Raw genomic sequence first — 57154 nt, 5'->3', positions numbered from 1 at the left:
GACTGAGCCGTGGCGGTATCGGCGAGGGTTGGTATCCGGACGTCGTCCACGCCCACGACTGGCTCGTCGCCCACCCGGCGATCGCGCTGGCCGAGTACTTCGACGTGCCGCTCGTGTCGACCCTGCACGCGACCGAGGCCGGTCGCCACAGCGGCTGGCTGTCGGGCCGGATCAACCGGCAGGTGCATTCCGTCGAGTGGTGGCTCGCCAACGAATCCGACCGTCTCATCACGTGTTCGGCGTCGATGCACGACGAGGTCACCGAGTTGTACGGTCCGGATCTGCCGGAGATCTCGGTGATCCGCAACGGCATCGACATCACCACCTGGTCGTACCGCGAACGCGAACCGCGTCCCGGGCCGGCACGACTGCTGTACGTCGGCCGCCTCGAATACGAGAAGGGTGTGCAGGACGCGATCGCCGCGCTCCCCCGCATCCGCCGCTCGCATCCCGGCACGACCCTCGTGGTCGCCGGTGAGGGCACCCAGTTCGAGTGGCTGCGCGAGCAGGCACGCGTGCACCGCGTCGCGCGCTCGGTGAGTTTCCTCGGCAACCTCGACCACACCGAACTGCTCGGTTGGCTGCACGGCGCCGACGCGATCGTGCTGCCGAGCCGGTACGAGCCGTTCGGCATCATCGCCCTCGAGGCCGCGGCGGCGGGTACCCCGCTCATCGCCTCCACCGCCGGTGGCCTGGGCGAAGCCGTGGTCGACGGCGTGACCGGACTGTCGTTCCGGCCCGGCGACGTGGCCGGACTCGTCTCGGCCGTCCGGGAGACCCTCGACGATCCCGAGGCCGCGCAGGTACGTGCGCGGGCCGCCCGGGCACGACTGACCGACGACTTCGACTGGCGCCGCGTCGCCGAGGAGACAGCGCAGGTCTACTCGTCGGCGAAGCGGCGGGTGCGTCACCCACTCGCACGCCCCACGATTCCCCAACGTCCACTCCCGGATCGCGGATGAACGAGCAGCACACGGTCGAGGTCGAGCGCCTCGAACCGCATGAATCCGACATCGTCGCCGTCACCGAACTGCTCAACGCCGTCTACGCGGTGGCCGAGGACGGCATGTGGGTACCGGGCACCACACGGACCGACACGGACGAGATCACCCGGTACGCGCAGGAGGGCAGCATCCGCATCGCCCGCTCGCACGGCCGGGTGGTCGGCTGCATCCGCGTGACTCCGGTCGACGCGACGACGGCCGAGTTCGGGATGCTCGCCTCCGACCCGAAAGTCCGCGGCACCGGCGTCGGCCGCCTCCTGATCGACACCGTCGAGACGGAGTTCGCCGAGCGAGGTTTCGAGACGATGCAACTCGAGGTGATCCGTCCGCGCGACACCTCACACGAGTCGAAGGTGTTCCTCGACCGGCTCTACACCCGGCTCGGGTACGTGCCGGAGGAACCCGCGCCCCTCGATACGCGCCATCCGGAACTCGTTCCGGCTCTTGCGGTTCCGTGCGAGACGGTCGTGTATCGGAAGGCTCTGCGCCGATCCTGAGTCGACTCCCGTCTCAGGACGCGGTGCGCAACTCGGCGGGAGCGAGCGGCGGCTGCCGATCGAACCACGGCCGGGCCTGTTCGAGTTCGCCTGCGAGGGCGAGGAGCAGGCCCTCCCCACCGAGTGGGCCGACGAACTGCACCCCGAGCGGCAGACCGGACGCCGTCCAGTGCAACGGCACCGAGATCGCCGGGCGCCCGGTGATATTGGCCAGCTGCGTGTAGGGAGTGCGGCCCAGATTGTCGTCCACCACCCGGTCGATGAAACCGGCCCGGGTCGCGATCCACGCGGTGCGGGTCCGCAGGAGCGCCTCACCGGCACGCCGCATCCAGCGGGGCGTGTCGAGTTCGCCGATGCGCGACGGCGGGAAGGCGAGTGTCGGCGTGAGCAGCAGATCGTAACGTTCGTGGAACTGCGCGAGACCGCTCGCGTACTCGGCCCAGCGGGCATGTGCTGCAATGTAGTCCGACGCCGAGGTCGCCTTGCCCACGGCGGCGATGATGCGGGTGTCGAACTCGAAGTCCTCGGGTCGCGCTCCGGTGAGACGGCAGGCCTCGGCGACCTCCGCGGCGGCCGTGGCGAACCACATGGTGAGGAAGTCCTCGGCGAGGCGCCGTTCGTCGATACCCGTCGAGGCGGGTTCGACGTGATGGCCGAGTTCCTCGAGCACCGCGACGGCAGCATCGACCGCGGCCTTCGCCTCCTGATCGACCGGCGTCCCGATCGGTGACGCGGTCTCGTATCCGATCCGCAACCGCTTCGGCGCCGAGCGCGCGGCCTCCGCGTACGACTGCGCACGCTCGACGAGATACGGCCCACCCGCATACGGACCCGCCATGACGTCGAGGAAGGCAGCGGCGTCGCGCACCGTCCGGCAGATCACCCCGTTGGTGGCCGCCCCGTGCAGCGGTTCCCCGCCGCGCATACCGGTGGGCACGAGTCCGCGACCGGGCTTGAGCCCGAGGAGCCCGCAGCAGGCGGCGGGAATGCGGATGGAGCCGCCTCCGTCGCTCGCTCCGGCGGCCGGGACGACCCCGGCCGCGACCGCGGCAGCGGAACCACCCGACGACCCGCCCGGCGTCACCGACGGATCCCACGGGTTGCGGGTGGCCCCGAAGGCCTCGGGTTCGGTGATGCCCTTCGCCCCGAACTCGGGGGTGTTGGTCTTGGCGAACGGGACCAGGCCCGCTCCGAGCCACCGGTCGACGATCACCGAGTTCTCGTCCATCGGCAGGTCCGCGAGGACGCGGGAACCGCAGGAGGTCGGCTCACCGGCCAGATCCTGCCCCAGATCCTTGAGCAGGAACGGCACCCCGGCAAACGGACCGTCGAGCGGTTCGCGTGCCCGGACACGGGCCTTGCCGTCGAGCCTGCGGACGACGGTGTTCAGTGTCGGTTCGACCGTGTCGAGCCGCGCGATCGCGGTCTCGAGCAGTTCGCTCGCCGACACCTGCCCTGTCGCGACGAGTTCGGCGAGGCCGGTCGCGTCGTGACTCCGATACTCCGAGTACTCCATTGCTGTCCCCCGACAGTGTCCGGCCCGCGTCGCTACTGGTGCACGTCCGCGGGCGTGTCTCCCGACTTCTTCCGTGCGATATCGGCGAGCGCCGCCTCCCGGGCGGCACGCTCGGCAGCGGCGCTCTCCCACGCCACCTTACGGTTCTTCACGACCTTGGCGGGCGAACCCACCGCGATACTGAAATCGGGGATGTCGCCCTTGACGACCGCGTGCGCTCCGAGCACCGAACCGCGGCCGACCCGGGTGCCGCGGAGCACGGTCACCTTCGCGGCGATCCAGGTGTCCGGACCGATCCGGACGGGGCTCTTCACGATGCCCTGGTCCTTGATCGGGTAGGTGACGTCCTCGGTGCGGTGGTCGAAGTCGCAGATGTAGCACCAGTCGGCGACCAGCGTGGACGCGCCGATCTCGATGTCGAGATAGGTGTTGACGACGTTGTCCTTGCCGAAGACGACCTTGTCGCCGATCCGGAGCGAGCCCTCGTGGCAGCGGATGGCGTTGCCGTCGCCGATGTGGACCCAGCGGCCGATCTCGAGGCGCGACAGTTCGGGAGTCGCGTGGATCTCGACGTTCTTGCCCAGGAAGACCATGCCGCGCAGCACCACGTGCGGATTGGCCAGCCGGAACTTCGCCAGGCGGTAATACCGGACCAGGTACCAGGGCGTGTACGCCTTGTTGTCCAGCACCCACTTCAGAGAGGACAGCGTCAGGAATCGTGCCTGTTCGGGATCCCTGCGACGGGACCCGCGCCACCTCGCCGTCAGAGGTGCACCCCACATGCTCGTCATAGGGGCAGCCTACGGTCCGCCTCGTTCGCGGCTCACGACCCCCGGCCCGATACGCTGACACGTCGAATCGTTCGCCTGTGGAGGAGTTGAGTGATGCGGGGTGTCCTGCGGACCGCGGTCCCGGCGCTGACGGTGGTCTTCGCGCTGAGCGCGTGCGGCGGTGGGGCCGGCACCGACGACGTGTTGTCGAGTGGTGGCTGGCCGGGACGGCACTCCGATGCCCGCAACAGCAACACCGCGACCGCCGAGAGCGTCGACGACCTCGCGCCCGGCTGGACGCGTCCGCTGGGCGGCCCGGTCGGCTCCCCCGCCGGCATCGCGGCCAACGGCCAGGTCTCGGTGACGGCCGCGACGGAAGCCGGATGCAATCTGTTCTCCTTCCAGATGGACACGGGCCGTAAACGCTGGTGCACGCGTCTCGCCCCGGCCGTCACCACGATCACGCCCGTCTCCGACGGCGTCGCGAACATCTACGTCGGTGAGGACGGCGGACTGCTGTCGTTCAACGAGCACGGCCAGCGTCGCTGGCGCATTCCCGTGAGCGGCAGCCCCCGCAGCGCACAGTTCACCTCCGACGGAAGCTTGTTGGTGGTCACGCATTTCGGTCAGGTCAACGTCGTCGACCCGCAGACGGGACACCTCGAGGCACCGCTGTTCGATCTCGTGCCGGTGCCGACCGTCGAGGACGGACAGAACCTGCCGCGACTCGCGAGCGATCACGGTCTGCCCGCCTGCTTCGGTGGCTCGGCGGACTGCCCGGTCGCCACCACCCCGGCCGTCGACACCTCCACCGACCGCGTCTTCGTCACAGTGTGGCGTCCGGGTGCGGACAGGTCTGCGCTCGTGGCGGTGCGCTACACGGCCGGTGACGACGCCGTGGTGTCCGAGGAGTGGTCGGTACCCGACCTCCCCGGAGGTGCGGTGACGAGTCCGGTTCTGTCCGCGGACGGTTCGACCGTCTACGTCCACGACGGGGAGGGTGCCCTGTGGGCGCTCGACGCCGAGACGGGCGAAGCGCGATGGACCCACGAGACCGGCCGTCCCACGGCGCTCGGTCCCGCCGTCACCGAGGACGGACTGCTGCTCCTCGCGTCGGCCGACGGCAGCGCCCCGCTGACGGCCCTGCGCGACGCCGGCGACAGCGTCGAGGTCGAGTGGGAACGGGCGGACGTGACCCCGTACGGTGCGCCGGCGGTGACCGCCGACGGCCGGGCCTATGTGGTCGTCGACGGCGATCGGGGTCTCGCAGCGGCGGTGCTCGATCTCGCGGACGGCGCGACGCTCGAGGAGGAACCGCTCGATCCCGCCACCGGATTGCCGGTCGGCACCGGCGTCGGCCCGGGCGGGGAGTTCGTGATCACGACCCTCGACGGCGACGTGGTGGTGCTGCGCGAACCGCAGTCCGTGTGAGGACAGCCGCCCGGGTGAGGGCGGTCAGCGCGACGGCGTGCAGACGAAGGCTTCCGGCGTCCGGCCGATACGGGTGAGCACCACGCTGAGCGATGCCGACCCGCGCAGCTTCAGGCGCGGACGTAACACCGCCGGGTCGACGTCGACGCCCCGCACGAGGATCTCGACCGCGCCGCAATCGTGGCGGACGAGTGCCTGACGGAGCGTCTTCTCGCTGTACTTCAGACGCTCGACGATCCGGAAACCCCGTACTCCGTCGGGCAGGCTGTCGCCGGTGAGATAGGCGATCCGCGGGTCGAGTTGCCACAGTCCGTGGGCTGCGGCGTAGTGGCGGACGAGTCCGGCACGCACGATCGCACCGTCCGGGTCGACGATCCACTCCCCCGGCTCCCGTTCCGGGATGTCGTCGTCCGCGGCGTCGGTGATCTCGAAACCGGTTCCGTCCGAACGCAGTACCGCAGCCCGTCGGCGCACACCGGGAGTGCTCAGTCCCGGCGAGTACAGGCACGCTTCGCGGACTCCGCCGTCGAGCGAGACGACCTCGACCTCACCGGCCCAGTCGAGCGAATCGAAATCCAGTCCCGGTGCGCACTTCACGGCGAGATCGCGGCCCGCGTAGGCGTCGAGGAGGTCGGGCAGCGGTGGCTGCAGCGCCGCCGGATCGTGAGTTCGTCGCCCGCCCGAACGGCGTGCGGGATCGGCGATGACCGTGGTGCCTCGTGTGACCGGACGCAGGGCGTCGGCACGCAGGAGGTACGCCCCGGGGACGTTGTGCGCGGCCATCGCCAGACGCACGTCGTCGAGATCGCTGCCGATCACGGTCTCGGCGACCCCGACGAGTTCGGTGAGTTCGGCGCCGATCGAACACGTCACGTCGTGCACTGTGTGGCCGCGCAACCGTCGGGCGCGGTGGGCCGCGACACGCGTGGGCGTCGACTGCTGCAGAGCGTCGTCGGTGAGCACCCACCCTGCGCCGCCGGCGATCTTCGCCTCCGCCTTGCGCCGCAGGAGGACGGTTTCGACGAGCATTCCGGCACGATCACCGAAACGCGTACGCGCCCAGCCGATGTCGGCAAGACGCGTACGCGTCGACAGTTCCCGGTCGGCGACGCTCGCGAGAGCGTCGCGGCCGTCGTCCGACGTCAGGTACTCGACGTCGGCGAGGGTGAAGTCGTAGCCCAACTACTTGCCGGGCTTCACACCGGTGATCATGACGTTGTAGAAGAAGCTGCGGGGCACGACGTGCTTGAGGATGTTCTCGTCGACCCAGCTCAGCGTCTTCCAGCCACCGAAGGCGAACTTCGCCCAGTTCCAGCCCAGCTTCTCCTGCGGGACGGCGGCCTCGAAGGTGCGCACCGGCCAGCCGAGCAGGGCCGCGGCGAACTCCTCGCTCGACGCCTCGACCTCGACGGCTCCGGCCGAGGAGGCCAGCTTCTCGAGATCGGAAGGATCGAAGGTGTGCAGATCGACGACGGCCTCGAGGGCGGCCGCCCGGGAGGACTCGTCGAGCTCGGTCTGCGGACGACGCCAGTCGCGCAGGAAGGGCAGCTTGGTGATGTTGGTGGTGGCCTCCCACGTGACCCGGCCGAGCATGCGGGCGTAGAAGTTGCCGATCGTGCTGGGCTCACCGGCGAAGACGAACCGGCCGCCGGGCTTGAGCACGCGCAGCACCTCGCGCAGCGACTGCTCGACGTCCGGGATGTGGTGCAGCACGGCATGTCCGACCACGAGGTCGAAGGTGTCGTCGTCGTACGGAATGGTCTCGGCGTCGGCGACGCGGCCGTCGACGTCGAGCCCGAGATTCTCGGCGTTGCGCAGCGCGACCTTCACCATGCCGGGCGACAGGTCGGTCACCGAACCGGTCTTCGCGACCCCGCCCTGCATGAGGTTGAGGAGGAAGAAACCCGTGCCGCAGCCGAGTTCGAGTGCGCGCTCGTAGGGCAGCGGCTGATCGCCGGCCGCGGCGACGAACCGGCCCTTGGCGTAGTCGATGCACCGCTCGTCGTACGAGATGGACCACTTCTCGTCGTACGTCTCGGCTTCCCAGTCGTGGTAGAGCACCTGGGCGAGCTTGGTGTCCTCGAGCGCGGCTGCGACCTCTTCGGCAGTGGCGTGCGGATTCGGCGCGGGGTCGACCCCGTCGGTCCTGCTGGCAGTCATGCGGTGATCCTACTCATGGGTAAGCTGTAGACAAGTGCAGGTGCCGGTCGGCATCACTCACCGACGAACTTCGCCTTGCCCGGCCCGTTCTCGATGAACGATTCGAGGCCGATGGTGCGGTCCTTCGTGGCGAACAGCGCGGCGAAGACGTGCTGTTCGATCTTCAGACCCGTATCCAGATCGGTGTCGAGGCCCTGGTCGATCGCGGCCTTCGCAGCGGCGAGCGCGCGCGAGGCGGCACCGGTGAACTGCCCGGCCCAGCGACGCGCAGCCTCGTAGACGTCGTCGGGGGCGACGACCTCGTCGACCAGACCGATCGACAGGGCCTCGTCGGCGCCGACGAAACGACCGGTGAAGACGAGATCCTTCGCCTTCGCCGGGCCGACGAGCCGAGCCAGTCGCTGGGTGCCACCGCCACCGGGGATGATGCCCAGCAGGATCTCGGGCGTGCCGAGCTTGACGTTGTCGCCGACGATGCGCCGGTCGGCGCCGAGGGCGAGCTCGAGGCCACCGCCGAGGGCGTAACCGGTGATCGCGGCGACAGTGGGCTTGGGGATGTCGGCGATCGAGCCGAGGGCCGACTGCAGGTCGTCGACGATCTCGCTCATCTGCACGTAGCTCAGGTCGGCCATCTCCTTGATGTCGGCGCCGGCCGCGAACACCTTCTCGCCGCCGTAGACGATCACCGACTTCACGTCGGATCGGACGGTCGCCTCGCGCGCAGCGGCCCGGATCTCCTCTTGGAGCTGCCGGTTCAATGCGTTCATCGGGGGGCGGTCGAGACGGATGGTGCCGATGCCGTCGGAGACGTCGAGGGTCACGAATTCAGCCATGGTCCTCAGCCTAGATGTCGGAGCGCTGGGCCCACGGATGAGTACCGACCTCGTAGTAGCCCTCGTCGCCGTCGAACGCGATGTGGACCGCACCGTCTCGGCGGCTCATGATCGGCAGGATCGGCTCGATGACCGGGTCCGCCGCCATGAGGTCAGCGACCGTGGCGAAGCCGGACAGGATCGACAACTGACTCCACGTGGGCGGGAGCAGGATGCACCGGCCCGACCGCCAGTCGGCGAGGGCCTCCTCCGCGGTCTGCCACTGCACCAGATCGGTCTCGCTGGTGTTGCCGTCGGCCCGCTGTCCTTCCGGTACCGCAGCGACGAAGAAGCGCGTGTCGTAGCGGCGCCGCTCCCCCAGCGGGGTGATCCAGTTCGCCTGGGGACGCAGCAGGTCGGCGCGCAGCACCAACTGTTCCTTCTCCAGGAAGTCGCCGAAGGACAGCTCGCGCGCTTCGAGCAGACGACGCGCCTCGGCGTAGTCGCCCGTGTCGGCCACGACCGAATCCGCGGTGGGGCCGGCGAGCAGCACGCCGCACTCCTCGAAGGTCTCGCGCACGGCCGCGAGTACCAGCGCGCGTGCCTGCGCCTCGCCGATACCGAACCGCTCGGCCCACCAGGCCACGTCCGGGCCGGTCCACCGCACCTCGGCGTCGGTGTCGGAGGGGTCGACACCGCCGCCGGGGAAGACGGTCATGCCGCCGGCGAAGTCCATGCCGACGACACGACGCTGCAGGAACACCTCGACGCCGCGCGCGGAGTCCCGCACGAGCATCACGGTGGACGCGTCGCGGATGGGCACCGCGGTGGGATCGAAGGTGGATGCCGAGCGATCGTTGGACATGGCCTCAACCTAACCGATCGGTCCCGGCACCACCGACCCGGAGTTACCTGCGGTGCCGACCTGCCTGGCGGGTGCGGCGGGCGAAGAACCGGTCGTCGACCTTGTCGAGCGAGATGGACTGGCTGAACGCCGCGCTGAGGTTCTCGGCGGTGATCACATCGTCGAGCAGGCCCTGGGCGACCACACCACCCTCCTTCAGGAGCAGGGCGTGCGTGAAGCCCGGCGGGATCTCCTCCACGTGATGGGTGACGAGCACGATCGCGGGGGCATCCGGGTCGGCCGCGAGCGTGCCGAGCCGGGCCACGAGTTCCTCGCGACCGCCGAGGTCCAGACCGGCCGCGGGCTCGTCGAGCAGGAGCAGTTCGGGATCGGTCATGAGCGCCCGGGCGATGAGCGCACGCTTGCGTTCGCCTTCCGACAACGTCCCGTACAGGCGGTCGGCGAGATGTTCCGCACCGAGACTCTCGAGCATTTCCACCGCGCGGCTCGTGTCGATGTCGTCGTACTGCTCGCGCCACCGGCCCAGAACGCCGTAGCCCGCGGAGAGCACGAGATCGGTGACCTTCTCGTCGTTCGGCACCCGGTTGGCCAGGGCCGCGGAGGACAATCCGATCCGGGGTCGCAGTTCGGACAGATCCGTCCTTCCGAACGTCTCCGCGAGGACGTGCGCGGTGCCGGAAGTGGGGAACGTCTCGGCCGCCGCGATCCGCAGCAGCGAGGTCTTTCCTGCCCCGTTGGGTCCGAGAACCACCCAACGTTCGTCGAGTTCCACCTTCCAGGTCACGGGACCGACGAGGACGTTTCCGCCGCGTCGGACCACTACGTCGTCGAATTCGATGAGCAAATCGGGATCAGGTTGTGCCACGCGGACCATCTTCTCTTACGCCCGAGCCCGAAACGCGGCAGGATCGGTTCCCGTGTCGTCCTCCGCATCCGAATCTGCTGTCGTGTCCGGCTCGGTCGCGCTCCCCGACCGGGCCGCCTTCCCGCTCGGCCCCACCCCGGTCGACGGTGGGACACGCTTCGCCGTCCACGCCCCGCACAGCGACCGCGTCCAGGTCTGCCTCGTCGACGACGACGGGAGCGAACACCGCGTGGACCTGCCCGACCGCACCTACGGGGTCTGGCACGGGGTGGTCCCCGGCGTCGGCGCCGGACAACGGTACGGCTACCGCGCCTACGGGCCGTGGCAACCGCAGTGGGGGCTGCGCACCAACCCGCACAAGATCCTGCTCGACCCGTGGTCCCGCCGGATCGTCGGCGACGTCGGTGATCCGGACCGGCTGATCCCCCACCAGGGCGACCCGTTCGGTGCGATGTCGAGCACCGACTCCCTCGGCCACACACCTCTGTCGGTGGTGACCCCCGTCCTGACACCCATGCACGACAAACCCCGCGTGCCGTGGGAGAACACCGTCGTCTACGAACTGCACGTCGGTTCGTACACGGCTCGTCATCCGCTCGTGCCGCCGGAGCTGCGCGGCACCTATCTCGGGCTCGCCCACCGGTCGGTGATCGACCATCTGGTGGGGCTGGGGGTGACGACCGTCGAACTGCTGCCCGTGCAGGCCTTCGTGACCGAGCCGTCGGTGCGTGCGCGAGGGATGCGCAACCACTGGGGCTACTCGACCGCCTCGTACTTCGCGCCGCATCCCGCCTACGCCGTCACTGCGGGCAACGAGATCGCCGAGTTCCGGACGATGGTCGACGCCTTCCACAGCGCCGGGCTCGAGGTGCTGCTCGACGTCGTCTACAACCACACGTGCGAAGCATCGGTCGACGGTCCGAGTCTGTCCTGGCGCGGTCTCGACGCACCCGGCTACTACCTGCTCGACACGCACGGGCGGGATGTCGACCTGACCGGGTGCGGCAACACCCTCGACGCGTCCTCACCGATCGTCGTGCGGATGGTGTGCGACAGCCTGCGGTACTGGGCGGACGTGATGGGGGTGGACGGTTTCCGCTTCGATCTCGCCAGTGCGCTGGCCCGTCCGCGCGGTGGGGCGTTCGATCCGCGGGCGGCGCTGCTCACCGCGATCGTCACCGATCCCGTCCTCTGCGACGTCAAGCTCGTCGCCGAACCGTGGGACGCGACCGCGCACGGTTACCAGCTCGGGAACTTCGGGGCACAGTGGGCCGAATGGAACGACCGCTACCGCGACACCGTGCGCCGCTACTGGGCGGGACGTTCCGGGATCCGCGAGATGGCGTCGCGGCTCACCGGTTCGGAGGACCTCTACGACCGGAACATCCGGCAGCCGTGGATGTCGGTCAACTTCGTCACCGCCCACGACGGTTTCACCCTCGCCGACGCGGTCTCGTACGAGCGCAAGCACAACGACGAGAACGGTGAGGAGGGCCGGGACGGGTCGAACAACAACGAGTCGGTGAACCACGGAGTCGAAGGGCCGACCGACGATCCGGAGATCCTCGCCGCCCGCGACCGGCACATTCGAGCGATGCTCGCGACGCTGCTGTTGTCGACGGGCACACCGATGTTGCTCGCCGGCGACGAGTTCGGGCACACGCAGAACGGCAACAACAACGCCTACTGCGTCCCCGAGGACGTTCCCGTCCGCGACGCCTGGCCGCTGGACTGGGCGGCCTCCGACCGTGCGCGAACGGATTACGTTCGCGAACTGCTCCGCCTGCGCAAGCGCGTCCCGGTGCTGCGGCAGCGACGCTTCTTCGAAGGCCGCGCCCGGTCCGTGGGCTATCCCGATCTGGTGTGGTTCGGCATCGAGGGGATCGAACTCGACGAGAATGCGTGGCACGACGACAGTCGCCGCACGCTGCAGGGCTGGGTCGACGGCTCGCAACTCGGCACCGTGACCCGCACCGGCGTCACTCTCGAGGACAGCAGTGGCCTGTTCGTTCTGCATTCGGGCGACGCCGCCGCAGTGACCCTCGCCGGACCCGAGTGGTATCGCGGCGACATCGTGTGTGTCTTCGATTCGAGTGCCCCCGACGGCAGACCCGCGGACACCTCCCCGATGCGGGTGGGAAGTTCGTACCCGGTCGACGGTCCGACGGTGTTGATCTTCCGGATCGCGGACGACGAACCCTTCGAGCGCGAATGATTCACGGCGCGGCTGGATTCCGCGTGCGTGTTCCCGCTCCCGACGAGGCCGAGGCGATCGCGCGCGTCCGGAACGTCACGTGGCGCGCCACCTACGGCCACCTGCTTCCCGCGTCGTTCTACGACCACCACGCGTTCGAGCAGAACGCGGCGTTGTGGCGGTCGATCCTCCGACGCCGTCCGCAGACCCTGCGCGTGCGCGTCGCGGAAATCGAAGGCGGGATCGTCGGGTTCGCGTCGGCGGGCGACCCCATCGGCGACGATGCTCCCGTTCGCGCGCTCCAGCTCCACACCCTGTACGTGCTGCCCGAGCACCACGGATGCGGTGCGGGACAGGCACTGTTCGACGCGGTCGTGGGCGCGGAACCGGCGCAGCTGTGGGTGGCCGAGGACAACCCTCGCGCCCACACCTTCTACCGGCGCAACGGCTTCCGGCCCGACGGGGCCGAGATGGTCCTTCCCGGCACGACGCTGGTCGAGGTCAGGCTCGTGCGTTGACCGTGCCGGGCACCGCGATCACGGTGATCGAACCCGGAGCCACCTCGGTGAAGCCCGCATCGCGGACCGCGACGGCCGTGCCCGCCTCCACGCGGGCGAGCAGCTCGCGCCAGGTGTCCTCGTCCGCATCGCGGACGGCACACGGGAATCCGTCGGTCGCCCAGGCGCGTGCGGTGTCGACGTCCAGTGCTCCGGCGAACAACATCGCGGCGTGGCCGACCTGCGCGGCCGCCTTGCCGACGGTCATCTCGAGGTCCTTCTGCACCCAGAGGATCGGAACGCCGTCCGCCGGTGGGGGCGGATCGTCGTGGGGCAGGTCGGTGCCACCGATCTGCAGGCGCGAGATACGCGGGTCCAGCTCCCCCACCGGGCCGGGCACGAACGCCCGGGCCTGGGCACCGGCGTGGTCGACGGTGACACCGTCGACGTCCTGCGCGGCACGCCAGTGCGCTCCACGGGCGCGGCGGGCGACCTTCCGGATCCGCGCGTCGTTCCACGCGAGGAAGGACTCCTGCCACGGACCGGGTTCACCGTCCGGGCCGGGACCGACCCTCGGGTCGAAACACAGTGCCACCGTGGCCGTCGCGGCCGCCTCGAGCACCGCGCTGCGGGCAGGCGGATCGACCTTGGGGATGTGCAGCACGATCGGCATCGCCTGCACCTTCGCCGGATCGTCGGGGTCGGGTCGGTGCCCGTAGCCGCGGGTGAGTACGCCGTGGCGCTCGGCGAAACCAGGATCCGATGCCGGGTCGAAGACCCGATCGGATGCGGCCTCGAAGACCGGCTCGGGTGCCGCGTCCGCGAAGTCGGAGTGCAGCTCAGACACTGCCGTCGATCGGGACGCGCCGCAGGGTTCCGTCGACGCGGTCGGCCGCCTCGATCTCCTCGCGGGTGACACCGAGGACGAAGAGCACCGCATCGAGGTAGGGATACGACAGTGCGGTGTCGGCGACCTCGCGCAGGGCCGGCTTGGCGTTGAATGCCACGCCGAGGCCCGCGGCCGACAGCATGTCGATGTCGTTGGCACCGTCGCCGACCGCGACGGTCTGCTCGACCGGAACGCCCGCCTCGTCGGCGAACTCGCGGAGGGCGCGTGCCTTGGCGGCGCGGTCGACGATGTCGCCGACCACTCGTCCGGTGAGCGTGCCGTCGACGATCTCGAGCGTGTTGGCGCGGACGAAGTCGAGCTCGAGTTCGTGTGCGAGCGGGTCGATGACCTGACGGAAGCCGCCCGAGACGACGCCGCAGCGGAAGCCGAGCCGGCGCAGCGTCCGGATCGTGGTGCGGGCACCGGGAGTGAGTTCGAGCTGCTCGGCAACTTCGTCGATGACGCTGGCCGGCAGACCCGCGAGGGTCGCGACGCGCTGTTCGAGGGACTGCGCGAAGTCGATCTCACCGCGCATCGCAGCCTCGGTGACCTCGCGGACCTTGTCCTCGACACCGGCGTGCGCGGCGAGCATCTCGATGACCTCGCCCTGGATGAGCGTGGAGTCGACGTCGAAGACGATCAGGCGCTTGGAACGACGGGCGAGACCGCCGCGCTCCACCGCGATGTCGACGTCGAGGCCCGCGGCGAGTTCGACGAGGGCGTGCCGCAGGGCGGCGTCGGCCTCGACGCTGGTGTCGGGCGCGGTGATCATCAGTTCGAGGCCGGTGAGCGGGTAGTCGGCGATGCCGCGGATCGAATCGATGTTCGCGCCCTGGGCCGCGAGGGTGCGGCCCACCGATCGCAGCGCCTTGGCACTGACCGGGCTGCCCAGCACGACGACCGCGTGGGTCGAGACGGTGCGGGCGCCGCGTTCGGCACCGATCTGGACGTCGGCGTGCATGCCGATGGTGGCCATCGCGGACTCGACCTCGTCCTGCATCGCTTCGACATCGGTCGGGCAGACGAGGAGGACACCGAGGGTGAGCCGGCCGCGGATCACGACCTGTTCCACATCGAGGAGGTCGACGTCGTGCCGTGTCAGCGCTGCGAAGAGCACCGAGGTCACGCCGGGATGGTCAGGTCCGGTCACGGTCACCAGCACCGTGCTGTCAGACGCCACTACGTCTCCGATCGCTTGTCTGTCGAGGTACACACGGACGCACGCGCGTACCGGCTCGCTCGTTCATTGTTGCAGGTCGAACCGTCGCTCCCGTTCGCGGGTCCGGACCCACGGAAAGGCCGAAGCCCCACCCGGGGAACGGGTGGGGCTTCGGTCGATCGTCGATCTGCGCTCAGGCGCGCGGATGGTCGCCGGGGGTACGGTCGGCACCCTCGAGGACGTTGACGTTGTGCTTGTCGCTGCCGGGGCCGACGTGCGCTTCGGCGCGCATCTTCTCGACCATGTGCGGGTAGTGCAGCTCGAAGGCGGGACGCTCCGAGCGGATCCGCGGCAGCTCGGTGAAGTTGTGCCGCGGGGGCGGGCAGCTGGTGGCCCACTCGAGCGAGTTGCCGTAGCCCCACGGATCGTCGACCGTGACGACCTGGCCGTAGCGGTAGCTCTTGAAGACGTTCCACAGGAACGGCAGCGTCGAGGCACCGAGCACGAACGCACCGATGGTGGAGATCGTGTTCAAGGTGGTGAACCCGTCGGACGGCAGGTAGTCGGCGTAGCGACGCGGCATGCCCTCGTTACCGAGCCAGTGCTGCACCAGGAAGGTGGTGTGGAAGCCGATGAAGGTCAGCCAGAAGTGCCAGCGGCCGAGCTGCTCGTCGAGCATGCGTCCGGTCATCTTGGGGAACCAGAAGTAGATGCCGGCGTAGGTCGCGAACACGATGGTGCCGAAGAGCACGTAGTGGAAGTGCGCCACCACGAAGTACGAGTCGTGCAGGTGGAAGTCCAGCGGCGGGCTCGCGAGGATGACACCGGTCAGACCACCGAAGAGGAAGGTCACGATGAAGCCCACCGAGAACAGCATCGGCGATTCGAAGGTGATCTGGCCCTTCCACATCGTGCCGATCCAGTTGAAGAACTTCACACCGGTCGGGACGGCGATCAAGAAGGTCATGAACGAGAAGTACGGCAGCAGCACGGCGCCGGTGGCGTACATGTGGTGCGCCCACACGGCGATGGACAGCGCCGCGATGGCCATCGTGGCGTAGACCAGACCGGTGTAACCGAAGATCGGCTTGCGGGAGAAGACCGGGAAGATCTCCGAGACGATGCCGAAGAACGGCAGCGCGATGACGTACACCTCGGGGTGACCGAAGAACCAGAACAGGTGCTGCCACAGGAGCACACCACCGGTGGCCGGGTCGTAGATGTGGCCACCGAGGTGACGGTCGACGAACAGGCCCATGAAGGCAGCGGTCAGCAGCGGGAACACGAGCAGGATCAGCAGGCTGGTGATCAGGATGTTCCAGGTGAAGATCGGCATCCGGAACATGGTCATGCCCGGTGCACGCATGCACACCACGGTGGTGATGAAGTTGACGCCACCGAGGATGGTGCCCAGACCCATCACGCCGAGGCCGAGGATCCAGAAGTCGGCACCGACACCCGGGGAGTGGATCTCACTGGTGAGCGGCGTGTACGCCGTCCAACCGAAGTCCGCGGCACCGCCGGGGGTGACGAAGCCGAGCATGACGATCGTCGCGCCGAACAGGTACAGCCAGTAGCTGAAGGCGTTCAGGCGCGGGAAGGCGACGTCGGGGGCGCCGATCTGCAACGGCAGGATGTAGTTCGCGAAGGCGAACACGACCGGCGTCGCGTACATCAGCAGCATGATCGTGCCGTGCATGGTGAACAGCTGGTTGAACTGCTCGTTCGACAGGAACTGCAGGCCGGGGACCGCGAGCTCGGTGCGCATCAGCAGGGCCATCAGGCCGCCGATGAGGAAGAAGGCGAACGAGGTGACCATGTACATGATCCCCAACATCTTGGGATCTGTGGTCGTGATCATCTTGTAGATGAACGAACCCTTGGGTCCCTGCCGCGGCGGGTACGGCCTTGCTGCAGCTATCTCTGGGACTGGCTGGGGCGCTACGGCAGTCACTAATCCTCCTGAATGCGCGCTCGACCTCGGGCTGGAGGCGAACGGTCTCTGGCTTGCGCTCATCGAATCGTAGACCCTGCCCGAAACGGTCGCCCTCCGGGTCCTACTCACTGTCGTACTCGACTCGCGAGGCTACCTGGAGCGGAGCCGACAACCACAATCGGAGCCTGTGCTGCACTTCACACGCAGGGACGACAACAGGTGACCTCACCACGCGCGAACAGCTCGGGTTAGGGTGCACTTCCCCCCCGTATGACAGAAGGACGACCCGTGCCCGTTCTCTCCTCCCGCCCCGTCCGGTTCGCGGCAGCACTGTTTACCGCCGGACTGCTCGTCGCCGGCTGCAGTTCGGCCGACACCTCCGACGACGCGTCCACCGACACCGCGTCCGACCCGGCCGCCGGCTTCCCCCGGACGGTCGAACACTTCCGCGGTTCCACCACGATCGAGAGTGAGCCGACCCGCATCGTCGCGCTCGACACGAGCTACTCCGACGCCGTGCTCCTCCTCGAGGCACCTCTCGTCGGGTACGTCGACTACCGCACCGACGAGTTCCCCGACTATCTCGGCGACTCGCGGCAGTACGCGACCGACGCCGTGTCCGTCGGCAAGACCGCGGATGTGAGCCTCGAACAGGTGGCCGCGCTCGAACCCGACCTCATCCTCTCGGCGGAGGTGCGCGACGGAGAGAACTACGAGGAACTGTCCGCCATCGCCCCGACCGTCTTCTCCCAGTCGACCGGACCGACGTGGAAGGACAACATCCGTCTCGTCGCGCAGGCCATCGGCAAGGAGGACCTCGCCGAGCAGAAGATCTCCGAGTACGAGGAGCGCGCCGCGGCCATCGGTGCGGACATCAACGAAAAGGCCGGCAACCCGACGATCTCGATCGTGCGCTTCGCCGGTGAACCGACGGCCAGGCTGTACCGCACCACCTCGTTCAGCGGCATCGTGCTCGAGGACGCCGGTCTCGCCCGCCCCGCGAGCCAGGGTCCCGATCCGTCGGATCCGTCGAGCATCATGAATGCCATCAGCCCCGAACTGATCACCGAGGCCGAGGCGGACGTCATCTTCGTCACCACCTACGACCTCGGCGACGGCAAGGCGCAGGCGGCGGCCGAACCCTTCGTCACCAATCCGCTGTGGGAGAACCTGCAGGGACGGAAGGTCGAGGTCGACGACAGCGTGTGGATGATGCCGGTGAGCATCCAGGGTGCGCACCGCATCCTCGACGACCTCGCGGACACCTTCGGCGTCGACCGTCACACGACCGGATAGCCTGAGCCGTCCGATCCGAGCAGCGTCCTACAGGAGTTGGTCCGACGTGTTTTCCGTGCACCGGTCACGAGCAGTGCTCGTCGCAGCCGTCGCTGCGGTGACGACAGCCCTGGCCGGATGCTCCACACCTCCCGACGACGACGCATCGGAGATCGTGCGCACCACGACCCGCATCGCCGGTGCGTCGGTCGTGGGCATCGACCGGGACACGTCGACCGCGTGCGCACTCCCCTCCCCGCTCGATCCGGGACAGCCCACCACCGGCACCCGACCGGTCCTGCACACCGCAGGCCGGTCGGATGTGCCTGCCGACCCGCAGCGGATCGTCGTCCTCGACCCCGCGGCGCTCGACGCGGTGTGCGCCCTGGGCCTGTGGGAGCGCGTCGTGGGAGCGAGCGCCGAGGTCACCGGCCGGCCGGAATATCTCGGCTACGGGATCGGCGAACTCCCGCCCGTGGGTGCCGCAGGCAACCCGGATGTGGCGGCGATCGAGCGCGCGCAGCCGGATATGATCCTCGGCTCCTCCACCGCCCCGGACGTCTACGCCTCCCTCAGCGGCATCGCACCCACCGTGCTGGTCGGGTCCGATCCGGTCTTCTGGAGGGAACAGTTCGTGCGGGTCGGTGAGGCGCTCGGGCGCACGGAGGCCGCACGTCGCGTGCTCGACGACTACGCGACGGCCGCGCGCGATCTGGGCCGCGAGCTCGTGTCGTCCCAGACACAGGCGTCGATCGTCCGGTTCACGGCCGACGGCCCCAGGGTGGAGGGCACCGCGTCGTTCGCGGGACAGGTGCTGGGCGACGTCGGCGCTGCCCGGCCCCCGGCCCAGCGGTTCGCGGTGATCGACGGACAACCGTGGCAGGCCGTCGACACGGAGGACCCGGCCCCGGCGGACGGCGATGTGATCTTCGTCCGCTTCGCCGGTGAGGACGGGCTCGAAGCCGGCAAGGACTACATGCAGACCGACGAGTGGCTCGACCTCGGGGCCGTGCGCGACAACCGTCTGTTCTCCGTGACCGACGACGTGTGGTCGACCCCCGGACCGGTCGCCGCGCGGGCGATCCTCACCGACCTGACGTACACCCTCAACGGATATTCGAACTGATCGCCGGCTCGACCGGCGGCAGCACGCCTGCCGGTATAGAAACGAGGGCGTGCCGATACCCGATTTCGTCGTCCAGCTCCGCTCACACGTAGGAACCGCTCCCCTGTGGCTGCCGGGGGTGAGCGCGATCGTCACGGACGACGACCGCGTCCTGCTCACCCGCCGCGCCGACAACGGCATGTGGGCCGTGGTGTCCGGCATCCTCGAACCCGGTGAGGAGCCCGCCGTCGCCGCGGTTCGGGAGGTGCTCGAGGAAACGGGTGTCGCCGCCGAGATCGTGCGGCTGACGAGCGTGGACGTCACCGCACCGATCACCTATCCCAACGGCGACGTCGCGCAGTACCTCGACGTGTGTTTCCTGCTCCGCGCGACCGGCGGGGATGCACGCGTCGCCGACGACGAGAACCTCGAGGTGGCGTGGTTCGCGCCGGACGACCTTCCCGAGCCGCTCACCGAGACGTCGCGTCTGCGGCTCGGGAAGGCCCTCGCCGGTCGTGCGGAGGCGTGGTTCCGTCAGTAGGCGGTGTTGATCGGAGCGGGGCTCCACAGACCGCTGCGCGTGACCGTGGCGGTGTCGAGCTCCGCGGTCTCCGTCGACGGATCGATCGGTGTGTACTGCTCGATCGCTCCCCAGTCGCGGTCCCAGTCGTGATCGAGATACGACGGGATCGTGCGGGCCCGCAACAACTGGTCGGTCCAACCGAGAGGACCGCCACCGTTGTGGTCCTGCCACAGATCCGTGGAAATGGCACCGATCCGGTCCGGCAGGATCCGGTACTCGGGGATCTCGGCAATGCCGTTGCGGTGCACCATCTGCCGCTGGCACGGGAAGTTGAGACCGACAGCCCAGTCCAGCAGGACCGGTGTGTCGCTCCCGACGACCTGCTGCAGGGTCTGCGTCTGCGGCACGCGCGGCGGGGTGAACGCCAGCCACTGTTCGGGCGCGAGGTCGTTGTCGGAGGCGACGATCCGCACCGCGTCGACCTCGCCCGGCAGTGTGTCCATCGGGACACGCAGATTCCTCCACGAGGGCGACGGACCGATGTCGATCGGCAACGCCCGTCCCAGCGCGGTCACGCTGCCGTCGGCCGCGGTGGTCCCGTATTCGAGTTCGAGTCGCTGACCGTAGGTTTCGGTACCGTCGGCGTCGACGGAGAAGATCCGGCCGGCCGCGGCGATGGTGACGAGATCCCCGCGCGATCCGGTCGCGTCGGGCTCGGGCAACCGGAACCAGGCACTCGTGACGTCACCGAGCGACGATCCGTGGCTGCCCAGCACCGGTGTGGTCGCCGGATCGAGGCCGAACGGCAATGCGACGGTGCTGCCGTTGATTCCGACTCTGCCGGTACCGCCGCCGGTGCCACCGGTACCGCCGGTCGAGGTCTGGTCGTCGTTCGTGTCGACGGTGTTGGCGGTGCCGGCCGAAGCCGAGTCGTCGTCCGGGGTCAGATCGAGCGCGACACCGCCCGGCGTGAACCCGTCCCCTCCCCCGGCATCGAGAGCGGAGGCCGCGTCGGCGCCGATGGGGGTGAGCAACGAAGCGTTCGGGTTCGTTTCGAGCAACACGTCGTTCGCGAGTGCGCACGAGTTGCCGGTGAGCGTGTCGACGTTGGACCGTGCCACCGAATAACCCGGGTACTGCGAGATCGCGCCCTTGGCCAGTGACAGCACCTCGAACAGCACCATCGCTGCGGCGGCGACAGTCAACGGCGGCGCCGCCCACAACCGCGACGGGGTGTCGGTGCGGGTGGACGCGACGGGGTGGATGTGCCACCACGCGGCGAGCAGCAACGCGACGACGGTCACGGCGAAGAAGACGGTGGAGAAACCGAATCCGGCGACCGACGGCGGCTTGTCCCACCACGGAACCCCGTAGCTCGAGACGTACCACCAGCCGTTGGGGCCGATGAACGACATGGTCACCACGAACGACACCGCCGCGGCGAACAGGGCGCGGTTGCGTCGCGAACGCAGCACCGCGGGCCCGGTGGCCACGGCGGCGAGCATCGCCACCGCGGCGGCCAGACCGGCGTAGATACCGAAGTGGTGGGTCCACTTGGTGGGCGCGAACATCATCAGCACCAGCGCCCCGAGGGTGATGCCGACGATGCGGCGGGACGGCCCCTGCGCGGTGCCGGGGATGTGCCCACCGCGGCGCAGCATCGCCACGATCGCCACCGCCAGGCACAGCACCAGGGTGAAGACCGCGAACCTGCGGGCCAGCGAGCCGTCCACGGTGATCTGCAGCAGGTACTGGTAGCGCAGATACTCCTGGAACCACGGCACGTTCGGGCCGACGCCGTGCACGTGCTGCATCTCCAGCACCGCCGCGAGGGTCTGGTCGGCGAAGACCGGCACCAGGATCACCAGTCCGGCCGCGATCATCGGCACGAGAACCGGCAGCCATCCCAGGGTCTGCGCACGCCGATGGAGGATGCGGGCGATCGGGCGGGCACCGGCGATCAGCGCAGCGAAACAGATGATGCCCGACGGTCCCGCGGTCACGGTGAGCGCGGCGACGAGGATCGCGGCCGCCGCGGGCAGCAGACGCCGGGTGGCGATCGCGCGTTCGACCGAGCACCAGGTGAGCACGACGCCCGTCGCGACGATCGGTTCGGGGCGCAGACCGTTGTTGAGCGGCAGCCAGAACGCCAGGAAGACCAGCGCCCCGGTCCACAACGGAAGCCGGTTGCGGCGTAGCGCGACGCCGAGCCGTGGAGCGACCTCGCGGCTGAGCACCCACCAGCACAGGATTCCGGCGGTCAGTGCCGGTAACCGCATCCAGATGCTCGCCGTCGAGACCTGGGTCATCAGGGCCAGAACGTCGTAGAAGGGGGTGCCGAAGGGTGCTTCGGGCACACCGAACCACCGGAAGTAGTTCGCCATGTACCCGGCCTCGCCCGCGGCACGGGCCATCCCGAGCTGGTAACCGTCGTCGGCGGTGTTCGCCCCGATGACGTGCCAGACGAGCAACGTTCCGACGACCAGCGCATCGATGCGGGTGAACGACCACCACGACGCCGGCAACAGGCGGCGGTGGCGACGACCGTCGGCGCGGTCGAACCGGGCCAGTGTCCACAGCGCGAGTGCCGTGGCCACCACCGCGACGATCATCGCGACGATCTTCAGCACCGTCGGCGACGTCGTGAAGCGGGTGTCGACGGTCGCGGTGACCGAGACGCCGTCGAGTGCGGGACCGGGCAGGTCGGTGAAGATGCCGACCAGCTGGGGTCGCAGGTCGCGGTCGAAGGTCCGCTCCCCCGACGCCGCGGCCGAGCCGGTGATCGCCGCGACGGTGCGTTCGGAGTTCGAGGACAGGGTGACCGAGCAGTCCCCGGACAGGTCGTCCACCGGTGCCGAGGCGAGCAGCGTGTTGCGGGAGATCACCTCGAACATCGCCGGCCCGTCGTCACCGGCCGCCTGGACACGGGCGATCAGCCCGTAGCGCTCGCGGTCGGGGGCTCCTGCGGGAAGTGTGGAGAAGACGGTGCCGCCGTCCGGCAGCGCGTCGCGCACGGACCGGCACTCGATCGTGGCGTCGAGGTCGACCGGTGCGTAGGACACCAGCGGCGCCGAGATGCCGGCATTGCTCCCGCTCTGCGGCCAGTCGATGGTCGCAGTGGTCTGCGTCACGGGCAGGAACGGCATCGCGATGGATGCGGCAATCCCCACGACGGCGGCGAGCACCGCCCACAGACGGGTCCGCTGCTCGACCGACCGCCCGCCCGACGGCGCGCGTTCGGTTGTCACCGGCCGAGGCGAGCCCGACGCTTCTCTTGTCTCGGTCACGAGGAGCGATGCTATCGGGGACGGGCCGGGCCGCGAAAAGCACGCGATCCCGCACACGGGCGCTCCTGCGCCGGTGTGCGGGATCGATGCGTTCGGGCCGGTGACGGAGAACGTCTACGTCAGAAGTCCCAGTCCTCGTCTTCCGTGACGACGGCCTTGCCGATCACATAGGAGCTGCCGGAGCCCGAGAAGAAGTCGTGGTTCTCGTCGGCGTTCGGCGACAGCGCCGACAGGATGGCCGGGTTGACGTCCGTCTCGTCCTTCGGGAACAGCGCCTCGTAGCCGAGGTTCATCAGCGCCTTGTTCGCGTTGTAGCGCAGGAACTTCTTGACGTCCTCGGTGAGCCCGACCTGGTCGTAGAGGTCGGCCGTGTAGTGGGTCTCGTTGTCGTACAGCTCGAAGAGCAGTTCGAAGACCCAGTCCTTGAGTTCGTCGCGCTCGGCCTGCGTGATCGTCTCGAGGCCGCGCTGGTACTTGTAGCCGATGTAGTAGCCGTGGACGGCCTCGTCACGGATGATCAGGCGGATCATGTCGGCGGTGTTGGTGAGCTTGGCCCGCGACGACCAGTACATCGGCAGGTAGAAGCCCGAGTAGAACAGGAACGACTCGAGCAGTGTCGAGGCGGCCTTGCGCTTGAGCGGGTCGTCGCCCTTGTAGTAGTCGAGGATGATCTGCGCCTTGCGCTGCAGGTGCTCGTTCTCCTCCGACCACCGGAAGGCGTCGTCGATCTGGCGGCTCGAGCACAGTGTCGAGAAGATCTGCGAGTAGCTCTTCGCGTGCACCGACTCCATGAACGCGATGTTCGTCAGCACCGCTTCCTCGTGCGGGGTGACCGCATCGGGAATGAGTGAGACCGCACCGACCGTGCCCTGGATGGTGTCGAGCAGCGTCAGGCCCGTGAAGACCCGCATCGTCAGTTCCTGCTCGTATTCGGTGAGCGTTCCCCACGACTGGATGTCGTTGGAGACGGGCACCTTCTCCGGGAGCCAGAAGTTGCCGGTGAGGCGATCCCAGACCTCGGCGTCCTTGTCGTCGGGGACGCGGTTCCAGTTGATCGCGGAGACGCGATCGATGAGTTTGACGCGCACGCCGTCGGCCGGCGAGTGTGCTGCTGCAGTCATCGGTTACCTACCTGAATTGTGTGCTGGTGCAAGGACTGTCGTGGAGAACGGATCACAGCATGCAGGAGACGCAGTTCTCCACCTCGGTGCCCTCGAGCGCCATCTGCCGCAGGCGGATGTAGTACAGGGTCTTGATTCCCTTGCGCCACGCGTAGATCTGGGCCTTGTTCACGTCGCGGGTGGTGACGGTGTCCTTGAAGAACAGCGTCAGCGACAGCCCCTGGTCGACGTGCTGCGTCGCGGCAGCGTAGGTGTCGATGATCTTCTCGTAGCCGATCTCGTAGGCATCCTGGAAGTACTCGAGATTCTCGTTCGTCATGTAGGGCGCCGGGTAGTAGACACGCCCGATCTTGCCCTCCTTGCGGATCTCGATCTTCGACGCGACCGGGTGGATCGAGCTCGTCGAGTGGTTGATGTACGAGATCGAACCGGTGGGCGGAACCGCCTGCAGGTTCTGGTTGTAGATGCCGTGCTTCTGCACGGACTCCTTCAGCTCGCGCCAGTCCTGCTGCGTGGGGATCGCGATGTTCGACTCGGTGAACAGCTGACGGACCCGCTCGGTGGCCGGCTCCCACACCTGATCGGTGTACTTGTCGAAGAACTCACCCGAGGCGTACTTCGACTCCGGGAAGCCCTTGAAGTACGAGCCGCGCTCGATCGCGATCTTGTTCGACGCACGCAGGGCGTGGAACAGCACGGTGTAGAAGTAGATGTTCGTGAAGTCGACGCCTTCTTCGGACCCGTAGAAGATGTGCTCCCGGGCGAGGAAGCCGTGCAGGTTCATCTGGCCGAGGCCGATGGCGTGGGATTCGTTGTTGCCCCGCTCGATCGACGGCACCGACGAGATCGTCGTCTGGTCGGAGACGGCCGTCAGGCCGCGGATGGCGACCTCGATGGTCTGCGCGAAGTCGGGCGAGTCCATCGTCTTCGCGATGTTCAGCGAGCCGAGGTTGCACGAGATGTCCTTGCCCACATGGCTGTAGGACAGGTCGTCGTTGAACTCAGAGGGGGTCGAGACCTGCAGGATCTCCGAGCACAGGTTCGAGTGCGTGATCTTTCCGGCGATCGGGTTGGCCCGGTTCACCGTGTCCTCGAACATGACGTAGGGGTAGCCCGACTCGAACTGCAACTCGGCGACGGTCTGGAAGAACTCGCGCGCCTTGATCTTCGACTTGCGGATGCGCTTGTCGTCGACCATCTCGTAGTACTTCTCGGTGACGTCGATGTCGGCGAAGGGCTTGCCGTAGACGCGCTCGACGTCGTACGGCGAGAACAGATACATGTCCTCGTTCTTCTTCGCCAGCTCGAACGTGATGTCGGGGATGACGACGCCCAGCGAGAGGGTCTTGATGCGGATCTTCTCGTCGGCGTTCTCACGCTTGGTGTCGAGGAAACGGTAGATGTCGGGGTGGTGCGCGTGCAGGTAGACCGCACCGGCACCCTGACGGGCACCGAGCTGGTTGGCGTAGGAGAAGGAGTCCTCGAGCAGCTTCATGATCGGGATGACGCCGGAGGACTGGTTCTCGATCTTCTTGATCGGGGCGCCGTGCTCACGAATGTTGCTGAGCAGCAGGGCGACACCGCCACCGCGCTTGGACAGCTGCAGTGCGGAGTTGATGGAGCGGCCGATCGACTCCATGTTGTCCTCGATGCGGAGCAGGAAGCACGAGACGGGCTCGCCGCGCTGCTTCTTGCCCGAGTTGAGGAAGGTCGGGGTGGCCGGCTGGAAACGACCGGAGATGATCTCGTCGACGAGGTGACGGGCGAGGATCTCGTCGCCGTCGGCCAGCGTCAGTGCGACCATGCACACGCGGTCCTCGAAGCGCTCGAGGTAACGCTTGCCGTCGAACGTCTTGAGCGTGTACGAGGTGTAGTACTTGAACGCACCGAGGAAGGTCGGGAACCGGAACTTCTTCGAATACGCATGGTCGAACAGCGATTTGACGAACGCACGCGAGTACTTCTCGAGCACCTCGTGCTCGTAGTAGTTCTCCTCGACGAGGTAGTCGAGCTTCTCGTCGAGGTTGTGGAAGAAGACCGTGTTCTGGTTGACGTGCTGCAGGAAGTACTGGCGGGCGGCGGCCACATCCTTGTCGAACTGGATCTCGCCGTTGGGGCCGTACAGATTCAACATCGCGTTGAGCGCGTGGTAGTCGAGATCCTTGATCGAATCGTCGAGGTGTGCGCTCGTGGCGGGAGCGGGATCGGTAATGGTCACAGTGCTGTCCCCACTTGTCGGAGTTAGGAAACGGCCGCGCAGTCACGTCCGCGACGCGCGTCGAATACGGATACGGATGTGGCTCAGGCGTTCTGGAGAACGGACTCCCAGAATCGGGCGAGACCGTCGCGGACACGCTCGACGTCGTCGGTCGTGCCCATCAACTCGAACCGGTACAGATACGGCACCTTGCACTTGCGCGAGACGATGTCTCCCGCGAAACAGTACGAGTCGCCGAAGTTGGTGTTACCCGCCGCGATGACACCGCGGATCAGGCCCCGATTGTGCTCGTTGTTGAGGAATCGGATGACCTGTTTGGGAACGTAGCGGGTATCACGGCCCGTGGCGGTCGTCCCGCCACCGTAGGTCGGCACGATCAGCACGTACGGATCGTGGACCTCGAAATTCCCCTCACGATCGTGCAGCGGGATACGGCTGGCCGGAATCCCGAGTTTCTGCACGAATCGGTGGGTGTTCTCGGATGTACTCGAGAAGTACACCAGCGATGTTCCCGGGATCGACCCCAGCGAAGCCATCGGTAGTCACCACTCTTCATTCGATTGCGAAGACCGGCCCGAGGCGGACACGGAAGAACACGTCCGCCCGGAGACGACGACGATCGGGCCGCCGCGAACGCGGCCCGGGCTCAGGCAGCGACGGTGAGCGCCTTGATTCGGTCGGGGCGGAAGCCCGACCAGTGGTCGTCGCCGGCGACGACGACGGGCGCCTGGAGGTATCCCAGCGCCATGACGTAGTCGCGGGCCTCGGGGTTCTCACTGATGTCGACGACGTCGTACTCGATGCCGGCCTTGTCGAGGGCGCGGTAGGTGGCGGTGCACTGGACGCAGGCAGGCTTGGTGTAGACGGTGATGTTCATGAATGCCCCTTTTCCGACGGCCGTGGGCGGCCTGACGACTGACTGCTGTGCGTTACCCGGAAGCCCACTCATCCGTCCGATCCCGCTTCCCCGAGAGATCGTCGGCACTTGTGGCCCTCCAGCGGTCTAGACACTACACCTTGTGTCCGTCGGATACACAGAACCCAGGATGTTGTGACTTACAAAGGTGATATTCCCAGGTCGCGACCCTCCCTCCACGGCGTTTCGGGCGTGTCTCGGCGTGTCGCCGCAGCGCGTCCGAGAGAGACCTCGAGCACAGTGTGGCGGGCACCACCGACAACTTCGCGAGGTCACCGCGAGAACACCCTCCGGAGGGCCTGCGCGGGGAGCTCCGGGCGGGAAGAATGACTCCTCGTGCACCCGGTTCGCGCGATGCTTGCCGCACTGCTGGCACTGTCCCTGTGCGCCGCCTGTGACTCGCGCCGTGAGTGCGAACCGATCTCCGCCCCGCTCGACGAGACGAGCACCGCGTGTCCCCGCTTCGGCATCAGCACCCCCGGCGGCCCGGTGGCCGTCGACGAGTACCGCGCGGTCACCGGGGCGGTCGGCACCGCCCCCGGCGCGGTGCTGTGGTTCGTCGACTTCCTCTCCCCGCCACCCCTCGGGGCCCTCGACATCGTGCGCGCCTCGGGCGCCGACCCGATCGTCACGTGGGAGCCCTGGTTGCAGCGCGACGACGGGACGTACGACCGGACGTCGATCTCGATGACCGACATCGCCGCGGGGATCCACGACGACCATCTCTACCGATGGGCGGACGAGCTCGCCGCCTGGGACGGGACCGTGTTCCTGCGCTTCGCGCACGAGCCGAACGGGGACTGGTACCCCTGGGGTCCCGCCGGCGGTACCTCAGCGGAGACCTACGTCGCGGCGTGGCGGCATGTGCACGACCTGTTCGCCTCCAAGGGAGCCGTCAACGTGCGCTGGATCTGGACGGTCAACGTCCCGCACGAGGGCAGCAGCCCCATCGCCCCCCTGTATCCGGGCGACGGTTACGTCGATGTCATCGGGGTCGACGGCTACAACTGGGGCACCACCCGGCAGTGGAGTCGCTGGCAGTCCCCCGAGGATCTGTTCGGACCGACCTTCGACGAGCTCGGTCGGCTCGCCCCGGAGCGTCCAGTCGCAGTCACCGAGGTCGCGAGCGCGGAGGCCGGTGGGTCGAAGCCGGACTGGATCCGGGATCTGGTGGCTTACTTGGACAGTCACCCCGCGGTGACGACGTTCGTGTGGTTCCATCACAACAAGGAAACCGACTGGCGCCTGACCAGCACGGCCGAGTGCGCGGCGGCCCTGGACGACGCTCTGCACAGGAGACACACCGCACGATGACATCCGAGGCGCCGCTGCTCCCCGACCATCTCGAGGGCGAGCGCATGCGCGACGTCGAGCGGCTCGAGCTGCTCGACACCCCTCACGAGGAGCGCTTCGACAAAATCACCCGCATGGCGTGCCGCGTGTTCGGCGTCCCCATGGCGTCGGTGTCGCTGATGGACCACGACCGGCAGTGGTTCAAGTCGATCCTCGGACTGCAACTCTCCGAAGTTCCTCGCGAGAGGACGGTGTGCCGCACCACCATCGCGCGGGCGTACGAGCGGCCGGACGACCCCGCACTCGTCCTTCCCGATGCCGCAACCGATCCCGCCTTCATGGACATCCCCGGTATCGGTGGTGAGGGTGGGATCCGGTTCTACGCCGGTTATCCCCTGTTCGGCCCCACCGGTCACCCCGTGGGCACCTTCTGCATCTATGACACCGAGGAGAGGAGCCTCGATCCGGATCAGCTCGACACATTCGCGGAGCTGGCCGAGTGGGCTCAACGCGAACTCGATCGTTCCGACGAACTCGAGCGGGCCGCCGAGATCCAGCGGCAACTCCTGCCCCGGCCGCTCCCGGATCTTCCCGGTTACGGGATCGCCACGGTGTGCCTGCCCGCCTACATGGTGGGCGGCGATTTCTTCGACCACTACCGACTCCGCGACGGGGTCGTGATCACCGTCGCCGACGTCATGGGCAAAGGACTCGGTGCTGCGATACTGTCGTCGGCCGTACGTTCCTCGCTGCGCGGGGTCGGAAGAGTCTTCGACCGGTTCGGGCGGCCGGAAGGTGTCCTCGAGACCGGATTGGCGCTGTCGGTCGCCGCGGAACACCTCGCGGAGGACTTCGAGCACACCGGGACGTTCGTCACCGCCTTCGTCGCCGCGATCGACTTCTCGACGGGGCACATCGAGTTCGCCGATGCCGGCCACGGTCTGGCCGCGATCCGGCGTGCCGACGGCGAGGTCGAACCGCTCCACGGCGGCGGCCCTCCGCTCGGGATACTCCCCGAGACCACGTGGATATCGGCAACCGCGCAGCTGAATCCGGGCGACACTCTCGTGGTCTGCTCGGACGGTCTCCTCGACCTGCTCGACGAGCAGAGCGACCCTGCGGCACTGTGCCGATTCGTTGCGGCTCATACCACCCCGGAGGCACTGGTGGACGCTGCGCAAGCCTTGACGGAGAGCGAACCACCGCTCGACGACGTCACGGTCGTCGCGATACGACGGAACGAGGTGTTGTGAACGCCGTCACGAAAGAGGGCTACCCGTCCCCGTTCCTGCGTGTCCTCATCGTCCTCACGGTCGTCGTCGGTCTGAACTACATCGTCTGGCGCTGGTTGTTCTCGGTGAATTGGGACGCCTGGTGGATCGCGGTGCCACTGGTGCTTGCCGAGACATACAGCCTGATCGACTCCTTGCTCTTCGCCTTGACGATGTGGCGGCTGAGGAGACGCCCCGAGCCGCCGGCGGCACCCGAAGGGATGACGGTCGACGTCTTCATTACCACCTACAACGAACCCGTCGACCTGGTGCTGCGCACCGCCGCAGCAGCAAAGCGGATCCGCTATCCGCACCGGACGTGGATCCTCGACGACGGAGCCCGGCCCGAACTCGCCGCGGCCGCAGCCGAACTCGGTGTCGACTACATGACACGCTCGGCGAGCTGGACGAACAAGCCCCGTCATGCCAAGGCCGGCAATCTCATCAACGCCCTGCTGCACTCCGACGGCGAGTTCCTGTTGATCCTCGACGCCGACCAGGTGCCCGAACCCGAGATCCTCGACCGCACACTCGGATACTTCACCGACGAGAGCATGGCGCTGGTCCAGACCCCGCAGTACTTCACCAATGTCCCCGACTCCGATCCACTCGGCAGTCAGGCCCCGTTGTTCTACGGCCCGATCCAGCAGGGCAAGGACGGCTGGAACGCGGCCTTCTTCTGCGGGTCCAACGCGATCCTCCGACGTGAAGCACTCATGCAGCTCGGCATCGCCGGCTACGTCCAGGCCGTCGAGGACGGTGTGGAACGCACCCTGCGTACCGCCGGAAAGGTGGTCGATCGCGCGCGCCGGAAAGTGCCCGCCGATCAGCCCGATGTGGCCGCGGCACTCGACTCGGTGCGCCGTGCCGTGCGCACGGCACGCAGCGAACTCCGGACCGGTGTGGCACTCGCCGACGTCACCTTCCGCTTCCAGCAGACGGTCGACGCCGCTGCACGCAGCATCGTCGACGCCGACTTCGGTGGTATCCGCGCCGATCTCGAGGAGATCGCCGCGCTCGACGCACACGGTACCGACGCGCTCACCATCGACGACACCGTGCTCGAACGCCTGGCCGATCGCGAATGGTCGCCGCTCGGTGCGCTCGAATCGATCCGCGCGATGATCCGCGCGGTCGACGTCGACCGCGCGGAGGAGGCCGAACCGATGCTCGCGTTGGCGACCATCTCCGTGACCGAGGACATGGCCACCTCGATGCGCCTGCACGGCGCCGGCTGGAAGTCCGTCTACCACCACGAGATCCTGGCCTACGGGCTGGCCCCGGAGGATCCGAAGACGATGGTCACCCAACGACTTCGCTGGGCGCAGGGCACGATCCAGGTGATGCTCCGGGAGAACCCGCTCGTCCAGAAGGGCATGACCGTCGCGCAGCGCCTGATGTACTGGTCGACGATGTGGAGTTATCTCTCCGGATTCGCAGCCCTCGCCTATTTCGCGGCGCCGGTGATCTATCTCGTCTTCGGAGTCCTGCCGGTCGAGGCGTTCAGCCTCGACTTCTTCGCGCGACTCGTCCCGTTCCTCATCCTGAGTCAGTTGTTGTTCTTCATCGTGGGCCGCGGGACGCCGACCTGGCGTGGCCAGCAGTACAGCCTCGCCTTGTTCCCGGTGTGGATCAGGGCGTGTTGGACCGCCTTCCTCAACGTGTATTTCGACAAGCCGCTGGACTTCGCGGTCACTCCGAAGACGCGCCAAGGGGGCGAGGGTGTCCCGTGGTATCTGTTCCGGCAGCAGCTGCTCGTCATGGCGCTGTTGGTGGTCGCAGCGATCATCGGCACCGTGCGGTTGTTCCTCGGCGATATCTCGGTGCTGGGAGTCACCGCGAACCTCGTCTGGGTCGTGTTCGACCTGTTCATTCTCTCGGTGGTGATCCAAGCGGCTCGCTACCGTGGACCCGAAAGCAAAGGAGATCGATGAGCCACTACGAAACCCGCCAGGTGGGAACGAGCACCGTCGTGCAGCCCACGGGCCGCCTGAACATGGTTGCGGCACCGCGCCTTCGCGAGCAGCTACATGGTCTCGTCGAGAACGGATCCAGCCGGCTCGTGGTGGATCTCAGCCGGACCGACTTCATCGACTCCTCCGGTCTCGGCGCACTCGTCTCCGGGTTGAAGGCCGCCCGTCAGGCGGGCGGCGACCTGCGGATCGCCGCACCGACCGCCCAGGTACAGAGCGTCCTCGCGCTCACCCGGCTCGACCGGGTGCTGACGACACACGATTCCGCGGACACGGCGTTCGATGGCGACTGACCGGCCACCGGAAATGCAACCGGACCAGGGCCCCTCGATGCGGTGGGAGCTGTCGGCCACGACGAGTGAAGGCACCCTCGACAGGATCATGAACCTGGTCGCCGAGATGTTCGCCGCCGAGGAGCTCGACGAGTCCGACCGCATGCAGTTCGAGATCGCGGTCGCCGAGATCGGCGCGAACATCATCGAGCATGCCGGCCGGGGAGACGCGGTCTCGGTGACGCTGACCCTGGAACTCCATCCGGAGCGCCTGGAGGCCGTGTTCGTCGACGACGGCGCCCCGGCCCGGGTGGATCTGCGTTCGGTCGAACTTCCGGATGTCCTCGCCGAGCGCGGTCGAGGACTTGCCATCGCCCTCGCCGCGCTCGACGAACTTCGGTACCGGCGGCAGGCCGGCACCAATCGCTGGCTGTTGGTCTGTTACCGGTCCGACGCGTCAGGGCAGGCCGGGCAGTAGGTCGTCGAGGCGGGCCGGCAGGTTCCGGACCCGCACTCCGGTCGCGTGCCACAGGGCGTTGACGACCGCCGCGGCGCTGCCGACGATCCCGATCTCACCGATCCCCCGCGACCCCATGGGTGTCGCGTGCAGGTCCTCGTCGTCGAGCCAATCGGCTTCGATCCCACGGATGTCGGCGTGTGTCGGCACGTGGTATTCGGACAGGTCGTGGTTGACGACGTGCCCGAAACGCGCGTCGCGGATGCTCTCCTCGAACAGGGCCATCGAGATCCCGAACGACATCCCGCCGATGAACTGCGAACGCGCCGTACGTGGGTTGATCACCCGTCCCACGGAGAACAGACCGAACATCCGGGGCACCCGGATCTCGCCGGTGTCGGCGTCGACATACACCTCGGCGAAGTGCACACCGAAGGACTGCGCGGTGTAGTGCTCGAGTTCGCGGTTCTCGGCTGCCGACGCGGACAGTTCGGCACCCACCGGTGGGTCGTCGCCGAAGCGTTTGCCGAATTGCTCTGCGGCCGTGACGATCGCGGTACCCCAGGACGAGGTGCCCGACGATCCGCCGGCCACCGTGCCGTTGGGCAGTGCACTGTCGCCGATCTCGAGGTCCACGTCCTCCGGTCGGCATCCGAGTGCGTCGGCTGCGATGAGGGTCAGGGTCGTCCACGCACCCGTACCGAGGTCGGTGGCTCCGATGCGGACGGAGTAGCGCCCCTCCCCGAGGTGCCGGATCTGGGCTTCCGAACCGGGATTGACCATGTGGGGATAGGTCGCGACCGCCATGCCGGTACCGATCAGGGTGTTGCCCTGCCGCCGGGTGCCGGGTTCGCGGTCGGACGGATCCCATCCGAATCGCTGTGCTCCTTCGCGGAGGCATTCGACGAGCCGGCGCGACGACCACGGCTTTCCCGTCTCCGGATCGGACTCGGGTTCGTTGCGGATGCGCAGTTCGATCGGGTCGATCCCGAGTTCGGCGGCGAGCTCGTCCATCGCGACCTCGCCGGCGAACATGCCCGGCGCCTCGCCGGGAGCGCGCATCCAGAACGGCGCCGGCACGTCGAGGGTGATCGCGCGATGCGACGTACGGGCGTTGGCGACGTCGTAGAGATTGCGCAGCGGCACCCCCGCCTGTTCGACGAATTCGGTGACCCGGGACGACTGGGCGAACGCCTCGTGCACGAGACCGGTGAGCCTGCCGTCGCGGTCGGCCGCGAGCCGGATGTGCGAGGCGGTCGGAGCGCGGTAACCGACGTAACCGAACATATCGGGTCGGGAGACCGCGAACTTGACCGCCTTCCCCGGCAGGGCCCGCGCCGCGAGTCCGCCGAGGACGTCGTGCGCGTGAGGACCGCCCTTGGAACCGAATCCCCCACCGATGTACGGACAGACCACCCGCATCCGGGCCGCGTCGAGACCGAAGACCGGCGCGAGGGTCTCGACGACACCGTGCGGATGCTGCGTCGAGGTGTACAGCGTCAGGGTGTGTGCGTCGGTCTCACCGTTCGACGGCACGACGTCGTTCCGCCAGATCGCGACGACGGTGTGCGGTTCGAGCGGGTTGTTGTGTTCCTCGGGGGTGGAGTACCACTGATCGACGACCGTCTCGGCGCGGGCGAACGCCGCGTCGACGTCCCCTCGCTCGGTGTCGGGTTCGTAGCCGCCGTTGACGGTCTCGGGTGTGTACGCGTCGGGATGGTCGGCGCGGAAGAGCGCGTCGTGCGGTTCCTCGCTGTATTCGACCTTCAGGAGCGAGCATGCCTCCCGGGCGATCTCGAAGCTCTCCGCGACGACCGCGCCGATGATCTGGCCCCGGTACAGCACGTCGGGTGTCTGCAGGACGGAGTACTCGCCCTCGGCCTCCTCGGTGAGACGTGGGGCGTTCCAGGGAGTGAGGACCTTCAGCACCCCCGGCACCGCTTCGGCGGCGGCGGTGTCGATCCGGTCGACGCGTCCACGGGCGATGGTGGAGGTGAGCGGTACGAGGTAGGCGGGGTCGTCGACCGGGTGCTCGTAGGCGTACGGCGCCGTCCCGGCGACCTTCGCCGGTCCGTCGATTCGCGCGGTGGAGCGCCCACCTGCTCGGATCGGCTCGGGGCTCATGCGGATTCACCTCGTTCCCGTTCGTCGAGTTCGCGCAGGGTCGCCACCACGGTTCGCCGCAGCAGCGGGATCTTGTAGACGTTGCCGTCGAGGGGGCTCGCGTCGGCGAGCTCGGCCTCGGCCGCGGTGGCGAAGACCTCGTCGGAGGGTTGGTGCCCGAGAAGTGCTTCCTCCGCGCGGTGTGCCCGCCAGGGCCGGTGGGCGACCCCACCGAATGCGATGCGGCACCCGGTGATCGTCCCGTCCGCAACGGTCATCTCGGCCGCTACGGAGACCAGCGCGAAGGCGTAGGACGCCCGGTCGCGCACCTTGCGATAGGTGGACAGCGAACTCTGCGCTGCGGGGATCCGTACGCCGACGATGAGATCGTCGCGTTCGAGCACGGTGTCGCGCTCGGGTGTGTCGCCCGGGAGTCGGTAGAAGTCCTCCACCGCGATGGCGCGCTCACCGTCCGGGCCGAGGACGAGGACTTCGGCGTCGAGTGCGAGCAGGGCGACCGCCATATCGGAAGGATGGGTGGCCACGCAGCGCTCCGAGGCGCCGAGGATCGCGTGGTAGCGGGTGTATCCGCCGATGGCGGAGCAGCCGCTGCCGGGTTCGCGCTTGTTGCAGGGGGTGCTCACGTCCCGGAAGTACGAGCACCGCGTGCGCTGGAGCAGGTTGCCGCCGGTGGTCGCGGTGTTCCGGAGCTGGGGTGAGGCACCGGCGAGCAGTGCGCGCGACAGCACCGGATAGTTGCGCCGCACGAAGGGATGCGCCGCGAGGTCGCTGTTGCGGACATTGGCGCCCACCCGGATTCCCCCGTCGGCCGCCTCCTCCACGGTGTCGAGCGGAAGATGCGAGACGTCGACGAGAAGATCGGGGGTCGCGACGCCGAGTTTGAGGTGGTCGACGAGATTCGTGCCGCCCGCGAGAAAGACCGCACCCGGTGTCTCGTGCACGACGGCGACGGCAGCGGCGGGATCTGCCGGTCGCTCGTAACGGAGAGAACTCATCGCGTCTCCTCCGTATCGAGTCGGCTGTCGCCGGCACCGATTCGGCTGTCGCCGGCGGCGACGGTGCGGATCGCCGAGACGATGTTGGGATAGGCCGCGCAGCGGCACAGATTGCCGCTCATGCGTTCCCGGATCTCGTCGTCGTCGAGTTCGGGTGCCTGTTCGAGATCGGCCGTGACGTGACTCGGTGCCCCGTCGGCGAATTCGTCGAGCATGCCGACGGCCGAACAGATCTGGCCGGGGGTGCAGTAGCCGCACTGGAAGGCGTCGTCCTCGATGAACTGCGCCTGGAGCGGATGCATCTCCCCATCGCCGAGTCCGGCGGCGGTGACGATCTCGGCGCCGTCGTGCGAGGCGGCGAGGGCCAGACACGAGAGGGTGCGCCGGCCGTCGATCAGTACGGTGCACGCTCCGCACTGACCGAGATCGCATCCCTTCTTCGGGGAGGTGATCCCGAGGCGGTCGCGCAGTGCGTCGAGCACGGTGGTGCGGACGTCGATCGGGACGCGACGCTCCACCCCGTCGACGTGGAGAACTATGTCGAGATCGGGTCGGTGGCCGGTATCGGTCCTCGTGTCCCCGCTTGTCATGGGCAAACCTCCGAACAGTGGGCTGTGTTCGGGGCATTCCCGCTGCAGGCGTCGTCGAACCGTCGAGATGCGACGAGCGGAGCGTCCGCGGCTCGGCCGGACCCTGCGGATACGCGCGGTGCCGGAGACCNGCGGGTCTCCGGCACCGGGGGTGTCGGACGGTCCGCCGGGCCGACGGACGTCTCGATCAGGCGTTGGCGAGCACCTTGGTGGCGTCGGCCAGGGCGGTGACGACCGCTGCGATCTGCTGCGCGGTCTCGGCGTGCTCCTTGGCGTGCACGCCACCGAACTTGCCGAAGGTCTCGCCGATCGACAGCGAGCCGCCCTCGACGATCGTGCCGCCGGCGATCCCGATGGCCTTGACCGCGTCCTCGAGCGCCCACTTCGCGGCGTTCTGGCTGGGCGACTGACTGACGATGGCGACAGGCTTGCCGCTCAGTGCGCCGGCACCGTAGGGGCGCGACAGCCAGTCGACGGCGTTCTTGAGCACCGCGGAGACGGTGCCGTTGTACTCGGGAGTGACGACCAGCACGGCATCGACCTCGGCAGCGGCGTCACGCAGGGCCACGGCCGCGGCGGGGACAGCCTCGCCGTCGAGGTCCTCGTTGTAGAAGGGAACGTCGGCGAGGCCCTCGTAGAGGGTCACCTCGACGTTCTCGGCAGCGACCGCAGCGGCAGTCTCGGCGAGCTGGCGGGAGACGGAGCCGTCACGCAGGCTGCCGACGAGGGCGAGAACTCGGGTCATGGGAACATCCTCGGGTCGAAGTGGTTGACTACGCAATGTTAAACGGACCGCGGTCCGCTTTATTCCCCGCCCCGCTAGAGTGTGACCTTGTGAACACTCGCCCCCTCCCGCACGCGGACGGTCGGGCGCTGCCTGCGGCGAACAACCGGGCCCTCCCTCTGGCGGACGAACGACTCTCCGAACGGGGCGACGCAGCGCGCAATCGTTCCCGTCTGCTCGACGCCGCCGCGCTGCTCGTCGCCGAACGCGGCGTCGACGCCGTGACGATGGACGCCGTCGCGGCGCGGGCCGGGGTCGGCAAGGGCACCGTCTTCCGCAGATTCGGCTCCCGGGCCGGACTCGTCCGGGCGCTCCTCGACCACAGCGAGCGCGAGTTCCAGCAGGGTTTCCTGTTCGGCCCGCCGCCGCTCGGCCCGGACGCCGATCCCCTGGACCGGCTCATCGCCTTCGGTCGTGCGCGCATCGAACTCGTCGAGGTGCAGGGCGAACTGCTCCGCGCGGCCGAATCCGCCACCGACTCCCGCTACACCGCTCCCGCCCACCTGGTCTCGCTCGCCCACATCGACGCGTTGTTGCGTGCCGCCGGTGTCACCGGCGACACCCGATTGCTGGCGACCTCGCTGGTCGCGTCGCTCGAGGCCACCCTCGTGCTCCACCAGTGGCGCGAGCTGGGACATCCGCTCCGCCGACTCGCCGACAACTGGGCCGAACTGGCACACCGTGTCGTGACCGGCCGAGGTATCCACGAAAACGGGTCGAGCGCCGTACCGTAACGGCATGATTCGCACATTCCGGGTGCTCACGGTCGTCTCCCTGGCGGCGATCGCTGCCGCGTGCACCACCGAGTCGGATTCAACCGACGGCAACTCCGCCGAGGACCTCACCGGCCGCACCTTCGTCTCGACGAGCGTGACCGGCACGCAGATCCCGGGCGACGGACCGATGGTCGTCGAGTTCCCGGAGGACGGACGCATCTCCGCGACCGCCGGCTGCAACCGCTTCGTCGGCGGCGTGGACCTGGCCGACGGGCGAGTGAAGGCATCGGACCTGGCGAGCACGATGATGGCCTGCCTGCCGGAACGCGAGGGAGCAGACGCGTGGCTCACCACGCTGTTCGACGCCGAGCCGCGCTGGTCGCTCGACGGGAACACCTTCACGCTCACCGGCGACGACATCACGGTCTCGCTCGAGGACGAGAAGGTCGCCGACCCCGCTCTGCCGATCACCGGTACCGAGTGGGTGGTGACCTCGCTGCGCACCGCCGACGCCGTCGTCAGGTCGGTCGCCCTGGAGAACGCCGCGCCGACACTCACCCTGGCCGACGACGGCACCCTCACCGGGAACACGGGGTGCAACGAGATCGGCGGCAGCGCCGAGGTCGGCGACGATGTCATCCTGTTCGAACCGCTCACCATGACCCGCGCAGGCTGCGCCGATCCCGAGGTCGCCGACATCGAGACGCACATCCTGAACGTGCTCGCAGGTGAGACCACCTACACCGTCCAGGGCTCGTCGATGACCCTCACCGCAGCGAACGGCACCGACGGACTGGAGTTCACGGCCCGCTGATCCCTCCTCGGTACCGTGAGACCCATGCCGGGAGCAGTCCGCGTGGTCGTCGTCCTCGCACTGGGTGCGCTGCTGTCCGGGTGCGGAATGTTCGGGTCGTCGCCGTCCGACCCGATCGGTCGCCGTTACGTCTCGACCGAGGTCGAGGGGCGGCCGATCCCCGGCGGCGGTCCGCTCCAGTTGTCGTTCCCCGCTCGGGAGCGGGTCGCGGCGTCCGCCGGATGCAACCGGTTCACCGGCACCGCCGACCTGTCCGGGAGCAGGATCCGCGCCGGGACGCTCGCGTCCACGAGAATGGCGTGTCCTCCCCCGCGCGACGGCGCCGACGACTGGGTGCGGACGCTGTTCGCGGGCACACCCCGGTGGACTCTCGACGGGGAGGTGCTCACCCTGACCACCAGCGCGGTGACCGTCACCCTCACCGAACGTACGGACGGGGGCTGAGATCGTTCGAGGGCGAATCGTTCAGTAACGCTCGACGAGCCAGCGGGCGAGTTCCTGCGCGCTGCGGTCGACCTGCTGCGGCCAGTCGAGCGCCGAATCGTCGGCCCGGTCGCTCACGTGCTTGACGAGCCGGCACCGCGCACCCATGCGGCGGGCGGCATAGGCGACCGCGAAACCCTCCATGTCGACGAGATCGGCGCGCGCGGACAGCGCGTCGCGGATCTCGGCGTCCGAGACGAACGAATCACCGGTGGCGAGCACGCTGCCGTCACCGTCGTCGATCTGCACGACGTCCTGCACGGGGTGACCGAGGCTCTTCAGGATCTCGCTGCTGATGTCGTGGTTGATCGCGGCGGACGGCAGGAACAGTCCCGAGTGGTGGGTGTGCAATGCGCCGGCGGTGCCGATGTTCACGACGAGCGGCCGCGCGTCGGCCGGATACCCCGCGAGCGCCGCGGTGACGGCGACCGCCGCGTCGACCTTCCCGATCCCGGTGATCACCGTCTCGTAGCGTTCCGGGACGTGCGCCGCCTCGGCGCGGGTTGCGGATACGACGAGGATCCCGTTCACGTACTGCCTCCGAGTTCGAGGGTCGCGAGTGCCGCCCGGTGCAGCTCCCGCCCGTACCCGGCACCGTATCCCGCGGCGTGCACCGCCAGTGGATGCAGCTGGTGCACGGGCACCCGCTGCTCCCATCCGGCACGCAGCGGATGTGCCGACTCGTAGCCGTCGACGACCCGGCCCAGGTGCGGGCAACCGAAGAGCGCGAGCATCGCCAGATCCGTCTCGCGGTGGCCGCCGTGCGCGGCCGGATCGATCAGGACGACGCCGCGCGGCGACCACAGCACGTTGCCGTTCCACAGGTCTCCGTGCAGGCGCGCGGGCGGATCCTCGTCGTCGAAGGCTCCGGCGGCGACGAGATCGCAGGCGGCCTCGATGTCGTGGCGCTGACGGTCGGTGACGCTGCCCGCCTCGACCGCGATGCGCAGGAAGGGCAGCACCCGCTCTGCGACGTAGAACGTTCCCCAGGTGTCGTGCACGGTGCGGCTCATGGGGCGGCGGCCGATGAACAGCTGCCCGTCGTAATCGTCGGGTGCCGCACCGAAACCGGCGGCGCCCACGTCGTGCATCCGGGCGAGTGCGGCACCGAACTCCCGTGCGGCCTCGACGGACGGGGATGCCTCGGCGATCCGCTCGAGTTCGATGTGGTGCTCACTCACCGACCGCACCGCCGCCACCGGCATACCGGCCTCGGCGAGCCAGGCCAGACCGGCCGCCTCGGCCCGGAAGAAATCCGGTTGCGCGTGCGGGTCGTGTTTGCGGAAGACGTCTCCGGTGCTCACCCCGAAGAGTCTGCCCGACCGCACTCTTCGCCCCGCCCTCTTCGCCGTTGTATCGCAGCAGTAACACGGGAACGCTAGGGTCGTGAAGATGACGAACCTTCGCGATCGGATCATCGAAGAACTCGGGGTGAAACCCTCCATCGACCCACGCGCCGAGATCGACGCGCGGGTGCAGTTTCTCGCCGACTACCTGGGCAGTACTCCCGCGAAGGGATTCGTGCTCGGCATCAGCGGCGGGCAGGACAGCACACTCGCCGGCAAGCTCGCCCAGCTCGCCGCGGAGAAGCTCCGCGCCGAGGGCCACACGGCGGAGTTCGTCGCGGTCCGCCTGCCCTACGGCAAGCAGGCCGACGAGCACGACGCCCTCGTCGCACTGGAATTCATCGGAGCCGACCGCACTCTCGGTGTGGATGTGAAGCCCGGCGCCGACGCGACCGCCTCGGAAGCAGCTCGCGCGCTGTACGGCACCGAGACCCGTCTGCGCGACTTCGTGCGCGGCAACATCAAGGCCCGCGAACGCATGATGATCCAGTACGCGATCGCCGGAGAACTCGGCTACCTCGTGGTCGGCACCGACCACGCCGCCGAAGCGGTGACCGGCTTCTACACCAAGTACGGCGACGGCGGCGTCGACATCACCCCCCTGGCCGGTCTCACGAAGCGGCAGGGTGCGGCGCTGCTGCGCGAACTCGACGCGCCCGAGAGCACCTGGATCAAGATCCCCACCGCTGATCTCGAGGACGACCGTCCCGCGCTGCCCGACGAGGAAGCGCTCGGCATGACCTACAGCGAGATCGACGACTATCTCGAGGGCAAGGACGTCACCGACGACCTCGCCAAGCGCCTCGAGACCAAGTTCCTCGACACGCGGCACAAGCGCGTGATGCCCGTGGCGCCCTTCGACACCTGGTGGCGCGAGGGTTAGCCACCCGCGAAGGGCGGCAGGACGTCCACTCGGGACCCGGCCGGTCGGCCGAGGTCCCGGGTGAGTTCGCCCGTACCACCATCGCCGGGTTCGAGCAGGAAGGCCGCCACCGACAGGACCCGCTCCATGCCGGCGCCGTAACGATCGACGAGCACGGCACGCAGCGCGCCGAGATCGGCACCCTCCGGCAGGTCGATCGTGTCCTTCTCGCGTCCGGCCGCATCCGCTGCGGCCGCGAAGTACCGCACCTCGATCCCGGTCGTCACCTCAGCCACCGATAGCTCCCATGCTCCGCTGCGGCGGCGCGAAGTCCGCCGCGTCCATGCCGTGTCCGGCCCACTTGTTCCACATCGCCCCGCGCCACAGCGCGGCGAGTTCGTCGTCGGTGGCGCCGCCTCGAAGAGCGGCGCGCAGGTCGGTCTCCCGGTCGCTGAACAGGCAGGACCGGACCGTTCCCTCGGCCGTCAACCGCGTGCGGTCGCAGTCGCTGCAGAACGACCGCGTCACCGACGCGATGATGCCGACGGTCGCCGGTCCGCCGTCGACGAGCCAGCGTTCGGCCGGCGCGGACGGGTCCTCGCGTTCGGTCTCCGTGAGCGTGAACCGCTGCCCGAGCACGTCGAGCAACTGCTGGGCCGGCACCATCTGCGAGCGCGCCCAGTTCTGATCGGCGTCGAGAGGCATCTGCTCGATGAACCGCAGTTCCACGCCCTCGTCGAGGCACCACGCGAGCAGGTCGGCCGCGCCCTCGAGGGTCTCCGGCATCAGGACGGCGTTGACCTTGACCCGTCCCAGTCCGGCGGCCACCGCGGCGCGGATGCCGTCGAGCACCGAATCGAGCCGGTCGCGGCGCGTGAGCCGCGCGAAGTGCTCGCGGTCGATGGTGTCGAGGGAGATGTTCACGCGGGTCAGTCCGGCGTCCGCCAACGCCCGCGCACGGTGCCGGAGACCGACCGCATTGGTGGTCAGCGCGATCGGCAGCCCCGGGGTCTGCTGCGCACATCCGGCGACGATCTCCTCGAGATCGCGGCGCATGAGCGGTTCCCCACCGGTGAAGCGCACCTCGTGGACACCGAGCCGACCGGTCGCGATGCCCACCAGACGCACGATCTCGGCGCTCGTGAGCAGCTGGTCGCGCGGAATCTCGGGAAGTCCCTCGGCCGGCATGCAGTAGGTGCAGCGCAACGAGCACTTCTCGGTGAGGGACACACGTAGGTCGCGGGCAATGCGCCCGAAGCGATCGAGCAGCTCGGGCACGTCGGGCCGATCGGACACGTCGTCTGCGCGATCGCGCACGACCGGGATGCCCATGTCCACCGCTGTCATACGACCATCGCTTTCATACAGCCCAGTATGCCCACAACCGCCGACCGTGACATCGCATCCGGACAGACGGGGCACACGCGGCGCGTCGTCGGCGGCGGGACACGGCCCCCGTGTGCCTAGGATGGCGGCATGACGAGCGGCAGGCGGTCCGTGGAGGAACACGAACAGCACGTGGCGGCGTTGCTCGACCCGTTGCGGAAGAAGAGCCCGTTGCGTGTGCCGCTCGCGCACGCGCTGCACCGCACCCTCGCGGAGGACATCGAGTCGCCGCTGGACCTGCCACCCTTCCGCAACTCCCAGATGGACGGCTACGCGGTCCGCGCCGGCGATCTCGCGTCGACCCCCACCGACCTGCCCGTCCAGGGCGTGCTGGCTGCGGGCGACACCGTCGCGGCACTCGAACCGGGACACGCGCTGAAGATCATGACGGGCGCGCCCGTCCCGGACGGCGCCGACGCCGTCGTCCCGGTCGAGGACACTCGTGCGACCACTCCCGACTCGGACGGCGTCGGCACGGTGACCGTGGAGCGCAGCGTCACGCCCGGCACCTATGTGCGTGAGGCGGGAACCGATGTCCGCAAGGGCGATCTGCTGCTTCCCGCGGGCACGGTCCTCGCTGCCCGTCACATCGCCGCGCTCGCCGCCGTCGGCCTGACCTCGATCCCCGTCCGCGCACGACCGCGGGTCGCGATCATCTCGACCGGCAGCGAACTCGTCACGGCCGGGAGCGAACTCGGGCCGGGCCAGATCTTCAACTCGAACGGGCCGGCGCTGGCCGCGAGTGCATCGGCCAACGGCGCCGACGTCGTGACCATCGACCACTGCCACGACGATCCGGAGGAGTTCGTGACGATGCTCGAACACGCCGTGGGCGTCGCCGACGTCGTGTTCACCTCGGGCGGAGTGTCGAAAGGCGACTTCGAGGTCGTGAAGGACACGCTCGCGCCGCGGGGCGGGCAGTTCGTCTCGGTGGCGATGCAGCCGGGCGGCCCTCAGGGCACCGCCGTGGTCGACGGTGTGCCGATCCTGACCTTCCCCGGCAATCCCGTCAGCGCGCTCGTCTCGTTCGAGGTGTTCGCGCGACCTGCACTGCGGGCCGCCGCCGGCTATCCGCCCGTCGTGTGCGAGAGCCTGCCGCTCACCGAGGATCTCACGTCGATCCCGGGACGCCGGCAGTTCCTGCGCGGGCGACTCGACGAGAACGGGGTGACCCCCTTCCGCGGGCACGGGTCGCATCTCGTCGCCGGACTCGCCGCCGCCGACGTGCTCCTCGACATCCCCGCCGACACCACCTCCCTCGAAGCCGGAGACCTCGTGAAAGTACGGATCCTGTGACCGACCTCAGCCACCTGGACGACCAGGGACGCGCCCGCATGGTGGACGTCTCCTCGAAGACCGACACCACACGGATCGCCGTGGCGGCAGGCGAACTCGTCACCACTCCCGAGGTGGTCGCACTCGTCCGCGCCGACGACATGCCCAAGGCCGACGTCCTGGCCACGGCCCGCATCGCCGGCATCGCGGCGGCGAAACGCACCTGGGAGCTCATCCCCCTGTGCCACCAGCTGGCGCTGTCGTCGGTGAAGGTGATGTTCGACTTCACCGACACCTCGATCACGATCGAGGCCACCGCGAAGACCAAGGGCCCGACCGGAGTCGAGATGGAGGCGCTCACCGCGGTCGCCGTCGCCGGCCTGACGCTGCACGACATGGTCAAGGCCGTGGATCCGGCCGCCGTTCTCGACGGTGTGCGGTTGATCTCGAAGGAGGGCGGCAAGCGCGGCCACTGGACCCGCGACGACGCACCGGGCCGGGACGAGACCACCGGCACCGATGAACAGCCCGTGGAGGAGACCGGCCGTTCCGCCGCGGTAGTCGTCGCGTCGACCGGTGTCGCCGCTGGCACCCGCGAGGACCGCACCGGACCGCTCATCCGGTCGTGGCTCGAGGACAAGGGATTCACGGTCCGCGGCCCCCTCGTTCACGCGGACGCCGACATCGCCGCAGGTCTCGCCGACGCGGTCCGTCCCGGCCCTGCCCTGGTCGTCACGACCGGCGGAACCGGGGCGTCGCCGACCGACGCGACCCCCGAAGCGACTCTCGCCCTGCTCGATCGTGAACTGCCCGGCATCGCGGAATCGATCCGGCAGCGCGGACTCGAGGTCACCCCGCACGCCGTGCTCTCGCGCGGCGTCGCCGGTCTCGTCGGCCACACGGTCGTCGTGAACCTGCCCGGCTCGCCCGGCGGGGTGAAGGACGGTCTCGCCGCCCTCGACCCGATCCTCGACCATCTGTTGGCACAAGTCGCAGGAGGCGGCGCTCATGAGTGAACTACTGGCCCGGATCTCCTCGGAACCGCTCGATCCCGCAGTGGTGGACGCCGCGGTGGCAGGCGCCGAACACGGTGCGGTGGTGCTCTTCACCGGTGTCGTCCGCAATCACGACGGTGGACAGTCGGTGACCGCGCTGCAGTACCAGGCCCACCCGGATGCCGAAGCGTTCCTGCGGCGGTGCTGCGAGGACGTCGCGATGAAGTCCGGGCTCCCGGTCGCGGCGGTGCACCGAGTGGGCGATCTCACCATCGGCGATCTCGCGCTGGTCGCGGCGGTCGCCGCCCCGCACCGCGCCGAAGCCTTCGCCACCTGCGCCGAACTGGTGGAACGTATCAAGGCCGAGGTGCCGATCTGGAAGCGTCAGCACTTCACCGAGGGCGCCTCGGAATGGGTGGGTCTGTAGTCACATCAGGGGACCGACGCACCCCGTGCGGTAGGGTGACATGGTTCGGGCGTCACGACGACGCCCACCGTCGTGGGATACCGGCGGCCCGGGATCGTGCCCGGCCCGCACGCACAGATGCAGTACGCACAGATGCACCGGCCTTCCTTGCGGCGATCGCACAGCACCACGGGCACACGGCCCGTCGAGTGCACACACGCCGCATCGAAAGGCAGCGCTGTTCCATGACCACATCTTTCTCCGATCTCGGGGTGCCCCGCCCGCTCGTCGCCACGCTGAACGACGCCGGGATCACCAGCCCCTTCCCCATCCAGGTGGACACCCTCCCCGACACCCTCGCCGGTCGCGACGTGCTCGGACGCGGACGTACGGGTAGCGGTAAGACCCTGGCCTTCTCGATCCCGCTCGCTGCTCGCCTCGCCGGGCGGAGCACCCGGGCGGCCGGCCGTCCGCGCGGCCTGATCCTGGCTCCCACCCGCGAGTTGGCGACCCAGATCGCCGCGGCCATCGAACCGCTCGCGCATTCGTCCGGCCTGAAGGTCACCACGATCTTCGGTGGCGTGTCGCAGAAGCGCCAGGTCGAGGCCCTCCGTCGCGGCGTCGACATCGTCATCGCCTGCCCGGGCCGCCTCGAGGACCTCATGCGCCAGAAGTTCGTCGTGCTCGACGACATCGAGGTCACCGTGCTCGACGAGGCCGATCACATGGCCGACCTCGGCTTCCTGCCCGGCGTCACCCGCATCCTCACGGCGACGCCGAAAGACGGCCAGCGCCTGCTGTTCTCGGCCACCCTGGACAACGGCGTCGACAAGCTCGTCAAGCGGTTCCTGAAGAACCCGGTCATGCACTCGGTCGACGAGGCCACCTCCCCCGTCGCCGCGATGACCCACCACGTCTTCGACGTCGCGGGCATGGATGCGAAGAAGGACCTCGTCCGCGCCCTCGCCTCGGGAACCGGTCGCCGAATCCTGTTCATGCGCACCAAGCATCAGGCCCGCAAGCTCGCCAAGCAGCTCACCGACTCCGGCATCCCGGCGGTGGACCTGCACGGCAATCTCTCCCAGAACGCCCGCGACCGCAATCTCGCCGCGTTCTCGTCGGGTGAGGCCCGGGTGCTCGTGGCGACGGACGTCGCCGCACGCGGTGTCCACGTCGACGACGTCGAACTCGTCGTGCACGTCGATCCCCCGGCCGAGCACAAGGCGTACCTGCACCGCTCCGGTCGCACGGCCCGCGCCGGCAGCACCGGCGACGTCGTCACCGTCGTCCTGCCCGACCAGCGCCGGGATCTCGCGGCCATCATGCGCAAGGCCGCCATCGACGTCACCCCCGTCAAGGTGACGGCGGATTCCGAGCACGTGCTGAAGCTCGTCGGCGAGATCGCGCCGTACGTCGCGCCGGCCCCGAAGCAGGCTGCCGCGCCGTCGCGTCCGCAGCGCAACGGTGGTAGCCGCCGTTCGTCGGCTCCCCGCCAGGGCTCCGGTTCGGGTCAGCGTTCCTCGTCGAGCGGACAGCGTTCCGCCGGTGGTCAGCGATCCTCCGGTGGGCAGCGCGCGGCCGGCGGCCAGCGTTCGGCCGGTCAGGGCGCTGCAGCTGCCACCGGTGGCCGTCGTCGCCCCCAGCGCCGTACCTCCGCCGCTCGCTGAGCCGAAGGGCCGGCCTCCCGCGTCAGCCGGGTGAATCGGCCTTCCGCCTCAGCGGGGCGTGAATCGGTGTATCGCGTACATCGCGTCCGCGGACACCGGTTCGGTCGGCACACAGCGGCGTAGGCGCTCGCGTACGTCGTCGGAGTCCAGATCGGCACCGATGACGACGAGTTGCGTCCCGTCGGGCACGTCGTCGCCGCGACCCGCCGGTTCGAACCGGATGTGGTCGCCGACGGTGTGCAACAGATAGGTGCCGGTGTCCAATCCGGCAGCAACTCGCACGTATCCCTTGATACGGAACACCCCCGCGGGCTGGTTCTCGAGAAAATCCACCAGCACGCGGGGGTGCAGTGCATCTGCGGACTCGAAGGTGATCGCGTCGTAGCCGTCGTGCAGATGGGTGTGCTCGTGGTCGTTCTGCTCGTAGAGCAACTGGTCGAGGGTGAGCTGCTCCCCCGGCTGCGGCCCCGGCCGCTCCGGGATGTCGAACAGCAACGCCGGGTCGATGCGACCGTGGTCGGTCGAGACGACGGCGGCGCGGGAGTTGAGCCGGCACAGGCGGGTCAGCAGATCGTCGTGGGCGTCGCCGTCGATCCGGTCGGTCTTGTTGAGCAGCACCAGATCGGCGAGCGCCACGTGCTGTTCGAGTTCGGGATGCTGCTCCGCGGTCGCGTCGAACTCCACCGCGTCGACGACCAGGACGAGGCCACCGTAGGAGACGTATTCGTTCTCCGAGCCGGCGACGAGCCGGATCATGTTGCGGGGCTCGGCGAGTCCGCTCGCCTCGACGACGATCACGTCGAGATCGGACGAGCGGTGGGCGAGCTTGTCGAGCATCGCATCCATGTCGCTGACATCGACTGCGCAGCACAGACATCCGTTGCTCAGCGAGACCATCGAGTCGACCTGCCCCGCCACCATCATCGAATCGATGTTGACGGAACCGAAGTCGTTGACGATCACGCCGATCCGCGCACCCCGGGTGTTGCGCAGCAGATGGTTGAGCAGCGTCGTCTTCCCCGCGCCGAGAAATCCGGCCACCACGATCACCGGGATCTGCTTCTTCGCCATGATGGTGAGACTAGTCGTGCGCTCGTGCGCGGTTCCGGCGGCGATCGCCACCGGAACCGCGCACCGGCGGCGTCAGCTACCGCGCTTGATCCACTCCTCGAGATGCGGCGACTCGGTGCCGATCGTGGTCCCGTCGCCGTGCCCGGTGTGCACCTTCGTCTCCGCGGGCAGGACGAACAGCTTCTCGCGGATCGACCCGATGATGGTCGGGAAATCCGAGAACGAGCGGCCCGTCGCGCCCGGCCCGCCGGAGAACAGGGTGTCGCCGGTGAACAGCTCACCCGCCTCCGGCAGGTACAGGCAGGTCGAGCCCGGCGAGTGACCCGGGGTGGCGATCGCCTGGATGTCGGTGCCGGCCACACGGATCCGCTCCCCGTCCTCGAGCGTGCCGTGCGCGACGCCCGGGTGGGTCATCTCCCACAGCACGTCGTCGGCCGGGTTGAGCAGGATCGGCGCGTCGAGCTTCTCGGACAGTTCCGGCGCCACGGTGATGTGGTCGTTGTGCGCGTGCGTGCACACGATCGCCACGACCTTCCGCCCACCGACGGCGTCGATGATCGGCTGCGCGGTGTGCGCGGCGTCGATCACGACCACCTCGGAGTCGTCGCCGACGAGCCAGATGTTGTTGTCGACCTCCCATTCACCGCCGTCGAGCGCGAAGGTGCCCGACGTGACGACCCGGTCGACGCGGATCGGCGAGGTGCTCACAAGACCACCACCGAACGGAGGACCTCACCGCGGTGCATCGTCTCGAACGCCTTCTCGACGTCGTCGATGCCGATGCGCTCGGTGACGAACTTCTCGAGCGGCAGGCGTCCCTGCTGGTACAGGTCGACGTAGGTCGGGAAGTCGCGCTCGGGCAGGCAGTCGCCGTACCACGAGCTCTTGAGCGAGCCGCCGTGCGAGAAGAAGTCGATGAGCGGCATCTCGAGGGTCATGTCCGGGGTGGGCACGCCGACGAGGACGACGGTGCCGGCGAGGTCGCGCGCGTAGAAGGCCTGCTTGTAGGTCTCCGGGCGGCCCACGGCCTCGATGACGACGTCGGCGCCGAAACCGTTGGTCAATTCCTTGATGGCCTCGACCGCGTCGGTCGAGGTCGAGTTGACGGTGTGGGTGGCGCCGAGGTCGGTAGCCCACTCGAGCTTCTTGTCGTCGCGGTCGACGGCGATGATCGTGCCGGCGCCCGCCAGGCGCGCACCCATGATCGCGGCGTCGCCGACACCGCCGCAGCCGATGACGGCGACGGACTGGCCGCGGGTGACCCCGCCGGTGTTCACGGCGGCACCGAGACCGGCCATGACACCGCAGCCGAGCAGGCCGACGACGGCCGGATCGGCGCTCGGGTCGACCTTGGTGCACTGGCCGGCGTGGACGAGGGTCTTGTCGGCGAACGCGCCGATGCCCAGCGCCGGGGAGAGCTCGGTGCCGTCCTCGAGCGTCATCTTCTGCGTGGCGTTGAAGGTGTCGAAGCAGTACTGCGGCTGGCCGCGCTTGCAGGCGCGACACTGGCCGCACACCGCGCGCCAGTTCAGGACGACGAAGTCGCCGACGGCAACCGAGTCGACGCCCTCACCGACGGACTCGACGACACCGGCGGCCTCGTGGCCGAGCAGGAACGGGAACTCGTCGTTGATGCCGCCCTCGCGGTAGTGCAGATCGGTGTGGCACACGCCGCACGCGGCGATCGCGACGACGACCTCACCGGGTCCGGGATCGGGGATCACGATGGGCACGACCTCGACGGGCGCTCCCTTCGAGCGAGCGACGACTCCGCGGACTGTTTGCGACATGGTGTCTCCGTTTCGTGATGCGACCGGCAGTGTCCGGTGTTTCCGACTTCCGGTGATTCCGACCCTAGCCACTCCCGCGGCGCTCTGCTCCTGATCGTTCGGCGGGCCCGACCCGGCCGAACGGCCAGGCGCTGAGCGGCGAACTCGAATTGTCCGATTAACGCATTTCCCTTGGATTTTGCGACTCGACGCTCGGGCGGCATTTCTCCGTCGCCACCTCGGGAAACTCGTGTCGATGTAACGCCGCGAGCGACCTTCACGAAATCCGTTACGACCCGCCGCACTTCGGCGGGCCGGCAATTCCTCGGTCAGAAACGGATTGGTAGAGGCCCATGGCACTTCGAAAGTCGCTGTCGCGTCGGCGGATTCTCGCCGGCGTCTTCGCCCCCACCGCGCTCGGAGTCGTGGCAGCGGCCGCGATCGTGCTTCCGCAACAGGACACCCCCACCGTTGCCGACCCGTATCTCGCCGGCCTGGCGAAGACCACCGAATGTCACGACATGGTCAGCCTGGGCATCGGTGGTCGCGGCGACATCCCTCGCGACGAGTCGAAGATGCTCGTCGACGAGAACGGCAACCGCCTTCCTGCCGCCCAGCAGGGCGCCTACAGCAGCCACTGGGTCGAGCCGGTCATCAGCGCACCGCTCGAGAACCACGAGGCCGGCGAGGGCTACGCCGCCATCTACATCGAGTACCCGGCCGACCTCGCCAGCTACGAGAACGCCGTGAACAAGGGCGCCGAGAACACCATCGAGGTCATGAAGGCCATCCGGCGGTCCTGCCCGGACACCCAGTTCGCCATCGTCGGCTTCAGCGAGGGCGCCGACGTCGCGCGCCGTGCCGCGATGGAGATCGGTGCGCAGGAGCAGGGCGAGGACGGTTCCTGGGACATCATCGATCCCGGTGCCGTCAGCGGCGTGGTCATCCTCTCCGACGCAGGCCGCGAGGCCGGAGAAGGCTTCTTCCCCGGCGCGGAGAACGGCGCGAACCCCGACGGCTTCGATCGCCCCTACCAGCCGGGCGGCGACCCCGTCCCGGGCCGCGGCGTCCTCCCCGACACGAACGGCGGTTTCGGTCATCTCGCCGGCAAGGTCGCGTCGTTCTGCTCCGAGGGCGACTTCACGTGCTCGGCACCCCAGAACATCGCGCTGATCGAACTGCTCGCGAACGTGGGCCGTCAGGTCAACGGCGACGCCCTGGAACGCGAGGGTCTCACCCCCGCGACCGGCGCCGACCTGGCCCAGGTCGTCGGCCGGGTCGCGCTGCTCGCCCTCGCCGACATCTCGGCGAATCCGGACTGGATGCGGTCCGACGAGACCTTCCTCGAGGTGCTGATCAAGGTCTCCGACCCGAGCTACGATCCCGCCGCCGCCCGCCCCACCACGCCTGTGGCTGCCGACGCCGACTCCGGCGCCACCGGTGGTGAGGACGGTGCCGAGGCGCCCATCCCCGCAGAGCGTCTGTCGAACCTCGCGTACCTGCCGGAGAAGATCGTCAAGGAGGTCGTCGGGTTCATCCGGAGCAACGAGAACACCCTCGCGGTGGTGCTCGCCGACCCGTACGACCAGACCTTCGGCTACAACGAAGAGACCCGAGACCACTACGGTCACCACTTCGACTACTGGGACGACGACATCGACGGCAAGGGCACGTCCACCGTCGAGTACGCCGCCGCTTGGCTCGAGCACCTGGCCCGCGAGGCCAAGGAGGGCAAGAAGGTCGATCCGAAGAAGGTCGACCAGGCCGCGGTGCTCATGATCGCCGAGGAGACGGCGAAGGCCGAGACCGCCGAGGCGTCCACCACGCCGGGGACCTCGCCGTCCTCGACCGTGACCGACGATGCGACGGTCGCCGACAGCAGCGTGCCCGCCCCCGTCGACGGCGCCCCGGCTCCCGCAGGCGACCCCGCTGCACCGGTGGCCCCGCCGGCACCCGAAGCGGGCGTGGCAGCCACGCCCACCCCGGTGACCACCACGGCTCCGGTCCCCACCCCGTCGGAGACCACGACTCCGGCCACGGGCGAGACCACCACGGGCGCCGGGTCGACCACCTCCTCCGGAACGCCCACGACGACCGTCGCCCCGACGACGACCACGTCGCCGGCACCGGCCGCCTGACCGTCCTCGACGGGCCACCCGACGACCGAGAACTCGGCGTCAGCCCGCGGCGCGGACCCCGGCCTCTGCACCGAGAGCCGCGGCCTCACCGCGAGTGCTGACGCCGAGTTTTCGTAGTACGCCGGCCACGTGGAACTTCACCGTCGACTCGCTCACGCCGAGGCGTTCGGCAATGACGCGGTTGCGCCGTCCGGCCACGAGATGTTCGAGGACCTCGATCTCCCGGGGCGCGAGCGCGGCGAGCGCATCGAGCGCGGGGCCGTCCGTCGCGGCGATCGGCAGGTCGAGCGGGAAGCTCACCGCGATCCGTGTCCCCCAACCGGGCGTCGACTCGGATTCGATTCCACCACCGAGGGTTTCGACGCGGTCGCGGAGCTGGCGTTCGAGTTCGACGACGTCGATCTCGCCGTGGCCGTCGTCGCGCACGTCCACCAGCAGGGTCGAGTCGTCGCAGGTCCACGCGACGCGCACCCGCGTCGCGTCGGCCTGACCGGACATCGCCAGCACCGCGCCCCGGGCGATCGCGCGGGCCGCGTGTGCGACCTCGCCGGGCAGTCCCCGTCCACCCACCGGCGGAGCGACCATCTGCAGGTCGAGCGGACGGTGCCGCACCAGATCGCGCAGCTCGCCGTGGAGTCGGGCGAACGCGGTGGTCAGCGCCTCCTCCGCGAGTTCGCGGTGCAGGTCCACCGCCGATCGCAGGCCGATCAGGGCCTCGGTCGCCGTCTCCCGCGCCGTGGTCCGGGCACGGGTGTCGTCGAGATCCTTCGACCGCAGGGTCGCGAGGATCGTCTCGAGGGTCACGGCATGGGATTCGGTGAGCTCGGCGACGGTGCGGGCCCGTTCCGCGGAGGCGGCCCGCGATTCCGCGAGATAGGCCGGGCTGGCGGTGTGCACCTGCAACCGGATGCCGGTGGCGACCACGCCGAATGCCGCCCGCACGAGATCGAGGGCCGCGGAGGTGGCCCGGCCCCCGCGCGGCACGAGCACCAGAAGCGTGTCGGTGCCGTCGAGGATCGCGCACACCTCACGATCGCGACCGGCGAGACGGAAGCTGCCGCGGCGGATCTCCCCCGCGGCGAGTTCGTTCCGCACCCGATCCAGCTCGGCGATGGTCACCCGGTCGACGATCGACGGGTCGCCGGCCACCTTCCGCGGCCGGCCGGTGCATTCCCTCGTGAAGATCACCAGGGCGCTGTGCGGAGCGAGGTCGTCGACATAGGTGGAGAATCGCTGCGCGATCTCCGCGAGCGGACCGGTGAGGACGTCGCGCAGCTCGGCGATCAGGACCTCAGGGCGACGGGCAGCGGGACTCACGTGCCCACGATATCGGCGTCCACCTGCGCCCTCCCGGAGGAGCCCCGGCCCCAGCCGACGCGTGCATCGCGTACTGCGCCACTTCGGCCCCTCGGACCCCGACCGGCGGTAACATTCCGACCACTGGGGCGACTTCGATTCCTCGTCCGTGGGAGGTGCTGCGAACAGTGGCGGACCCCCGCTCGACGACGGGCACCGCGACCGCGATCGACGGTCGCGACGGGTTCCCCGCGACCGTGCCCGGTCTGCTGCTCGACCGGGTGTCCCGCTCCCCCGACTCCGTCGCCTACCTGCGTCCGGACGGTGAACGGTGGCGACCTTCGACGTGGACGGACGTACGACGGGAGGTCTTCGACCTCGCGGCGGGACTGATCGGCCGGGGTGTGGAAGCCGGATCGCGGGTCGCGATCTGCGCGACGACCTGTTATCGGACCGTCGTCGCCGACCTCGCGATCGCGTGCGCGGGCGGTGCCACCGTCCCGATCTACCCGGCGACCCGCGACGACGAGGTGCGGTCGCAGATCCGGCGTGCGCACGCCGTCCTCACCGTCGCCGACCGGCCCGTCGCCGTCACCGACATCCTGGGCATCGACGGACTCGACGAGCTCGCCGCCGAAGGTCGTCGTCTGCTGCGCACCGACCCCGACGTCGTCGAGCGACGGATCGCTGCGCTGTCCCCGGACGACGAGGCCGCGCTGATCTACACGGCGTGCGAGGACGGCCGCACCAAGGGCGCGTGCCTGACCCACCGAGGCACGACCTACGGTGCCCGTGCCATCGCGCAGACCGGCATGATCTCCTCGTCCGACCGTCAGTTGCTGTGGTTGCCGCTCGCGCACGTCTTCGGGCGGTCGTTGCTGCTCATGGCCATGCACACAGGTGTGAGCACCGCCGTCGACGGTCGCGCCGACCGGGTCACCGCGAATCTGCGGACGGTCCGGCCGACCTTCCTGGGATCGGTCCCGCACGTGCTCGAGAAGGTCGCCCGGCTGGAACGGGACGAGCTCGGAGGTCGGCTCCGCTTCGTCATCTCCGGATCGGCGCGGCTGTCCGAGGCGGTCGCCCGGCGGTTCGAGCAACTCGGTGTACCGGTGCTCGAGTGTTACGGAATCACGGAGACGTCGGGACCGTCGTGCGCGAACCTGCTCGGCGCGCACCGCCCCGGCACGGTCGGCCGGCCGCTGCGCGGCACGGAGGTCCGGATCGCCGATACCGGCGAACTCCTCATCCGGAGTCCCGGAGTGATGACCGGGTACCACGACGATCCCGCGGAGAGCGCCGCCGCGCTCGACGCCGACGGCTGGTTCCACACGGGCGATCTCGCCGAGATCGACGCCGACGGATTCGTCGTCGTGACCGGTCACCGCAAGGACACCTTCAAGACCAGCACCGGAAAGTACGTCGGCCCCACCGCGCTCGCCGACCGCTGGCGGCGGGTGTGTCCGGGCAGCGAACTCGTCGTGGCCGGGGAGCTGCGCCCGTACTGCGTCGGCCTCGTGTTCACCACCGCGCCGGAGTCGGTCGTCGCGGCCGCGCTGGAGCAGCTCGACGCCCGCTCGGATCCGTGGGAACGCATCCGTCGTTTCGTCACGGTGAGCGCGCCGCCGGAGGCCGACGATCTCGACCCGACCGGGCGTCCGATCCGGGATCGCGTGCTCGCCCGGTACGCCCGTCTCGTCGACGAGATGTACGCGAACGGTCGTCGCGCGGGCCAGGACGGGTCGCGGCAGTCGAATGCCGTCTGAAGTAAGGTTCGCCTAAACGCAGGTCACCGCGCGGCCGGAAAGACCGGTCGTTCCGCCGTCCACGATCCCCTGCCGAGGAGAACGCACCCATGGCCCGTAGTCTTCGCCCCATCGAGGTCTTCCCGATCACCACCCGGTACCTGAAGGTGCTCCGCGTGACGGACGTGAGCCCCGGGATGCGGCGGGTGACCCTCGGGGGCGAACAGTTGCAGGCGCACGTCGCGTCGAACGGATTCCCGGTGGAGGCGTTCCGGTCCGACGGTGTGGACGACGAGTTCAAGTTGATGTTCAAGCATCCCGAACTCGACGAGGCCCTCGGCCCCACCCAGGCCGACGGCGTGGTGAACTGGCCGCGCGATCCGAAGCTGCTCATGCGCACCTACACCGTCCGGCGCTGGGATCCGGTCGCCGGCGAGATCGACGTGGACTTCGTGCGCCACGGCGTGGGTCCCGCGTCGAGCTGGTCGTACCGTGCGGAGCCCGGTGAGACGATCCAGATCGCCGGACCGAAGTCGTCGGCCGGACACCCGCAGGGCGTGGACTGGACGCTCGTGGCGGGCGACGAGACGGCGCTGCCTGCCATCGGGCGCTGGCTCGAGAACTGGCCCGCGGGTGCACGCGGCCGGATCTTCGTCGAGATCGCCGACGACTCGCATCGGCAGGATCTTCCCGTTCCCGACGGGGTGGAGCTGACCTGGCTGAGCCGCGACGGCGCCGAGCCGGGCACGACGACCCTGTTGTTCGATGCCCTCTGGGCCGCCGAGTGGTGGGAGGGCACGGTCTTCGCGTGGGTGGCCGGTGAGGCCCTCACGCTCACCCCGATCCGGCGGTGGCTGCGCAACGAGAAGGGCCTGCCCAAGGAACAGGTGGAGGTCACCGGCTACTGGCGTCGTCAGGAGGTCGCGGTGTCGGAGGCCGACGCGTCCCTCCCCGATTTCGAGGCGACCGAGGACGAACGCGACCGCTTCGACGAACTGGCCGAGATCGCACCGGGTTTCGCGCTGCGGGTCGCAGCGACCATCGGACTGGCGACGGCCTTCGACGCGTCGCCGCGCACCCTCGACGAGCTCGTGGCCAAGACCGGGACCGACCGCACCGGCCTGGGCAAACTGCTCCGTTATCTCGTCGCCGTGGGGGTGGCCGAGGATCTCGGCGAGGGCCGGTTCCGGCTCACCGGGGTCGGCCGTGAACTCGAGGACGACCACCACATCGAGGAACTGCGACTCGACGGTGTGCACGCGCAGCGGGAACTGGCAGGCATGCTCGCGCTCCTCGCCGCCGTCCGCACGGGTCGCGGGGACGACGCGCAGCGGTTCGGGAAGAGCTTCGCGCAGCGCGTCGCGGACGACACCGCTCTGCTGACGGACCGGTACGAGCAGGAGGCCGAGATGGCCGTCTACTTCGCCGGTGCCCTCGCGGCGAAGGTGCCCTCCGAGGTCTCGACGATCGTGGTCTCCGGTGAGGCGGCCGGTTCCTATGCCCACGCCCTCGTCACGGCGAATCAGTCGGCACGGGCGACCGTGGTGGCCGCGCCGTCGGAGATCGAGGTCCTGCGTCGCGTCCACGGCGAGCACGAGCGCGTCGGCTATACGCCGGGCAGCATGCTCGAAGCCCGGCCCGAGCCGGTCGACGCGGTGCTGCTGAGCGGGCGGTTGAACGAACTGCCCGAGGCCGACGCCGTGCACGTGCTGCAGCAGGCGGCGGCCGGACTGAAGCCGGGCGGCCGGATCCTCGTCTTCGGCAATGTGCTCGACGACGTCGCCCGTGAGCACGACTACGAGGACGATCTCATCGACTTCGCACTCACCGGTGGCGGTGGTCGTACGCACGAGGACCACGTGGCACTGTTCGAGGCGGCCGGCCTCGCGGAACCCGAGCGCACGACGGTGGGCTGGGGCATGACGCTGTACACGTCCACCGGCTCGGCGGGCTGAGATCGTGAGAATGCAGCGGCCTCGCGACGCACGGGGCCGCTGCAGAACGACGAGAAGAGCTGCTGCGAGGAGTTTCCCGCGAGGAATGTCTTCCGAAGGGTGGAGCTAAGGGGACTCGAACCCCTGACCCCCACACTGCCAGTGTGGTGCGCTACCAGCTGCGCCATAGCCCCTTGCACGGCCCTGACGGGGACCGCCACCGAAGACTACAGGCGAGAGCGTGAACTCCCGCCTGTAGCGATCTTGTGGAGCTAAGGGGACTCGAACCCCTGACCCCCACACTGCCAGTGTGGTGCGCTACCAGCTGCGCCATAGCCCCGTATTCGGTTGTACCGTCGCGCTCCGGTGACCCCTTCGCGCTGAAAGAAAACTACACCATCGCGCTCGACGCCAACAAATCGGCTGGTAGACGGCGTGACTGTGGCGGGGGC

The 57154-nt window shown here is 68.8% G+C and carries 51 protein-coding genes and 2 tRNA genes (1 of these 53 only partly in view); 24 read left to right on the top strand and 29 right to left on the bottom strand.

Annotation, left to right across the window (positions count from 1 at the left end):
• A protein-coding gene (locus ACNJ7K_RS13975) for a glycosyltransferase family 4 protein (protein WP_487041822.1) crosses the window boundary here: on the top strand, window positions 1-962 show its 3' portion. Its footprint begins 286 nt before the window's first position; only the last 962 of its 1248 coding nucleotides appear in the window; its start codon lies off the left edge, out of view; it ends in the stop codon at window positions 960-962.
• Window positions 959-1501, top strand: a complete 543-nt coding sequence (locus ACNJ7K_RS13970; protein WP_487041821.1) for a GNAT family N-acetyltransferase — start codon at window positions 959-961, stop codon at window positions 1499-1501. The genes ACNJ7K_RS13975 and ACNJ7K_RS13970 overlap by 4 nt, the downstream gene beginning before the upstream one ends.
• 13 nt (window positions 1502-1514) lie before the next feature.
• Here ACNJ7K_RS13970 and ACNJ7K_RS13965 read toward each other — a convergent pair whose 3' ends face one another.
• Together ACNJ7K_RS13965 and ACNJ7K_RS13960 are read right to left on the bottom strand one after the other, a co-directional pair.
• Window positions 1515-3017: an amidase gene (locus ACNJ7K_RS13965; RefSeq protein WP_120279773.1), complete on the bottom strand. Its 1503-nt coding sequence runs from the start codon at window positions 3015-3017 to the stop codon at window positions 1515-1517.
• Window positions 3018-3049: 32 nt separating this feature from the next.
• Complete coding sequence (locus ACNJ7K_RS13960; RefSeq protein WP_059380749.1) at window positions 3050-3808, bottom strand: acyltransferase; 759 nt, start codon at window positions 3806-3808, stop codon at window positions 3050-3052.
• 93 nt (window positions 3809-3901) lie between these two features.
• On the opposite strand from ACNJ7K_RS13960, the gene ACNJ7K_RS13955 reads away from it, so the two are divergent.
• Complete coding sequence (locus ACNJ7K_RS13955) at window positions 3902-5218, top strand: outer membrane protein assembly factor BamB family protein (protein WP_487041820.1); 1317 nt, start codon at window positions 3902-3904, stop codon at window positions 5216-5218.
• A gap of 24 nt (window positions 5219-5242) precedes the next feature.
• Here the strand turns inward: ACNJ7K_RS13955 and ACNJ7K_RS13950 are convergent, their stop codons facing one another.
• The 5 genes from ACNJ7K_RS13950 to ACNJ7K_RS13930 are packed head-to-tail and all read right to left on the bottom strand — an operon-like array spanning window position 5243 to window position 9929.
• A complete protein-coding gene (locus tag ACNJ7K_RS13950; RefSeq protein ID WP_487041819.1) occupies window positions 5243-6400 on the bottom strand; it encodes a THUMP-like domain-containing protein in 1158 nt (385 codons plus the stop codon).
• Window positions 6401-7378 carry a class I SAM-dependent methyltransferase gene (locus ACNJ7K_RS13945; RefSeq protein WP_120279776.1) on the bottom strand — a complete coding sequence of 326 codons (978 nt, stop codon included), beginning with the start codon at window positions 7376-7378 and terminating at the stop codon, window positions 6401-6403. It lies immediately after the preceding gene.
• 53 nt (window positions 7379-7431) lie between these two features.
• Window positions 7432-8211: an enoyl-CoA hydratase-related protein gene (locus ACNJ7K_RS13940; protein ID WP_120279777.1), complete on the bottom strand. Its 780-nt coding sequence runs from the start codon at window positions 8209-8211 to the stop codon at window positions 7432-7434.
• A 10-nt stretch (window positions 8212-8221) separates the two neighbouring features.
• Window positions 8222-9055 (bottom strand): NUDIX hydrolase, encoded by an 834-nt coding sequence (locus ACNJ7K_RS13935; protein WP_120279778.1) that lies wholly within the window; start codon window positions 9053-9055, stop codon window positions 8222-8224.
• 43 nt (window positions 9056-9098) lie between these two features.
• Window positions 9099-9929: an ABC transporter ATP-binding protein gene (locus tag ACNJ7K_RS13930; protein WP_120279779.1), complete on the bottom strand. Its 831-nt coding sequence runs from the start codon at window positions 9927-9929 to the stop codon at window positions 9099-9101.
• 73 nt (window positions 9930-10002) lie between these two features.
• Between ACNJ7K_RS13930 and glgX the strand changes: the two genes are divergently transcribed.
• Complete coding sequence (gene glgX, locus ACNJ7K_RS13925; RefSeq protein WP_487041818.1) at window positions 10003-12135, top strand: glycogen debranching protein GlgX; 2133 nt, start codon at window positions 10003-10005, stop codon at window positions 12133-12135.
• Between the two features lie 23 nt (window positions 12136-12158).
• Entirely contained in the window at window positions 12159-12632 is a 474-nt protein-coding gene (locus tag ACNJ7K_RS13920; RefSeq protein WP_120283501.1) for a GNAT family N-acetyltransferase, read from the top strand.
• Here the strand turns inward: ACNJ7K_RS13920 and ACNJ7K_RS13915 are convergent.
• The 3 genes from ACNJ7K_RS13915 to ctaD form a co-directional block, all read right to left on the bottom strand.
• Entirely contained in the window at window positions 12616-13458 is an 843-nt protein-coding gene (locus ACNJ7K_RS13915) for a peptidyl-tRNA hydrolase (RefSeq protein ID WP_487041817.1), read from the bottom strand. The two genes, ACNJ7K_RS13920 and ACNJ7K_RS13915, sit on opposite strands and share 17 nt — an antisense overlap.
• On the bottom strand, window positions 13451-14680 hold the full coding sequence (gene serB, locus ACNJ7K_RS13910; protein WP_120279782.1) for a phosphoserine phosphatase SerB: 1230 nt from the start codon (window positions 14678-14680) through the stop codon (window positions 13451-13453). Before serB ends, ACNJ7K_RS13915 begins: the two co-directional genes overlap by 8 nt.
• Window positions 14681-14852: 172 nt before the next feature.
• The gene (gene ctaD / locus ACNJ7K_RS13905) at window positions 14853-16613 is read right to left on the bottom strand and encodes an aa3-type cytochrome oxidase subunit I (RefSeq protein ID WP_072740429.1); all 1761 of its coding nucleotides are present in this window, start codon (window positions 16611-16613) and stop codon (window positions 14853-14855) included.
• Between the two features lie 270 nt (window positions 16614-16883).
• On the opposite strand from ctaD, the gene ACNJ7K_RS13900 reads away from it, so the two are divergent.
• Genes ACNJ7K_RS13900 through ACNJ7K_RS13890 form a run of 3 tightly spaced genes read left to right on the top strand, consistent with a single transcriptional unit; the run spans window position 16884 to window position 19516 of the window.
• Entirely contained in the window at window positions 16884-17891 is a 1008-nt protein-coding gene (locus tag ACNJ7K_RS13900) for an ABC transporter substrate-binding protein (protein WP_487041816.1), read from the top strand.
• Between the two features lie 46 nt (window positions 17892-17937).
• Window positions 17938-18996 carry an iron-siderophore ABC transporter substrate-binding protein gene (locus ACNJ7K_RS13895; RefSeq protein WP_487041815.1) on the top strand — a complete coding sequence of 353 codons (1059 nt, stop codon included), beginning with the start codon at window positions 17938-17940 and terminating at the stop codon, window positions 18994-18996.
• A gap of 49 nt (window positions 18997-19045) precedes the next feature.
• Window positions 19046-19516, top strand: coding sequence for an NUDIX hydrolase (locus ACNJ7K_RS13890; RefSeq protein WP_120279784.1), 471 nt, complete (start codon window positions 19046-19048; stop codon window positions 19514-19516).
• Here ACNJ7K_RS13890 and ACNJ7K_RS13885 read toward each other — a convergent pair.
• The 5 genes from ACNJ7K_RS13885 to ACNJ7K_RS13865 form a co-directional block, all read right to left on the bottom strand.
• The gene (locus ACNJ7K_RS13885; protein WP_487041814.1) at window positions 19510-22746 is read right to left on the bottom strand and encodes an arabinosyltransferase domain-containing protein; all 3237 of its coding nucleotides are present in this window, start codon (window positions 22744-22746) and stop codon (window positions 19510-19512) included. The genes ACNJ7K_RS13890 and ACNJ7K_RS13885 overlap by 7 nt on opposite strands.
• Before the next feature lie 158 nt (window positions 22747-22904).
• On the bottom strand, window positions 22905-23906 hold the full coding sequence (gene nrdF, locus ACNJ7K_RS13880) for a class 1b ribonucleoside-diphosphate reductase subunit beta (RefSeq protein WP_026061338.1): 1002 nt from the start codon (window positions 23904-23906) through the stop codon (window positions 22905-22907).
• 52 nt (window positions 23907-23958) lie between these two features.
• Window positions 23959-26040: a class 1b ribonucleoside-diphosphate reductase subunit alpha gene (gene nrdE / locus ACNJ7K_RS13875; protein WP_230789070.1), complete on the bottom strand. Its 2082-nt coding sequence runs from the start codon at window positions 26038-26040 to the stop codon at window positions 23959-23961.
• A gap of 167 nt (window positions 26041-26207) precedes the next feature.
• On the bottom strand, window positions 26208-26660 hold the full coding sequence (nrdI, locus tag ACNJ7K_RS13870; protein ID WP_106199297.1) for a class Ib ribonucleoside-diphosphate reductase assembly flavoprotein NrdI: 453 nt from the start codon (window positions 26658-26660) through the stop codon (window positions 26208-26210).
• 110 nt (window positions 26661-26770) lie between these two features.
• The gene (locus tag ACNJ7K_RS13865; protein ID WP_006550390.1) at window positions 26771-27001 is read right to left on the bottom strand and encodes a redoxin NrdH; all 231 of its coding nucleotides are present in this window, start codon (window positions 26999-27001) and stop codon (window positions 26771-26773) included.
• A gap of 393 nt (window positions 27002-27394) precedes the next feature.
• On the opposite strand from ACNJ7K_RS13865, the gene ACNJ7K_RS13860 reads away from it, so the two are divergent.
• The 5 genes from ACNJ7K_RS13860 to ACNJ7K_RS13840 are packed head-to-tail and all read left to right on the top strand — an operon-like array spanning window position 27395 to window position 32327.
• A complete protein-coding gene (locus tag ACNJ7K_RS13860; RefSeq protein WP_106201496.1) occupies window positions 27395-28354 on the top strand; it encodes a glycoside hydrolase family 26 protein in 960 nt (319 codons plus the stop codon).
• Window positions 28351-29586, top strand: a complete 1236-nt coding sequence (locus tag ACNJ7K_RS13855) for a PP2C family protein-serine/threonine phosphatase (protein WP_106199295.1) — start codon at window positions 28351-28353, stop codon at window positions 29584-29586. The genes ACNJ7K_RS13860 and ACNJ7K_RS13855 overlap by 4 nt, the downstream gene beginning before the upstream one ends.
• Window positions 29583-31538: a glycosyltransferase gene (locus tag ACNJ7K_RS13850; RefSeq protein ID WP_159417935.1), complete on the top strand. Its 1956-nt coding sequence runs from the start codon at window positions 29583-29585 to the stop codon at window positions 31536-31538. The genes ACNJ7K_RS13855 and ACNJ7K_RS13850 overlap by 4 nt, the downstream gene beginning before the upstream one ends.
• Window positions 31535-31870, top strand: a complete 336-nt coding sequence (locus ACNJ7K_RS13845) for an STAS domain-containing protein (RefSeq protein WP_106199293.1) — start codon at window positions 31535-31537, stop codon at window positions 31868-31870. Before ACNJ7K_RS13850 ends, ACNJ7K_RS13845 begins: the two co-directional genes overlap by 4 nt.
• Before the next feature lie 13 nt (window positions 31871-31883).
• Window positions 31884-32327, top strand: a complete 444-nt coding sequence (locus ACNJ7K_RS13840) for an ATP-binding protein (RefSeq protein ID WP_487041813.1) — start codon at window positions 31884-31886, stop codon at window positions 32325-32327.
• Here ACNJ7K_RS13840 and ACNJ7K_RS13835 read toward each other — a convergent pair.
• The 4 genes from ACNJ7K_RS13835 to ACNJ7K_RS13820 form a co-directional block, all read right to left on the bottom strand.
• Window positions 32307-34430 carry a xanthine dehydrogenase family protein molybdopterin-binding subunit gene (locus tag ACNJ7K_RS13835; protein ID WP_120279789.1) on the bottom strand — a complete coding sequence of 708 codons (2124 nt, stop codon included), beginning with the start codon at window positions 34428-34430 and terminating at the stop codon, window positions 32307-32309. The two genes, ACNJ7K_RS13840 and ACNJ7K_RS13835, sit on opposite strands and share 21 nt — an antisense overlap.
• Entirely contained in the window at window positions 34427-35425 is a 999-nt protein-coding gene (locus tag ACNJ7K_RS13830) for an FAD binding domain-containing protein (RefSeq protein WP_487041812.1), read from the bottom strand. Before ACNJ7K_RS13830 ends, ACNJ7K_RS13835 begins: the two co-directional genes overlap by 4 nt.
• Window positions 35422-36015, bottom strand: a complete 594-nt coding sequence (locus ACNJ7K_RS13825; RefSeq protein ID WP_159417932.1) for a 2Fe-2S iron-sulfur cluster-binding protein — start codon at window positions 36013-36015, stop codon at window positions 35422-35424. Before ACNJ7K_RS13825 ends, ACNJ7K_RS13830 begins: the two co-directional genes overlap by 4 nt.
• Before the next feature lie 187 nt (window positions 36016-36202).
• The gene (locus ACNJ7K_RS13820; protein ID WP_120279792.1) at window positions 36203-36760 is read right to left on the bottom strand and encodes an NAD(P)H-dependent oxidoreductase; all 558 of its coding nucleotides are present in this window, start codon (window positions 36758-36760) and stop codon (window positions 36203-36205) included.
• An 89-nt stretch (window positions 36761-36849) separates the two neighbouring features.
• Here ACNJ7K_RS13820 and ACNJ7K_RS13815 point away from each other — a divergent pair, with 89 nt between their 5' ends.
• Genes ACNJ7K_RS13815 through ACNJ7K_RS13805 form a run of 3 tightly spaced genes read left to right on the top strand, consistent with a single transcriptional unit; the run spans window position 36850 to window position 38773 of the window.
• Window positions 36850-37533 (top strand): TetR/AcrR family transcriptional regulator, encoded by a 684-nt coding sequence (locus tag ACNJ7K_RS13815; RefSeq protein WP_372473350.1) that lies wholly within the window; start codon window positions 36850-36852, stop codon window positions 37531-37533.
• Between the two features lie 4 nt (window positions 37534-37537).
• On the top strand, window positions 37538-38329 hold the full coding sequence (locus ACNJ7K_RS13810; RefSeq protein WP_159417930.1) for an META domain-containing protein: 792 nt from the start codon (window positions 37538-37540) through the stop codon (window positions 38327-38329).
• 24 nt (window positions 38330-38353) lie between these two features.
• A complete protein-coding gene (locus ACNJ7K_RS13805) occupies window positions 38354-38773 on the top strand; it encodes an META domain-containing protein (RefSeq protein ID WP_225623582.1) in 420 nt (139 codons plus the stop codon).
• A 21-nt stretch (window positions 38774-38794) separates the two neighbouring features.
• Here ACNJ7K_RS13805 and ACNJ7K_RS13800 read toward each other — a convergent pair whose 3' ends face one another.
• The gene (locus ACNJ7K_RS13800; RefSeq protein WP_120279795.1) at window positions 38795-39343 is read right to left on the bottom strand and encodes a nucleosidase; all 549 of its coding nucleotides are present in this window, start codon (window positions 39341-39343) and stop codon (window positions 38795-38797) included.
• Window positions 39340-40140 carry a fructosamine kinase family protein gene (locus ACNJ7K_RS13795; protein WP_372473348.1) on the bottom strand — a complete coding sequence of 267 codons (801 nt, stop codon included), beginning with the start codon at window positions 40138-40140 and terminating at the stop codon, window positions 39340-39342. The genes ACNJ7K_RS13800 and ACNJ7K_RS13795 overlap by 4 nt, the downstream gene beginning before the upstream one ends.
• A 64-nt stretch (window positions 40141-40204) precedes the next feature.
• Here ACNJ7K_RS13795 and nadE point away from each other — a divergent pair, with 64 nt between their 5' ends.
• Window positions 40205-41041: an ammonia-dependent NAD(+) synthetase gene (gene nadE / locus ACNJ7K_RS13790; protein ID WP_230788826.1), complete on the top strand. Its 837-nt coding sequence runs from the start codon at window positions 40205-40207 to the stop codon at window positions 41039-41041.
• Here the strand turns inward: nadE and ACNJ7K_RS13785 are convergent.
• Together ACNJ7K_RS13785 and moaA are read right to left on the bottom strand one after the other, a co-directional pair.
• Window positions 41038-41316 (bottom strand): MoaD/ThiS family protein, encoded by a 279-nt coding sequence (locus tag ACNJ7K_RS13785; protein WP_024101433.1) that lies wholly within the window; start codon window positions 41314-41316, stop codon window positions 41038-41040. The genes nadE and ACNJ7K_RS13785 overlap by 4 nt on opposite strands.
• A complete protein-coding gene (moaA, locus tag ACNJ7K_RS13780) occupies window positions 41309-42367 on the bottom strand; it encodes a GTP 3',8-cyclase MoaA (RefSeq protein ID WP_026061344.1) in 1059 nt (352 codons plus the stop codon). The genes ACNJ7K_RS13785 and moaA overlap by 8 nt, the downstream gene beginning before the upstream one ends.
• Window positions 42368-42496: 129 nt before the next feature.
• Here moaA and ACNJ7K_RS13775 point away from each other — a divergent pair, with 129 nt between their 5' ends.
• From ACNJ7K_RS13775 to ACNJ7K_RS13760, 4 genes are all read left to right on the top strand, one after another.
• Complete coding sequence (locus ACNJ7K_RS13775; protein WP_159417927.1) at window positions 42497-43702, top strand: molybdopterin molybdotransferase MoeA; 1206 nt, start codon at window positions 42497-42499, stop codon at window positions 43700-43702.
• The gene (gene moaCB, locus ACNJ7K_RS13770; RefSeq protein WP_159417926.1) at window positions 43699-44697 is read left to right on the top strand and encodes a bifunctional molybdenum cofactor biosynthesis protein MoaC/MoaB; all 999 of its coding nucleotides are present in this window, start codon (window positions 43699-43701) and stop codon (window positions 44695-44697) included. Before ACNJ7K_RS13775 ends, moaCB begins: the two co-directional genes overlap by 4 nt.
• The gene (locus ACNJ7K_RS13765) at window positions 44690-45103 is read left to right on the top strand and encodes a molybdenum cofactor biosynthesis protein MoaE (protein WP_487041811.1); all 414 of its coding nucleotides are present in this window, start codon (window positions 44690-44692) and stop codon (window positions 45101-45103) included. The genes moaCB and ACNJ7K_RS13765 overlap by 8 nt, the downstream gene beginning before the upstream one ends.
• 224 nt (window positions 45104-45327) lie before the next feature.
• Window positions 45328-46749, top strand: a complete 1422-nt coding sequence (locus ACNJ7K_RS13760) for a DEAD/DEAH box helicase (protein ID WP_159417925.1) — start codon at window positions 45328-45330, stop codon at window positions 46747-46749.
• Window positions 46750-46797: 48 nt separating this feature from the next.
• Here the strand turns inward: ACNJ7K_RS13760 and ACNJ7K_RS13755 are convergent, their stop codons facing one another.
• The 3 genes from ACNJ7K_RS13755 to ACNJ7K_RS13745 form a co-directional block, all read right to left on the bottom strand.
• Window positions 46798-47820, bottom strand: coding sequence for a CobW family GTP-binding protein (locus tag ACNJ7K_RS13755; protein ID WP_159417924.1), 1023 nt, complete (start codon window positions 47818-47820; stop codon window positions 46798-46800).
• A gap of 72 nt (window positions 47821-47892) precedes the next feature.
• A complete protein-coding gene (locus ACNJ7K_RS13750) occupies window positions 47893-48528 on the bottom strand; it encodes an MBL fold metallo-hydrolase (RefSeq protein WP_064060010.1) in 636 nt (211 codons plus the stop codon).
• A complete protein-coding gene (locus ACNJ7K_RS13745; protein WP_088897136.1) occupies window positions 48525-49610 on the bottom strand; it encodes an S-(hydroxymethyl)mycothiol dehydrogenase in 1086 nt (361 codons plus the stop codon). Before ACNJ7K_RS13745 ends, ACNJ7K_RS13750 begins: the two co-directional genes overlap by 4 nt.
• Before the next feature lie 332 nt (window positions 49611-49942).
• Between ACNJ7K_RS13745 and ACNJ7K_RS13740 the strand changes: the two genes are divergently transcribed.
• The gene (locus ACNJ7K_RS13740) at window positions 49943-51727 is read left to right on the top strand and encodes a cutinase family protein (protein ID WP_159417922.1); all 1785 of its coding nucleotides are present in this window, start codon (window positions 49943-49945) and stop codon (window positions 51725-51727) included.
• Window positions 51728-51766: 39 nt separating this feature from the next.
• Here ACNJ7K_RS13740 and ACNJ7K_RS13735 read toward each other — a convergent pair whose 3' ends face one another.
• The gene (locus tag ACNJ7K_RS13735) at window positions 51767-53044 is read right to left on the bottom strand and encodes a LuxR C-terminal-related transcriptional regulator (protein ID WP_159417921.1); all 1278 of its coding nucleotides are present in this window, start codon (window positions 53042-53044) and stop codon (window positions 51767-51769) included.
• A 167-nt stretch (window positions 53045-53211) separates the two neighbouring features.
• Between ACNJ7K_RS13735 and ACNJ7K_RS13730 the strand changes: the two genes are divergently transcribed.
• Window positions 53212-54789, top strand: a complete 1578-nt coding sequence (locus ACNJ7K_RS13730; protein WP_159417920.1) for an AMP-dependent synthetase/ligase — start codon at window positions 53212-53214, stop codon at window positions 54787-54789.
• An 89-nt stretch (window positions 54790-54878) separates the two neighbouring features.
• Complete coding sequence (locus tag ACNJ7K_RS13725) at window positions 54879-56723, top strand: SIP domain-containing protein (RefSeq protein WP_487041810.1); 1845 nt, start codon at window positions 54879-54881, stop codon at window positions 56721-56723.
• A gap of 100 nt (window positions 56724-56823) precedes the next feature.
• Here ACNJ7K_RS13725 and ACNJ7K_RS13720 read toward each other — a convergent pair.
• Together ACNJ7K_RS13720 and ACNJ7K_RS13715 are read right to left on the bottom strand one after the other, a co-directional pair.
• Window positions 56824-56896, bottom strand: a tRNA-Ala gene (locus ACNJ7K_RS13720).
• Between the two features lie 73 nt (window positions 56897-56969).
• Window positions 56970-57042: transfer RNA gene (locus tag ACNJ7K_RS13715), tRNA-Ala, on the bottom strand.
• Window positions 57043-57154 lie beyond the last annotated feature (112 nt).

Source organism: Rhodococcus shunpengi, from assembly GCF_048381395.1.
GTDB lineage: Bacteria > Actinomycetota > Actinomycetes > Mycobacteriales > Mycobacteriaceae > Rhodococcus.
This window is presented reverse-complemented; position numbering and strand designations above follow the sequence as displayed.

Coding starts and splice junctions, on each gene's coding strand:
- ACNJ7K_RS13775 (WP_159417927.1), top strand. CDS start 42,497: ATGACGAGCGGCAGGCGGTCCGTGGAGGAACACGAACAGCACGTGGCG.
- ACNJ7K_RS13970 (WP_487041821.1), top strand. CDS start 959: ATGAACGAGCAGCACACGGTCGAGGTCGAGCGCCTCGAACCGCATGAA.
- ACNJ7K_RS13865 (WP_006550390.1), bottom strand. CDS start 27,001: ATGAACATCACCGTCTACACCAAGCCTGCCTGCGTCCAGTGCACCGCC.
- nrdI (WP_106199297.1), bottom strand. CDS start 26,660: ATGGCTTCGCTGGGGTCGATCCCGGGAACATCGCTGGTGTACTTCTCG.
- nrdF (WP_026061338.1), bottom strand. CDS start 23,906: ATGACTGCAGCAGCACACTCGCCGGCCGACGGCGTGCGCGTCAAACTC.
- ACNJ7K_RS13960 (WP_059380749.1), bottom strand. CDS start 3,808: ATGACGAGCATGTGGGGTGCACCTCTGACGGCGAGGTGGCGCGGGTCC.
- ACNJ7K_RS13840 (WP_487041813.1), top strand. CDS start 31,884: ATGCAACCGGACCAGGGCCCCTCGATGCGGTGGGAGCTGTCGGCCACG.
- nrdE (WP_230789070.1), bottom strand. CDS start 26,040: ATGTTGAATCTGTACGGCCCCAACGGCGAGATCCAGTTCGACAAGGAT.
- nadE (WP_230788826.1), top strand. CDS start 40,205: ATGACGAACCTTCGCGATCGGATCATCGAAGAACTCGGGGTGAAACCC.
- ACNJ7K_RS13935 (WP_120279778.1), bottom strand. CDS start 9,055: ATGTCCAACGATCGCTCGGCATCCACCTTCGATCCCACCGCGGTGCCC.
- ACNJ7K_RS13825 (WP_159417932.1), bottom strand. CDS start 36,015: ATGACAAGCGGGGACACGAGGACCGATACCGGCCACCGACCCGATCTC.
- ACNJ7K_RS13835 (WP_120279789.1), bottom strand. CDS start 34,430: ATGAGCCCCGAGCCGATCCGAGCAGGTGGGCGCTCCACCGCGCGAATC.
- ACNJ7K_RS13945 (WP_120279776.1), bottom strand. CDS start 7,378: ATGACTGCCAGCAGGACCGACGGGGTCGACCCCGCGCCGAATCCGCAC.
- ACNJ7K_RS13860 (WP_106201496.1), top strand. CDS start 27,395: ATGCTTGCCGCACTGCTGGCACTGTCCCTGTGCGCCGCCTGTGACTCG.
- ACNJ7K_RS13940 (WP_120279777.1), bottom strand. CDS start 8,211: ATGGCTGAATTCGTGACCCTCGACGTCTCCGACGGCATCGGCACCATC.
- ACNJ7K_RS13845 (WP_106199293.1), top strand. CDS start 31,535: ATGAGCCACTACGAAACCCGCCAGGTGGGAACGAGCACCGTCGTGCAG.
- ACNJ7K_RS13755 (WP_159417924.1), bottom strand. CDS start 47,820: ATGGCGAAGAAGCAGATCCCGGTGATCGTGGTGGCCGGATTTCTCGGC.
- ACNJ7K_RS13820 (WP_120279792.1), bottom strand. CDS start 36,760: ATGACCCGAGTTCTCGCCCTCGTCGGCAGCCTGCGTGACGGCTCCGTC.
- ACNJ7K_RS13965 (WP_120279773.1), bottom strand. CDS start 3,017: ATGGAGTACTCGGAGTATCGGAGTCACGACGCGACCGGCCTCGCCGAA.
- ACNJ7K_RS13830 (WP_487041812.1), bottom strand. CDS start 35,425: ATGAGTTCTCTCCGTTACGAGCGACCGGCAGATCCCGCCGCTGCCGTC.
- ACNJ7K_RS13930 (WP_120279779.1), bottom strand. CDS start 9,929: ATGGTCCGCGTGGCACAACCTGATCCCGATTTGCTCATCGAATTCGAC.
- ACNJ7K_RS13740 (WP_159417922.1), top strand. CDS start 49,943: ATGGCACTTCGAAAGTCGCTGTCGCGTCGGCGGATTCTCGCCGGCGTC.
- ACNJ7K_RS13760 (WP_159417925.1), top strand. CDS start 45,328: ATGACCACATCTTTCTCCGATCTCGGGGTGCCCCGCCCGCTCGTCGCC.
- ACNJ7K_RS13855 (WP_106199295.1), top strand. CDS start 28,351: ATGACATCCGAGGCGCCGCTGCTCCCCGACCATCTCGAGGGCGAGCGC.
- ACNJ7K_RS13955 (WP_487041820.1), top strand. CDS start 3,902: ATGCGGGGTGTCCTGCGGACCGCGGTCCCGGCGCTGACGGTGGTCTTC.
- ACNJ7K_RS13745 (WP_088897136.1), bottom strand. CDS start 49,610: ATGTCGCAAACAGTCCGCGGAGTCGTCGCTCGCTCGAAGGGAGCGCCC.
- ACNJ7K_RS13805 (WP_225623582.1), top strand. CDS start 38,354: ATGCCGGGAGCAGTCCGCGTGGTCGTCGTCCTCGCACTGGGTGCGCTG.
- ACNJ7K_RS13765 (WP_487041811.1), top strand. CDS start 44,690: ATGAGTGAACTACTGGCCCGGATCTCCTCGGAACCGCTCGATCCCGCA.
- ACNJ7K_RS13725 (WP_487041810.1), top strand. CDS start 54,879: ATGGCCCGTAGTCTTCGCCCCATCGAGGTCTTCCCGATCACCACCCGG.
- moaA (WP_026061344.1), bottom strand. CDS start 42,367: ATGACAGCGGTGGACATGGGCATCCCGGTCGTGCGCGATCGCGCAGAC.
- ACNJ7K_RS13810 (WP_159417930.1), top strand. CDS start 37,538: ATGATTCGCACATTCCGGGTGCTCACGGTCGTCTCCCTGGCGGCGATC.